This is a genomic window from Vagococcus sp. 211 (assembly GCF_056322705.1).
In genome coordinates, this window is record NZ_CM150475.1 from 2,202,672 (window position 1) to 2,260,342 (window position 57,671).

51 protein-coding genes, 2 tRNA genes, 3 rRNA genes, 1 pseudogene and 1 other annotated feature (2 of these 58 cut by a window edge) are annotated in these 57,671 nt (G+C 37.9%); of the genes and pseudogenes, 24 read left to right on the forward strand and 33 right to left on the reverse strand.

Translation table 11 applies throughout. The features are described 5' to 3' along the window. The 9 genes from ACVWM0_RS10490 to pplA form a co-directional block, all read right to left on the reverse strand. Positions 1 to 34 carry the 5' end (the start) of a LacI family DNA-binding transcriptional regulator gene (locus ACVWM0_RS10490; RefSeq protein ID WP_476472566.1) on the reverse strand. 968 nt of this gene lie to the left of the window's left edge, so only the first 34 of its 1,002 coding nucleotides appear in the window; the start codon lies at positions 32 to 34; the stop codon falls past the left edge of the window. A 104-nt stretch (positions 35 to 138) separates the two neighbouring features. Beyond that, complete coding sequence (locus ACVWM0_RS10495) at positions 139 to 351, reverse strand: zinc ribbon domain-containing protein (protein WP_476472567.1); 213 nt, start codon at positions 349 to 351, stop codon at positions 139 to 141. A 73-nt stretch (positions 352 to 424) separates the two neighbouring features. Continuing rightward, positions 425 to 829, reverse strand: a complete 405-nt coding sequence (locus ACVWM0_RS10500; RefSeq protein WP_476472568.1) for a hypothetical protein — start codon at positions 827 to 829, stop codon at positions 425 to 427. Positions 830 to 849: 20 nt separating this feature from the next. Continuing rightward, the gene (locus ACVWM0_RS10505) at positions 850 to 2,175 is read right to left on the reverse strand and encodes an LPXTG cell wall anchor domain-containing protein (RefSeq protein ID WP_476472569.1); all 1,326 of its coding nucleotides are present in this window, start codon (positions 2,173 to 2,175) and stop codon (positions 850 to 852) included. Positions 2,176 to 2,945: 770 nt separating this feature from the next. Further along, a complete protein-coding gene (locus ACVWM0_RS10510; protein ID WP_476472570.1) occupies positions 2,946 to 3,344 on the reverse strand; it encodes a hypothetical protein in 399 nt (132 codons plus the stop codon). A gap of 25 nt (positions 3,345 to 3,369) precedes the next feature. Next, positions 3,370 to 4,746 (reverse strand): LPXTG cell wall anchor domain-containing protein, encoded by a 1,377-nt coding sequence (locus ACVWM0_RS10515; RefSeq protein ID WP_476472571.1) that lies wholly within the window; start codon positions 4,744 to 4,746, stop codon positions 3,370 to 3,372. A 242-nt stretch (positions 4,747 to 4,988) separates the two neighbouring features. After that, positions 4,989 to 5,930 (reverse strand): 1,4-dihydroxy-2-naphthoate polyprenyltransferase, encoded by a 942-nt coding sequence (menA, locus tag ACVWM0_RS10520; RefSeq protein WP_476472572.1) that lies wholly within the window; start codon positions 5,928 to 5,930, stop codon positions 4,989 to 4,991. 22 nt (positions 5,931 to 5,952) lie between these two features. Further along, positions 5,953 to 7,065, reverse strand: coding sequence for an FAD:protein FMN transferase (locus ACVWM0_RS10525; RefSeq protein ID WP_476472573.1), 1,113 nt, complete (start codon positions 7,063 to 7,065; stop codon positions 5,953 to 5,955). A 123-nt stretch (positions 7,066 to 7,188) separates the two neighbouring features. After that, the gene (gene pplA, locus ACVWM0_RS10530) at positions 7,189 to 8,115 is read right to left on the reverse strand and encodes an extracellular electron transfer flavoprotein PplA (protein ID WP_476472574.1); all 927 of its coding nucleotides are present in this window, start codon (positions 8,113 to 8,115) and stop codon (positions 7,189 to 7,191) included. Between the two features lie 286 nt (positions 8,116 to 8,401). Between pplA and ACVWM0_RS10535 the strand changes: the two genes are divergently transcribed. The 4 genes from ACVWM0_RS10535 to ACVWM0_RS10550 all read left to right on the forward strand — a co-directional run bounded on the left by ACVWM0_RS10535 (position 8,402) and on the right by ACVWM0_RS10550 (position 13,708). Next, the gene (locus ACVWM0_RS10535) at positions 8,402 to 10,309 is read left to right on the forward strand and encodes an FAD-dependent oxidoreductase (RefSeq protein WP_476472575.1); all 1,908 of its coding nucleotides are present in this window, start codon (positions 8,402 to 8,404) and stop codon (positions 10,307 to 10,309) included. A gap of 126 nt (positions 10,310 to 10,435) precedes the next feature. Further along, positions 10,436 to 10,960, forward strand: coding sequence for a Gx transporter family protein (locus tag ACVWM0_RS10540; RefSeq protein ID WP_476472576.1), 525 nt, complete (start codon positions 10,436 to 10,438; stop codon positions 10,958 to 10,960). A 27-nt stretch (positions 10,961 to 10,987) separates the two neighbouring features. Beyond that, a complete protein-coding gene (locus tag ACVWM0_RS10545) occupies positions 10,988 to 11,974 on the forward strand; it encodes a polyprenyl synthetase family protein (RefSeq protein WP_476472577.1) in 987 nt (328 codons plus the stop codon). 111 nt (positions 11,975 to 12,085) lie between these two features. Beyond that, positions 12,086 to 13,708, forward strand: a complete 1,623-nt coding sequence (locus ACVWM0_RS10550; RefSeq protein WP_476472578.1) for an ABC-F family ATP-binding cassette domain-containing protein — start codon at positions 12,086 to 12,088, stop codon at positions 13,706 to 13,708. Positions 13,709 to 13,743: 35 nt separating this feature from the next. Here the strand turns inward: ACVWM0_RS10550 and ACVWM0_RS10555 are convergent, their stop codons facing one another. Further along, positions 13,744 to 14,358 carry a helix-turn-helix domain-containing protein gene (locus ACVWM0_RS10555; protein WP_476472579.1) on the reverse strand — a complete coding sequence of 205 codons (615 nt, stop codon included), beginning with the start codon at positions 14,356 to 14,358 and terminating at the stop codon, positions 13,744 to 13,746. 201 nt (positions 14,359 to 14,559) lie between these two features. Then, positions 14,560 to 15,243: a helix-turn-helix domain-containing protein gene (locus ACVWM0_RS10560; RefSeq protein WP_476472580.1), complete on the reverse strand. Its 684-nt coding sequence runs from the start codon at positions 15,241 to 15,243 to the stop codon at positions 14,560 to 14,562. 278 nt (positions 15,244 to 15,521) lie between these two features. On the opposite strand from ACVWM0_RS10560, the gene ACVWM0_RS10565 reads away from it, so the two are divergent. Then, positions 15,522 to 16,040, forward strand: a complete 519-nt coding sequence (locus ACVWM0_RS10565) for a hypothetical protein (RefSeq protein ID WP_476472581.1) — start codon at positions 15,522 to 15,524, stop codon at positions 16,038 to 16,040. A gap of 70 nt (positions 16,041 to 16,110) precedes the next feature. Here ACVWM0_RS10565 and ACVWM0_RS10570 read toward each other — a convergent pair whose 3' ends face one another. The 14 genes from ACVWM0_RS10570 to dnaA all read right to left on the reverse strand — a co-directional run bounded on the left by ACVWM0_RS10570 (position 16,111) and on the right by dnaA (position 31,182). Beyond that, positions 16,111 to 16,626, reverse strand: coding sequence for a helix-turn-helix domain-containing protein (locus ACVWM0_RS10570; RefSeq protein WP_476472582.1), 516 nt, complete (start codon positions 16,624 to 16,626; stop codon positions 16,111 to 16,113). 160 nt (positions 16,627 to 16,786) lie between these two features. Further along, positions 16,787 to 17,659 carry a DegV family protein gene (locus tag ACVWM0_RS10575; protein ID WP_476472583.1) on the reverse strand — a complete coding sequence of 291 codons (873 nt, stop codon included), beginning with the start codon at positions 17,657 to 17,659 and terminating at the stop codon, positions 16,787 to 16,789. A 125-nt stretch (positions 17,660 to 17,784) separates the two neighbouring features. Beyond that, complete coding sequence (locus ACVWM0_RS10580; RefSeq protein ID WP_476472584.1) at positions 17,785 to 19,077, reverse strand: adenylosuccinate synthase; 1,293 nt, start codon at positions 19,075 to 19,077, stop codon at positions 17,785 to 17,787. A 120-nt stretch (positions 19,078 to 19,197) separates the two neighbouring features. After that, positions 19,198 to 20,562, reverse strand: a complete 1,365-nt coding sequence (dnaB, locus tag ACVWM0_RS10585) for a replicative DNA helicase (RefSeq protein WP_476473708.1) — start codon at positions 20,560 to 20,562, stop codon at positions 19,198 to 19,200. A gap of 26 nt (positions 20,563 to 20,588) precedes the next feature. Then, positions 20,589 to 21,041: a 50S ribosomal protein L9 gene (gene rplI / locus ACVWM0_RS10590; protein WP_476472585.1), complete on the reverse strand. Its 453-nt coding sequence runs from the start codon at positions 21,039 to 21,041 to the stop codon at positions 20,589 to 20,591. Between the two features lie 153 nt (positions 21,042 to 21,194). After that, positions 21,195 to 21,437, reverse strand: a complete 243-nt coding sequence (rpsR, locus tag ACVWM0_RS10595) for a 30S ribosomal protein S18 (protein ID WP_476472586.1) — start codon at positions 21,435 to 21,437, stop codon at positions 21,195 to 21,197. 22 nt (positions 21,438 to 21,459) lie between these two features. Then, positions 21,460 to 21,993, reverse strand: a complete 534-nt coding sequence (gene ssb, locus ACVWM0_RS10600) for a single-stranded DNA-binding protein (RefSeq protein WP_476472587.1) — start codon at positions 21,991 to 21,993, stop codon at positions 21,460 to 21,462. A gap of 42 nt (positions 21,994 to 22,035) precedes the next feature. Beyond that, positions 22,036 to 22,335 (reverse strand): 30S ribosomal protein S6, encoded by a 300-nt coding sequence (gene rpsF / locus ACVWM0_RS10605; protein ID WP_476472588.1) that lies wholly within the window; start codon positions 22,333 to 22,335, stop codon positions 22,036 to 22,038. A 154-nt stretch (positions 22,336 to 22,489) separates the two neighbouring features. After that, the gene (gene gyrA / locus ACVWM0_RS10610) at positions 22,490 to 25,000 is read right to left on the reverse strand and encodes a DNA gyrase subunit A (RefSeq protein ID WP_476472589.1); all 2,511 of its coding nucleotides are present in this window, start codon (positions 24,998 to 25,000) and stop codon (positions 22,490 to 22,492) included. Positions 25,001 to 25,022: 22 nt separating this feature from the next. Continuing rightward, entirely contained in the window at positions 25,023 to 26,969 is a 1,947-nt protein-coding gene (gyrB, locus tag ACVWM0_RS10615) for a DNA topoisomerase (ATP-hydrolyzing) subunit B (protein WP_476472590.1), read from the reverse strand. A gap of 1 nt (position 26,970) precedes the next feature. Then, positions 26,971 to 28,092 (reverse strand): DNA replication/repair protein RecF, encoded by a 1,122-nt coding sequence (gene recF, locus ACVWM0_RS10620; RefSeq protein WP_476472591.1) that lies wholly within the window; start codon positions 28,090 to 28,092, stop codon positions 26,971 to 26,973. Further along, positions 28,079 to 28,330, reverse strand: coding sequence for a S4 domain-containing protein YaaA (yaaA, locus tag ACVWM0_RS10625; protein WP_476472592.1), 252 nt, complete (start codon positions 28,328 to 28,330; stop codon positions 28,079 to 28,081). The genes recF and yaaA overlap by 14 nt, the downstream gene beginning before the upstream one ends. A 222-nt stretch (positions 28,331 to 28,552) precedes the next feature. Then, the gene (gene dnaN, locus ACVWM0_RS10630) at positions 28,553 to 29,683 is read right to left on the reverse strand and encodes a DNA polymerase III subunit beta (RefSeq protein ID WP_476472593.1); all 1,131 of its coding nucleotides are present in this window, start codon (positions 29,681 to 29,683) and stop codon (positions 28,553 to 28,555) included. A 155-nt stretch (positions 29,684 to 29,838) separates the two neighbouring features. Continuing rightward, positions 29,839 to 31,182, reverse strand: coding sequence for a chromosomal replication initiator protein DnaA (gene dnaA, locus ACVWM0_RS10635; protein WP_476472594.1), 1,344 nt, complete (start codon positions 31,180 to 31,182; stop codon positions 29,839 to 29,841). A gap of 476 nt (positions 31,183 to 31,658) precedes the next feature. Here dnaA and rpmH point away from each other — a divergent pair, with 476 nt between their 5' ends. The 4 genes from rpmH (at position 31,659) to jag (ending at position 33,846) form a co-directional block, all read left to right on the forward strand. Next, positions 31,659 to 31,793, forward strand: coding sequence for a 50S ribosomal protein L34 (gene rpmH, locus ACVWM0_RS10640; protein ID WP_086952559.1), 135 nt, complete (start codon positions 31,659 to 31,661; stop codon positions 31,791 to 31,793). A gap of 116 nt (positions 31,794 to 31,909) precedes the next feature. Continuing rightward, a complete protein-coding gene (gene rnpA, locus ACVWM0_RS10645) occupies positions 31,910 to 32,275 on the forward strand; it encodes a ribonuclease P protein component (RefSeq protein WP_476472595.1) in 366 nt (121 codons plus the stop codon). 25 nt (positions 32,276 to 32,300) lie between these two features. Further along, positions 32,301 to 33,089 (forward strand): YidC/Oxa1 family membrane protein insertase, encoded by a 789-nt coding sequence (locus ACVWM0_RS10650; RefSeq protein WP_476473709.1) that lies wholly within the window; start codon positions 32,301 to 32,303, stop codon positions 33,087 to 33,089. A 28-nt stretch (positions 33,090 to 33,117) separates the two neighbouring features. After that, positions 33,118 to 33,846, forward strand: coding sequence for an RNA-binding cell elongation regulator Jag/EloR (gene jag / locus ACVWM0_RS10655; RefSeq protein ID WP_476472596.1), 729 nt, complete (start codon positions 33,118 to 33,120; stop codon positions 33,844 to 33,846). A gap of 95 nt (positions 33,847 to 33,941) precedes the next feature. On the opposite strand, the gene ACVWM0_RS10660 is transcribed toward jag, so the two are convergent. Continuing rightward, positions 33,942 to 34,772 (reverse strand): hypothetical protein, encoded by an 831-nt coding sequence (locus ACVWM0_RS10660; RefSeq protein ID WP_476472597.1) that lies wholly within the window; start codon positions 34,770 to 34,772, stop codon positions 33,942 to 33,944. A 302-nt stretch (positions 34,773 to 35,074) separates the two neighbouring features. Between ACVWM0_RS10660 and mnmE the strand changes: the two genes are divergently transcribed. The 10 genes from mnmE (at position 35,075) to guaB (ending at position 45,650) form a co-directional block, all read left to right on the forward strand. Then, positions 35,075 to 36,472, forward strand: a complete 1,398-nt coding sequence (gene mnmE / locus ACVWM0_RS10665; protein ID WP_476472598.1) for a tRNA uridine-5-carboxymethylaminomethyl(34) synthesis GTPase MnmE — start codon at positions 35,075 to 35,077, stop codon at positions 36,470 to 36,472. Between the two features lie 13 nt (positions 36,473 to 36,485). Beyond that, positions 36,486 to 38,375 carry a tRNA uridine-5-carboxymethylaminomethyl(34) synthesis enzyme MnmG gene (gene mnmG / locus ACVWM0_RS10670; RefSeq protein WP_476472599.1) on the forward strand — a complete coding sequence of 630 codons (1,890 nt, stop codon included), beginning with the start codon at positions 36,486 to 36,488 and terminating at the stop codon, positions 38,373 to 38,375. A gap of 154 nt (positions 38,376 to 38,529) precedes the next feature. Further along, entirely contained in the window at positions 38,530 to 39,312 is a 783-nt protein-coding gene (locus ACVWM0_RS10675; RefSeq protein ID WP_476472600.1) for a polysaccharide deacetylase family protein, read from the forward strand. 135 nt (positions 39,313 to 39,447) lie between these two features. Further along, on the forward strand, positions 39,448 to 40,167 hold the full coding sequence (rsmG, locus tag ACVWM0_RS10680; RefSeq protein ID WP_476472601.1) for a 16S rRNA (guanine(527)-N(7))-methyltransferase RsmG: 720 nt from the start codon (positions 39,448 to 39,450) through the stop codon (positions 40,165 to 40,167). Positions 40,168 to 40,227: 60 nt separating this feature from the next. After that, entirely contained in the window at positions 40,228 to 40,998 is a 771-nt protein-coding gene (locus ACVWM0_RS10685; RefSeq protein ID WP_476472602.1) for a ParA family protein, read from the forward strand. Then, positions 40,982 to 41,878: a ParB/RepB/Spo0J family partition protein gene (locus ACVWM0_RS10690; protein WP_476472603.1), complete on the forward strand. Its 897-nt coding sequence runs from the start codon at positions 40,982 to 40,984 to the stop codon at positions 41,876 to 41,878. Before ACVWM0_RS10685 ends, ACVWM0_RS10690 begins: the two co-directional genes overlap by 17 nt. Before the next feature lie 121 nt (positions 41,879 to 41,999). Next, the gene (locus tag ACVWM0_RS10695; protein ID WP_476472604.1) at positions 42,000 to 42,185 is read left to right on the forward strand and encodes a DUF951 domain-containing protein; all 186 of its coding nucleotides are present in this window, start codon (positions 42,000 to 42,002) and stop codon (positions 42,183 to 42,185) included. 34 nt (positions 42,186 to 42,219) lie between these two features. Further along, positions 42,220 to 43,320 carry a redox-regulated ATPase YchF gene (ychF, locus tag ACVWM0_RS10700; RefSeq protein ID WP_476472605.1) on the forward strand — a complete coding sequence of 367 codons (1,101 nt, stop codon included), beginning with the start codon at positions 42,220 to 42,222 and terminating at the stop codon, positions 43,318 to 43,320. Between the two features lie 18 nt (positions 43,321 to 43,338). Next, complete coding sequence (locus ACVWM0_RS10705; RefSeq protein WP_476472606.1) at positions 43,339 to 44,040, forward strand: DUF1129 domain-containing protein; 702 nt, start codon at positions 43,339 to 43,341, stop codon at positions 44,038 to 44,040. 125 nt (positions 44,041 to 44,165) lie between these two features. Then, positions 44,166 to 45,650: an IMP dehydrogenase gene (gene guaB / locus ACVWM0_RS10710; protein ID WP_476472607.1), complete on the forward strand. Its 1,485-nt coding sequence runs from the start codon at positions 44,166 to 44,168 to the stop codon at positions 45,648 to 45,650. A gap of 46 nt (positions 45,651 to 45,696) precedes the next feature. On the opposite strand, the gene serS is transcribed toward guaB, so the two are convergent. The 7 genes and pseudogenes from serS to croR all read right to left on the reverse strand — a co-directional run bounded on the left by serS (position 45,697) and on the right by croR (position 52,205). Then, positions 45,697 to 46,974, reverse strand: a complete 1,278-nt coding sequence (serS, locus tag ACVWM0_RS10715) for a serine--tRNA ligase (RefSeq protein WP_476472608.1) — start codon at positions 46,972 to 46,974, stop codon at positions 45,697 to 45,699. 59 nt (positions 46,975 to 47,033) lie between these two features. Continuing rightward, positions 47,034 to 47,264: a binding site (T-box leader), on the reverse strand. A gap of 39 nt (positions 47,265 to 47,303) precedes the next feature. Continuing rightward, positions 47,304 to 47,594 (reverse strand): MazG-like family protein, encoded by a 291-nt coding sequence (locus ACVWM0_RS10720; RefSeq protein ID WP_476472609.1) that lies wholly within the window; start codon positions 47,592 to 47,594, stop codon positions 47,304 to 47,306. 27 nt (positions 47,595 to 47,621) lie between these two features. Beyond that, on the reverse strand, positions 47,622 to 48,893 hold the full coding sequence (locus tag ACVWM0_RS10725) for a serine hydrolase domain-containing protein (RefSeq protein ID WP_476472610.1): 1,272 nt from the start codon (positions 48,891 to 48,893) through the stop codon (positions 47,622 to 47,624). A gap of 83 nt (positions 48,894 to 48,976) precedes the next feature. Further along, on the reverse strand, positions 48,977 to 50,272 hold the full coding sequence (locus ACVWM0_RS10730; RefSeq protein WP_476472611.1) for a serine hydrolase: 1,296 nt from the start codon (positions 50,270 to 50,272) through the stop codon (positions 48,977 to 48,979). A gap of 91 nt (positions 50,273 to 50,363) precedes the next feature. Beyond that, positions 50,364 to 50,819, reverse strand: coding sequence for a sensor histidine kinase (locus ACVWM0_RS10735; protein WP_476473710.1), 456 nt, complete (start codon positions 50,817 to 50,819; stop codon positions 50,364 to 50,366). After that, a pseudogene (locus ACVWM0_RS10740) lies at positions 50,798 to 51,515 on the reverse strand (histidine kinase dimerization/phospho-acceptor domain-containing protein); the annotation flags it as partial. The pseudogene ACVWM0_RS10740 and the gene ACVWM0_RS10735, both read right to left, overlap by 22 nt. Positions 51,516 to 51,518: 3 nt before the next feature. After that, a complete protein-coding gene (gene croR, locus ACVWM0_RS10745) occupies positions 51,519 to 52,205 on the reverse strand; it encodes a response regulator transcription factor CroR (RefSeq protein ID WP_476472612.1) in 687 nt (228 codons plus the stop codon). A 457-nt stretch (positions 52,206 to 52,662) separates the two neighbouring features. On the opposite strand from croR, the gene ACVWM0_RS10750 reads away from it, so the two are divergent. From ACVWM0_RS10750 to ACVWM0_RS10770, 5 genes are all read left to right on the forward strand, one after another. After that, positions 52,663 to 54,220: ribosomal RNA gene (locus tag ACVWM0_RS10750) — 16S ribosomal RNA — on the forward strand. A 240-nt stretch (positions 54,221 to 54,460) separates the two neighbouring features. Further along, a 23S ribosomal RNA gene (locus tag ACVWM0_RS10755) occupies positions 54,461 to 57,373 on the forward strand. 80 nt (positions 57,374 to 57,453) lie between these two features. Next, a 5S ribosomal RNA gene (rrf, locus tag ACVWM0_RS10760) occupies positions 57,454 to 57,569 on the forward strand. The 16S, 23S and 5S rRNA genes sit together here with 2 tRNA genes alongside, the layout of an rRNA operon. Positions 57,570 to 57,588: 19 nt before the next feature. After that, a tRNA-Val gene (locus ACVWM0_RS10765) sits at positions 57,589 to 57,661 on the forward strand. A gap of 9 nt (positions 57,662 to 57,670) precedes the next feature. Next, position 57,671: transfer RNA gene (locus tag ACVWM0_RS10770), tRNA-Lys, on the forward strand; it runs 72 nt beyond the window's last position.

Below are 57,671 nucleotides of genomic sequence, written 5' to 3' on the forward strand. Positions count from 1 at the left end.
TAATTGCTGCTATATCTTTAATAGTGACTTTCACTGATGGCACCTTCTTTTCTTGATTCTGTTATTTATATTTTAACAAACATAGGTATGAAAGCCTAGTCAATCCATAAAAAAAGCTAAATCATAGACTGATTTAGCTTAACCACCTATTAGAAAATCTAATACATTCATGCCATCTGTTGTTTCTGAACGGTACAATTCAGTAAAACCACATCTTTGACAACTAATGGTAATAAATTTCTTGTTCTGTACGTCAAATATCTTCGCAAAATTACCACCTGTTGCTTGAAACTGATCTGAGACATAGCTTGTGTTCGCACATTTATCACATACGTATTGTTTCTTATTCATTATGACTCACTCCTTATAAATTAAGATAAAAAAGAAGTGGAATATGTTTATTCCACTTCTTCTACTAACAACATTATTGTTGAGATAAACTATCTCTGATAGCACCTAGTTGGTAATTTAATTCACTTTTCATTTTACTATCTTCCAATTTATCGATGCTAGTTTGCACATCATCTACCTCTTCAAGAGTAAGATCTTCTCGTAGAATTTTTTCAGATACATTAGAGTATAAATTTAACATCATATTCAAAGTTTCCCTTATATCTCTTCCTTCTGTATCTTTCTTATTAACACCACTGTTGATCGTACTACTATTAGATGTTGCAATTGTCTCGACATTAGTTGATGACTTATTGGATGATTTTAATAGTTTTGTTGTACCAACTGCTATGACAAGGATCAAAAGAAAAATAATTAGAACAGCATACTTAATTTTTCTTTGTTGGCGTTTTCTCAACTCTTTACGTTCCGCTCTCAAATTTCAACAATCCTAATTAATTATTTTTTTCTGAAAAAAACGAAACCTGCTGCTAACATTGATACCAATCCACTGATAGCTAAACCAACTGTTGATTTTTCACCTGTCTGTGGTAAAACTTTAGCAACTTCTTTTTTGTTGTCTGCTGCAACAACTTTTTTAATAACTTTATCTTTAGTAACTTCTTCAGGTTTTTCTTCTGGATCTACTTCTGGATCTACCTCTGGGTCTACTTCTGGGTCTACCTCTGGGTCTACCTCTGGGTCTACTTCTGGATCTACTTCAGGTTTTTCTTCTGGGTCTACTTCTGGGTCTACTTCTGGGTCTACCTCTGGGTCTACCTCTGGGTCTACCTCTGGGTCTACTTCTGGATCTTTATTATCTTCAGCATCTTTAGCTGCTTCTTCCCACGCATTTGAGTGGTCTTCTTCTTCTTTAGCGCCTTCTTCTGCTGTTGGTGTATCCCATTCTTCTTCTTTAGGTTTTACTGCTTCTTCCCATGCGTTTGAATGGTCTTCTTCTTCTTTAGCGCCTTCTTCTGCTGTTGGTGTATCCCATTCTTCTTCTTTAGGTTTTACTGCTTCTTCCCATGCGTTTGAATGGTCTTCTTCTTCTTTAGCGCCTTCTTCTGCTGTTGGTGTATCCCACTCTTCTTCTTTAGGTTTTACTGCTTCTTCCCATGCGTTTGAATGGTCTTCTTCTTCTTTAGCGCCTTCTTCTGCTGTTGGTGTATTCCATTCTTCTTCTTTAACAGTCTCTTTAACAGATAACAATCCTAAATCTTTTAATTCTTGAATTGTTTTAGCTGTGTTGATTTTATCTGTTAATTCCATTGACTCTTCATAAGAAACTAAACCTTCTTCAAATAAGTCTTTTAATTCAGAAAATGCTTCGTCTTTAGCATTTTCTAATGCTACTGCCTCTTCCCATGCATTTGAATGCTCTTCTTCTGCTTTAGCGCCTTCTTCTGCTGTTGGCGTATCTGTCACTTCTTCTTTAGGTTTTACTGCTTCTTCCCATGCATTTGAATGCTCTTCTTCTGCTTTAGCGCCTTCTTCTGCTGTTGGCGTATCTGTCACTTCTTCTTTAGGTTTTACTGCTTCTTCCCATGCGTTTGAATGGTCTTCTTCACCTTTAGCGCCTTCTTCTGCTGTTGGTGTGTCTATAACTTCTTCTTCTGCTACTTCCTTAGCTGCTGCTTCCTTAGCTGCTGCTTCCCATGCATCGCCTGCTTCTTGCTCCTGTTTAATAGCGTCCTCTGCTGAAGTTGCTGTAGAAATAATTGGTGCTGCTGCAGTACCAACTAGTAGTGCCAATGTAGCTGTAGTTAATTTAACTTTTTTCATTAATATTTCTCCTATTCATATTTTATTGACATTATATTATAAACCACACAAATATTATAACATCTCTGGGAACAAAATCAACACTATCGTATATTAAGGCTTCTGAATACTTATTTAAAAACGTTTATTAGATTATATTTTAATTATAACTCATGTTTTTTGAACTCGTTCTGTATAATTTTATGGTCTCGTAGTCAATAACTTTTACACAGTATTTTTATATTAATTATGTGATTGTCCTCAGGAATAAGGATTTAGAATTCATATATAGTGTATTACCATGAACATGACAAGTATTGATTGCATTCTTATATATGGATTAAAATCATGAATAATATAAATAATAATCAATTCAAGGATAATTAAGTACTATCTATCAATACTATTTTGTAAAATTAATTCACAATAAATCTATGTCTAAAAACGAGAAAGATTAACAAAATATCCTACAAAAGTAAAAGGTAGCTATTCGTTAAATCAAGACGACTTTAACTGATTAATTTAATCTTTTTTACAGTTTAAAACGTATTATGAGAAACATGGAGAAATAAAATATTAAAAGAATATCATCATATAGAAGAATTAAAAAAGTAGTAAGGGCTATATGACTTACCACAATAATTACACATAACAATGAAATCTAAAAAAGATGACTCCTGTTCAATACAGGAATCACCTTCTTAATATAAATTAGCTTTCTTATAAATGCCCTTTACAAAATGGACATCTCCAATTACCTTCTAAGTCTTTTTCAAGCATACTTTCAACGTTTAGTCTTCATAATTCAGACCCTTTATTTCCATACTATCAAGAGCACGCCTATACTCAGATTCAAATCTTAATTTTAATTTTTCATCTTGAATCTTATCAATATCTGATTTGAAATCACTCAGTTCTGTACTATTAACATCATCTCTAAATGTACGTGCTCTTTTATCAGTGTATAACTTATTCAAACTATCAATTGTATTTTTTATTTTTTTTTCTTCTTGAGGATCTATTTTGGTTACTTGACTTATTGTCTCTTCTATTTTTATAGAATTTGGCTCAGTAACTTTCTGACTAATAAAATAGATAAAACAACAGAGAGTTAATAATAAAATCATAAATATAGTTATTATTCTATTACTATTTGATTTTTTATCACCTTTAAATTGATCTCTTCTCAATTAATATCACACCCAAAAATCTCTTTTATTTTTTTCTAAAGAATACAAATGCCCCTGTTAAAATTGAAATTAATCCTCCTGTTACTAATCCAGCATTAGATTTTTCACCTGTTTGAGGCAAACTAGTACCACTAGTAACCTCTTTTTTTACTATTTTTTTCACTGAATTATCACTATTTTTATCTTCCGGTTTTTGAACATTTTGGTTTGTTGAATCTACTGGGTCTACTGGGTCTACTGGATCTACTGGATCTACTGGGTCTACTGGGTCTACTGGGTCTACTGGGTCTACTGGGTCTACTGGATCTACTGGGTCTACTGGGTCTACTGGGTCTACTATTGTTGCTTTTACATTCTCCATGATTGATTCTACTTCTTCTACTGTTGTTGCTGCTTCTAATAAAGAAACGGCTTCGTTATACGCTTCTAATTCAATATCTCCTGCTGTTAACATTGAAAATAATTCGTCTAACGCCTCTTTTTTAGCTGCTTCCAATGCTTTGTCTTTCTCTTCTTTAGAGGCTGCTAGCTCTCTTGTTTGATCCATAATATTATTTACTTCACCAACTGTAGTTGCTCCGATAACAGCGTTACTTGCATCTCTTGATTCATCAGGTGTTAATTTATCATCTAACATCAATTGTGTAATTTCTTCCTGTGCTGCAGCTTGTGCTGCTTCAAGTGCACTTTGAACATATTCAGGATCTTTAGATGCTGCTAACTCTCTTGTTTGATCCATAATATTATTTACTTCAGCAACTGTAGTTGCTCCGATAACAGCGTTACTTGCATCTCTTGACTCATCAGGTGTTAATTTATCATCTAACATCAATTGTGTAATTTCTTCTTGTGCTGCAGCTTGTGCTGCTTCAAGTGCACTTTGAGCATATTCAGGATCTTTAGATGCTGCTAACTCTCTTGTTTGATCCATAATATTATTTACTTCAGCAACTGTAGTTGCTCCGATAACAGCGTTGCTTGCATCTCTTGACTCATCGGGTGTTAATTTATCATCTAACATCAATTGTGTAATTTCTTCTTGTGCTGCAGCTTGTGCTGCTTCAAGTGCACTTTGAGCATATTCAGGATCTTTAGATGCTGCTAACTCTCTTGTTTGATCCATAATATTATTTACTTCAGCAACTGTAGTTGCTCCGATAACAGCGTTACTTGCATCTCTTGACTCATCGGGTGTTAATTTATCATCTAACATCAATTGTGTAATTTCTTCTTGTGCTGCAGCTTGTGATGCTTCTAATTTTTTTTCTTCAGAACCTTTTTTATCAGTTAGTTCCTCTATTTGTACTTCACTATCATTATTTTCAGCGTATGACACTACAGGTGTCATTATAGTTCCTGCTAATAAAGCCAATGTTACCGTAGTTAATTTAACTTTTTTCATATAATAATTCTCTCCTATTCTGTTTTTTTAATATACTTTTTATATAAGTTACACAGGTATTATACCACCAGAATATATTTAATCAAGGTTAAATGAATTATTTTATTTAATTTTTATTTTATATCAACAACTAATCACTAATATTTGTACATCATCCCTTTGTTATCATAAATTTTTATTTTTCTTATCCTTTAATAAATAAAAGCATTCAAAGTCATTCAAAAAACGACTTTTAATGCTTTTTATTTAACAACAATGCCCATAACCAATCCTAGAATCTGAAAACCATTAAATACAACCAAATTTTTTATTGCCACAGAAAACGTGGTTTCTTTCTCTTGTTTTCCATTAAATTGTGTCAATAATTTACGAATTAAAGGAAATGTAATAAACACAACCAACATGCTCCAATGATAGATGCCTATAAAGACTCCAACCAAAATAAAGACATAACAGGCATACATCAGCACATTAAATAAAATGACACCGGTTTTCTTACCTATATAATAGGGTAAAGTATAGCGGTGATTCGATATATCTTGATCCAAGTCGCAAAGATTGTTAGCAAGCATGATGTTCGCAATGGTGAACATCATTGGCACAGATGCCCAGACAATGACAAAAAGCTCCTTAATACTTCCGGTTAGGATAAATTGCCCCTTGGAAAAAGCCAACTGGATCACGTCTAGCTGAAACACGTTCAAATAAATCGTAATAAAGAAGATGCCAAATCCCATCGTCACGCCACTAAATAATTCCCCTAGTGGCATGCGTGACAAAGGGACAGGTCCAAACGTATAGAAAATACCGATAAGAAAGCACAAGCCCCCCATTCCTAATAAGAGGATACTCGTCTGTACGGTCAGATAGATACCAATGAGACTAGATAAAGTAATCATCCCATAGATTAAGTAACTGACTTTTTTAGCATCAAGATGTGCTTTACCAATAATATTTGTCTCTACTTGATAGGTATCATTCTTTGCTTTTTTGTAATCCATTAAATTGTTAATCGCTGTCGTGGCCATATCAAAGACCAACATAGCTACAAAAAACAATAGCATGTGGCTAACATTCACTTCTTCAAAATAATACCATGAGAACAACAGGCCAATAAGAAAGGGAAACAGACTCGCTAATTTAGTCCGAATCTCTACTAACTCTAAAAAAACAGGCAACGTCATTTACACCAACCCTCTTTTTCTTTTATTTTAACTCCTTAATGTCTCGTAACTCATAAGGTGAATCCGTGTTTAACTCAAAATTATCTGTCAGTCCTGAACTCACGTAAATGTGATCATCCTTTGTGACAAAAATAGCGTCGACTCCCTCCAAAGAATCAACATAGGCCATTCCTTCCTTGACCCCTTTTGCAAAAACCCCAGTAGATAAGCCATCTCCTGCAATTGACTTGTCTGCGACAATCGTCACACCTGCTATTTCATTATCAAAAGGATAGCCAGTTCGTGAATCAAATAAGTGATGATAAACGTCGCCATCCACTTCTAAATTTCTTTCATAAATGCCTGATGTCACTAGTGTTTTGTTTTTTTCACGAACCGTTCCTACTATAGTATTGCGGACCTCATTTGGATCTTGAATACCTACACGCCATGTGCCGTCCTCACTTTTTGGGTTATCGCCTAACACATAGACATTCCCACCAAGGTCAACAATCCCAGACGTTACACCGTTTTCTTTCAATACGTCTACCGCTTCATCTGTGATATACCCTTTAGCAATGGCACCTAAATCAAGTTCCATTCCTTTTTCAGGTAAAAAGACCGATTTTTCTTCATCATTTAAGATCACTTTTTGATAGTCCACAAAAGTTAATGCTTTGTCAATTTCCTCTTGTTCTGGCTTTCTTGCATCATCAAATCCGATGTGCCACAACTGAGTAATAGGGCCTATGCTTAAATCAAATCCTCCATCTGAGTCCTTACTATAATAGATAGAATCTTTGATTAAATCATAGACATCTTCTGATACCTTGACCGGTTCAATTCCTGCTTTTTGATTAATTTCGTCTACTTCTGATCCCTTTTGATTCACGGTAATCTTTTTATCTAACTCTTTGATACGGTCAAACCCTTTATCCAGTACATCTTGTTTGCCCTCATCAAAAATTTGAATCTTAACATAGGTTCCCATTAGAAATTGTTGTTCAGCGTAAGGCTCTTTGTTGAGTACTACCCCTTGTTTGTCTGTGACTTGTTTAGGCGAAGACTCCTCTTTTTTGTCCCCACACGCGGTTAACGTTACTGCTACCATTGGGATAAGTAATAATTTCTTCCATTGTTTGTATCCTGATACCATTCTTGTCATCTCCTTCTAATAACTTAACTTCTGTTTCATTTTAACCGTTAATACTAGTATTGGCTATTTTCACTGATAAAAAAAGCGACGAAGTCAGTTAAGACTCGTCGCTTATCATCTTGCTTATTTTTCAAATACGAAGTTGTCCACTTCAATTTTAGTTGTATCGCCTTTTTCAGCTGCGTTGATTAATTGCTCAGCATACATCTTGAATGAATCAGATGAATGTGTTGCTCCTGTTACAACATCAAATTCTGCTGGTTGTTGATTATCAACTAAGTTTTTATTTAATTCAGGGATGAATGTTTCTGGGCTTGTGCCAGCTTTGTCTTTCATCATGTCATTGTATTCTTTGTCTTCTGTTTTAGATTTGCCTTCAGCGTTCACGTTATCGTATTTAGATTCAGCAATTTTTCCGTCTTTCACTACGATTGTAAAGACTGTACGGTAACCATTAGATTCATTTTTTTCTTCTAATGTATAGTCACCATCTTTTAATTCAGCGCCATTGTCAATTTCGATTTTGTCTGTGTTACCCGCTTGAGATGCTTGGATTAATTGTTGTGCATAGTTTTTGAATGATTCAGCAGAATGCGTTGCTCCTGATACTGTGTCAACACCATCAGCTGATTGTGCTGCCACAAAAGCTTCGTTTAATGCTGGGATGAATGTTTCTGGGTTCGTACCAGATTTTTCTTTCATCATGTCATTGTATTCTTTGTCTTCTGTTTTAGATTTACCATCTTTGTTGATGTTATCGTATTTAGATTCAACGATTTTGCCATCTTTAACTACCATTGTAAAGACTGCGCGGTAATCATTTTTTTCATTTTTTTCTTCTAATGTAAATTCACCATCTTGTAAATCGCCACCAGCAAGTTTCTTAGCTTCACCTTCGTCAGCTACTGCTTCTTCTGATGATTCTGCTACGACTTCTGTTGATGCTTTTGTGTCTTTTGTTTCTGTATCATTATTTCCACCACATGCAGCTAACAACAATGTAGACATTGCTAAAATCGTTACACCTGAGATTAATTTTTTCATTTTCATTTTAAAAAACCATCCTTTATATTTGATATATTGTGAACTAATTTACACACATAATTTTATACCATAATGGACACAATTGCAATATTTTTTCTTTAGTTAATTAATTTTTTCACAAAATTCTCATTTTAACCGCCTATTAAAAAAATAAATAAAAAAAACCTAAATTATAGTTAGACTTTTCACTAACTAGGTTATATAATAGGTACGATTGTGTAAATTATTTCACGTAATCATCGCATTTATTTTTTTATTCACTATTATTTTTTAAAAGAAAGGGAGATTTTTCATGGCTAAAACAGAGATTGTTGTAGTCGGTGCTGGATATTCAGGAATTGCCGCAACAAAAATGTTATCAAAAAAATTAAAGAAAAATAACGACATTCATATTACGTTAATTGATCGTCATTCTTATCAAACAATGATGACTGAATTACACGAAGTAGCTGGAGGTCGTGTGGAACCTGAAGCAATCCAATACGATTTACAAAGATTATTCTGCAAGAGAAAAAATGTCAGTGTTGTCACTGATTCTGTTGTTGATGTTGATAAAGTAAACAAAGTAGTTAAAACCAAACAAGGGTCTTATTCATTCGACTATCTTGTTCTAGGTATGGGTGGCGAACCTAATGATTTTGGGACGCCAGGTGTTAAAGAGAACGGCTTCACTTTATGGTCAATGGATGATGCGATTAAATTAAGAGAACATATCCAAAACACTGTTAAAGTCGCTGCTCTTGAACCAGATGCTGAAAAACGCCAAGCAATGCTAAACTTTGTAGTCTGTGGTTCAGGATTCACCGGAATTGAAATGGTGGGAGAATTAATTGACTGGAAAGACCGTTTAGCAAAAGACAATAAAATTAAACCAGAAGAAATTAACTTAATGGTTGTAGAAGCTGCTCCAACGATTCTAAACATGTTGGATCGTAATGATGCTGGTAAAGCTGAAAAATACTTAAACAAAAAAGGCGTGAAGATTCTTAAAGATATGCCTATTGTTGAAGTGGCTGAGGACCATATCATGCTTAAATCAGGGGAAAGAATCAATACTCACACGTTAATCTGGACAGCTGGTGTTAAAGCTAACAGTGACGCTGAAGCCTTTGAAATGGAAGCTGCACGTGCGAGTCGCCTTGTAGCAAACGAGTACATGCAAGCAAAGGGCTACGAAGATAAGAACATTTATGTTGTAGGGGATTTGGTTTATTTTGAAGAAGCCGAAAACCGTCCAACTCCACAAATCGTACAAGCTGCTGAACAAACGGGTCATTGTGCTGCTAAAAACATTTTAGCTGACATCAATGGTGGTGAAAAAGAAGCATACAAAGGCAAATACGATGGTTTCATGGTATCTATTGGCTCTAAATATGCTGTGGCTTGTGTCTTTGATAAAATTCATATGAGTGGCTTCTTTGCAATGGCGATGAAACACGTGATTAACTTACGTTACTTCTTCGATGTTCGCTCTGGCTACTATGCTTTCCAATACATGATGCACGAGTTCTTCCGTATTAAAGATGAGCGTAATATCTTTAGAGGTCACACATCTCGTAACAGTAACGTATTATGGTCTGTTCCTCTTCGTCTGTTCTACGGTTCCGTATGGTTAGTTGAATCAATGAAAAAAATTGTGGGAAATGGCTCACTTATGAAGCCTGGAACATGGTTTGGTGAAGGTTCATGGTTCTCTGATACGGTAGTCTTCCCATTTGAATGGTTACAAAACACGGCAGATGCAACGTCTGGAGCTTCTGAAGCTGCTGGGGATGCTGTCGCTGCTGTTGCTGATCCTGTCTTTGGGTTAAGTTATGCCTTTGGTGAAGAACCAATGACGGTTTTCAAAGAGATGCCAAATTGGTTCGCTTCTATTATGAAGATTTTCTTACCAAATCCTGAAGTGGCTCTATTCATGCAAAAATTCATGACAATTGTTGAATTATTAATTGCTCTAGCGATTATCGCTGGTTTATTCACATGGTTAGCTAACGCTGCTACCATTGTTCTGACAATCATGTTCTGTCTATCTGGTATGTTTTACTGGGTTAACGTTTGGTTCATCTTTGCAGCCTTTGCATTAATGAACGGTTCTGGACGTGCCTTTGGATTAGACAAATGGGTGATGCCTTGGTTACAAAGAACCCTACATAATTGGTGGTATGGCGACGTAAAATCACGATATGGTGAGAGTGCTTAATCACGATGAGTTATTCCGTAAAGTTCTAGAGGTCTATCCTCTAGAACTTTCTTTTTATTCATAAGACCTTAGATTGTTGCGTCCCTGATTTTGTGATACTATTTTGACTATGATAGGAGAATCATAATGAATCAAAATAAAAAAATTATTTATATTGCTTTACTCGTGGCCCAAGGGGTTATCATCGGATTACTTGAAAACATGATTCCTTTTCCTTTTGCTTTTGCCCCTGGAGCAAAATTAGGACTGGCTAATTTAATTACCATTATCGCTATTTTTACCATGCCGATGAAAGATAGCTTTTTATTGGTTATTTTACGGTTATTTTTGACCACGTTATTAGGTGGGACTGTCTCGACCCTTATGTACAGTGCGGCTGGTGCCTTGTTGAGTTACTTTGGGATGAGCCTGCTCAAACAATTAGGTCACAAACGAATCAGTACCATTGGAATTAGTGCATTTGGTGGTTTTTTGCATAATGTTGGCCAATTACTTGTGGCTAGTTGGATTGCTCATTCATGGACAGTCATGCTTTACCTTCCGATTCTCTCATGGATAGGGATATTAGCAGGAATTGCCATTGGGATTGCTGCCAATTATGTCATGGAGCACGTTAAATTTATTCAGGAATTTAAACTTGATTTTGACTAAACGACCATAGGAAGAAGGAGTATCGTTATGAACATTCATCCAATGTGGGAGCCATTCCCCTCATTAAAAAATGATTTAAATAAAACCCTTGATTTGATGACAGATGCCATCAACTTACCTGATAAAGACATTGAATCAACAATCATTGATATGATTCATGCAGGAGGTAAATTACTAAGACCTGCTTATTTGTTACTATTCAGTGACTTTGGTAAAAAATACAATCAGGAAAAAAGTATTGCTTTAGCCGCTGCTATTGAAACCTTACACACCGCCACACTTATTCATGATGATATCATCGATGAAGCAGATGTTAGACGGGGTGTGACAACCTTACAAACAAAGTTTGATAAAGACGTTGCTGTGTATGCTGGGGATTATCTTTTTATTGTTTGTTTTAAATTGCTCGCTCAATACACGGATTCCCTCAAAAGTATCCAGCTGAATACTGCAAGTATGGAAAAAGTTTTATTAGGCGAATTGGGGCAAATGACCAATCGTTATGATCTCTCTGTTACAACGGATACTTATTTAAATAACATATCTGGTAAGACTGCTGAGTTATTTGCTCTTAGCTGTTTCTTAGGGTGTTATGAAAATGGTGGTTCAAAAAAATTAGCTAATACCTGCCGAGACATCGGCAAATCGATTGGCATGGCTTTCCAAATAGTGGATGATATCCTCGACTACTCACAAACAACACAAGAGATTGGTAAACCTGTCTTAGAAGATGTAAAGCAAGGCGTTTACAGCTTACCATTGATTTGTGCGTTAGACGGTCATCAGGAAGCATTTAAGCCCTATCTTGATAAACAACAAGAGATGACTGATAAAGATGCTGCAGCTGTGCATGATTTAGTTGTGCAGTATCACGGCGTCGACAAATCTTACGCTTTAGCTGATGATTACACACAAAAAGCCTTAGCGTTAATTGAAACATTGCCTAACAATAAAAAACAAACAAAAGAAACCATCCGACACATCACACAGATGATTCTCAATCGTAATAACTAAGTCTGGAAGCTGAACTTGCCTTCTAGGCTTTTTTGTTGCTTGTATTCTGGTCTTAAAATCGTTATAATCGTGGAGATACTAAGATTCAAATACGTAAAGGTGAGGGATTATATGATTACTGTTTCAAACGTCAGTTTACAATTCCCAGATAGAAAATTATTCGAAGATGTTAACATTAAATTTACTCCTGGTAACTGCTATGGCTTAATCGGAGCTAACGGTGCTGGAAAATCAACGTTTTTAAAAATTTTATCTGGTGATTTAGAACCATCAACAGGTTCTGTTACTTTAGGACCAGACGAGCGTCTAGCTACACTAGCGCAAAATCATTTTGATTATGAAGAATACACAGTGTTAAACACTGTTATCATGGGTCATAAAGAATTATACAAAATTATGAAAGAAAAAGACGCTATCTACATGAAGCCTGACTTTTCTGATGAAGACGGCATTAGAGCCGCTGAATTAGAAGGAGAATTTGCTGAATTAGATGGCTGGGAAGCAGAACCTGAGGCAGCAAGTTTACTTCAAGGATTAAACATTCCTGAAGAATTACATGACTTAAAAATGGCTGAACTACCTGCTGGACAAAAAGTAAAAGTGTTATTAGCACAAGCTCTTTTTGGTAAGCCAGACGTTCTACTACTAGATGAGCCTACCAACGGTTTAGACAGAGATTCTATTGCTTGGTTAGAAGAATTTTTAATCAACTTCGAAAATACTGTTATTACAGTATCCCATGACCGTCACTTCTTAAACAAAGTATGTACACACATGGCCGATTTAGACTTTGGTAAAATCAAGTTATTCGTGGGTAACTATGATTTCTGGTTAGAATCTAGTGAGTTAGCAGCTAGACTTCAATCAGACCAAAACTCTAAAAAAGAAGAAAAGGTAAAAGAATTACAAGCCTTTATCGCTCGATTTAGCGCGAACGCTTCTAAATCAAAACAAGCAACGTCTCGTAAAAAAATGTTAGAAAAAATTGAATTAGACGATATCCAACCATCATCACGTCGTTACCCATTTGTTGGGTTCAAATCAGAACGCGAAATCGGAAACGATTTACTACAAGTTGAAAACGTATCGATGACCATTGATGGTAAAAAAATATTGGATAACATTTCATTCACATTAAGAAAAGACGATAAAGTGGCATTCATCGCAAAAGATGATATCACGACAACGGTCTTATTCAAGATTTTAATGGGTGAATTAACACCTGATACAGGGTCAGTTAAATGGGGCGTAACAACGACTCAATCTTATCTACCTAAAGATTCATCTCATGAATTTGAAACAGATGATACCATTCTTGACTGGTTACGTCAGTATGCCTCAAAAGAAGAAGATGACAATACGTTCTTACGTAGTTTCTTAGGCCGTATGTTATTCTCTGGTGAAGATGTATTGAAACCTGTTAATGTCTTATCTGGTGGGGAAAAAGTACGTTGTATGCTATCTAAAATGATGTTAGCTAAGGCGAATGTTTTAGTTTTAGATGATCCAACAAACCATTTAGACTTAGAATCAATTACGTCACTAAATGATGGCTTAATCGCTTTTGACCATTCATTATTGTTCTCATCTCATGACCACCAATTTATCCAAACCATTGCAAATCGTATTATTGCTGTGTCAGATAAAGGAGTTGTAGACCGTGCTGAGACTACTTATGATGAATACTTAGACAACGATGCGGTTGCAGCGCAATTAAAAGAAATCTTTAAATAATTAAAAGCTAGAAGAGGTTATCTCTTCTAGCTTTTTTATTTTAATAGAATACTTTCTAGAACTTCACCTTTAGGAGAGATGACATTTAGTTGCTTCATTAACCCGTAGAACTCATCTTCCCTTGGAATATAAATATCTTTTTTATGAGTGACCTGCCAATCAATACGAGTTCCTAACTGAACCTCATATATCCCATCTTCTGTGGGACCATCTACCATATAAGCAGATGCTTTTCTGTAAAAAGGCACATCTAAAGCTATGATGATTCCTTTATCTGTGACCTCAATCCCTTTAATTTCCTTAGAGAAACGAATGTCTTTGTTGTCTAGCTTCTTGTACGAAATAAACAGTAATAAGACAAGCGTTAGACTGAGTAAAACAACTAAGTAATGAATGGTTTTTTTTCGTTTTTTTCCTTGGTTCATATCTTCTGCCATGTTCTCAATCATCTGGTCCTCACCCCTTAATAACTCATCTAAAGATATGTCGAACAGCTCACTAACTAAAAAAACCATACCTATATCCGGGTAGTGTCTACCGACTTCCCAACTGGATACGGTAGCCCTTGAAACCTTAAGTTCATTGGCTAGTTCCTCTTGAGTCCATCCGACACGCTTTCTTTCTGTTTTTATTTTTTCTCCAATTCTCATTGCCTCACCTCTTCTTGTTTATTATACGGTAGGCGCTGTCAATTACCTAGTGTGTCTCTCTATCCTACGTTTAATCAAACGATAATAAGACACCCTTTTTCATTTTTCCATCAGCAATCAAGTCATTTTCTCTTTTCTTCCTCTGTCTTGTTACTGTACATATTAAACAAAAATAAACACATGTAAGACAACGAAAAGACACTACTTTTCCCAAATAACTTCTTGACTAAACGTCTCTACTAACTGATCTTTTGTAACTCCTTGTAACATCTGGTTATCATAGTAAACAAGATTGATTTTTGTGACGTCTGAAACAACCCATTCTCCGTATGTTGTCATAATTTCTTTCATACTTACCTCAAAGTAATCCTGACCCTTTAAAAGATACGGTTCCTTATGAACCATAATAAACATCTGATTATCCTCTAGTTCCACCTCTGAAAAAGCAATCCTTTCGTGTTTTTCTAACACAACCTGACCTGTAATCAAAGTATCTTCTGTTAATTCACGAGATGACACACTCACTTCTTGAATATCTTGTAACGGTACAATCTCTAAATGAGCGTTTCGGTAGTTATACCAAAAAGTCACTAAAAAAAGAACACCTACCACTATCCCGAACACTACTAGTATGCCACGATACTGATTCCCTCGTTTTATCTTATGGTCTATTTTTTTCACCATTGTTTTATCTCCTTTTAATAACTCATCTACTGTCAGATGAAATACCTCAGATAATAATAAAATCGTACCGATGTCTGGATAATTACGACCACTCTCCCAATTAGCCACAGAAGAGCGTGACACATTTAATTTTTCTGCTAGTTCTTCCTGGGTCATTCCTAATAGTTGACGTTGCTCTTTTATTTGTTGGTCAATCCTCACAGCTACCGCCTCCTTCCCTTTCAGTAAACCATAATTTTATAGGATGTACAGATAGAGTCTTTGATTATTAACCAAAAAGTCTGTCAGAATAAGTGACACAAGGGATTTATGATAGGTTTCTCATATTATATTTGAATTTTTCTTGTCTAACCTGTACAATCTGTTTAGAAGCTTTTATACCCAGCTGAAGAATAATAAAAAGGACGTGAGTAGCTATTTTAACTTTTGGAGAATTTTCAAAACAATACGATGTGCCTAGAGCAACGGTTTACTCGATTATGAATAAACTAAAAGAAACAGATTTAGACACCTATGAGACATATGTTGTTCAACATATGAACACTAATCATCTGAACGAAGATGGGGTTGCCTATATTCTAAAAGAACGTGGTATCACTCTTGAAGAGCCTGAAGAAAAAGAAGAGAAGGTCAAAGAAAAATCGTCTGAACACTTAACTTTAGAAATTTTACGCCAAGAACTGGATACAAGAAATAGACAGTTTGATACCCTACAAGAAAGCTACAATGAATTAGCTTCTAGTATGGAGCAGACAAATCAACGGTTATTTGAACTCAATCAAAACCAACAGATTCTAATGAACCAACTACAACAAACCACCTTACTAGACAACTTAAAACAGTATACTGACAAGGATGGACCGACTTTATTAGACGAAGTGAACGTTGATGAGACACCTGAAGAAGTGACCGAAACAACACCAGAAACCACTGAAGAAGAACCTAAAAAAGGATTCTGGGCTCGTTTGTTTAAAAAAGAAGACAGCGAGAAAAATTAGATAAAAAAATAGGCTAGAAACTCTTAACCGTTCTGTAACTGTTAGAAGTTTCTAGCCTATTTACATGTTTTTATGGCAATAATTGATAATAGCTTGATAGGAAACCTAACACTAACCCTATCACCCCACAACACACAATAAAGGTAATTTGTCTCCTCGTCAGTCTAGTTGGTTTGTTTTTAATCCTCTTATTCTCCTTCTCAAAGTAAATAAATGCCCCTGCATTAATAAATAATAAGCCCCCTATCAGTATTAATCCCAGCATATCATCGGTTTTGAGGGCTCGGTATTCTAAAATAAATAATAAGGCCGTTGAGAAGTAAGGTAGAATACTCCATTTGCCTAGTGACGCTAAACGCTCTTTCTTTTTAATATCTTCCACGACATCAGATCCTTTCAATAATAGACTATCTAACGATAAGTGATAGAAATGAGCAATATCGATTAAGCTCTCTATGTCAGGCAACGTCTTTCCCGTTTCCCAATTAGATACTGTCTGCCTTGACACATAGATCGCTTCAGCCACCTCTTCTTGGGTTAATCCTTTTTGTTTTCGTTGCTCTTTTAACTTTGCTCCTAAGCCCATTTTTTCCATCTCCTATCCTTATCTCTACTATGATTGAACACAGCACTTATGTCTGCCTAATACATTAGACAATAGCCCTATTACTTATGTCAAAGCCTCTTAACATGCCCAAAATAAAAAAGATAAATGCGATTAAGACACTTATCTTCATTGCTTATCTCTATTTAACTTCACCAAATGAAAAGATAGCTAAGGCACCATATCCAGTATGACTGGCAATTGTTGGCCCCATTTTGCGTATCTCAACGCCCTTTGAAGGAATCGTTTCTTCTAGCATTGCTTTTGCCATTTCTGCGGCAGCTAGATCTCCCACGTAAGAAATGTAAATGATTTGCTCATCACTGTTCTCAATGGTTCGTTTGGTCTCACTCACTATTTTCTCAATCGCTTTTTTACGGCCTCTCACTTTTCCAACATTCGCCAGCTCACCTATCGCGCTGACATGAATAATTGGTTTTATTTTAATCAGGCTACCCACAGTTGCTGTGGTTTTAGAGATTCGGCCACCTCTTTCTAAATGATTTAAATCATTTACTGTCACCCATGAATGCAAGCGTTTGGCCTTTTCTTCTAAGACCTCTAAGACCTCGTTTAAGCTTTTCCCTTCATCCCTTAGACGAATAGCTTCTTTAACGATTAAACCTTCTCCTAGAGCGGCTGACTTCGTGTCTAGGATATGTACTGGCAATGAGCCATGATCTTCTTCTAATAAACGTAAAGCGGAGCAAGCATTTTGATAAGAGCCACTTAAGGCAGATGAAAAACCAACGTATAGTAACGGTCTCTCACTTCCTATATAATCTTTAAATACTTCTTGATACGTCCCAATGTTGATTTGGGATGTTTTTGGAACGCTGCCTTCCTCAATAGCTGTCACAAAGCCATCATAATCAAACACTTGGCCTAAATCATCTACTTGTTCTTTGTAATCTAATTGGATCACCATACTGACAAATTGAACCTGTGCTTCCTTTAATTCACTGTATGATAGATCGCAACAAGAGTCGGTTAGTATCTCAAACTTTCTTTCCATGTTGAACCCCCTTTTTAGTAATACTACTACAAAAAAAAATAAAAGAGAAGCCGTTCGTTTTCTACCAAATGTCTTTTTTGGTAGAGAAATCACGTCTCCTCTTTCTTTCTTGCCTATTAATTAAATTACGCTTGTTCCCAAACATCTTCTAAAATGTTCGTTTGTGTTCTATCTGGACCTACTGAGAACATAGAAATACGAATATCCACTAATTCTGCCACACGCTTAACGTAATTACGGGCATTTTCTGGTAATTCTTCTAATGTTTTACAGCTTGTAATGTCTTCCGTCCAACCTGGTAACTCTTCATAAATAGGTTTACAACGAGATAATTCTTTCAGACTTGCTGGGTAATGGTAAATTTCTTTGCCATCTAATTCATACGCTGTACAAATCTTTAAGGTCTCAATGCCTGTTAACACGTCAATTGAGTTCAACGATAGGTTTGTTAAGCCTGATACGCGTTTAGAATGGCGCATTACCACACTATCAAACCAGCCAACACGACGAGGTCGGCCTGTTGTTGTACCGTATTCACGACCAACTTCACGGATTTGGTGACCTGTTTCATCAAACAATTCTGTTGGGAATGGGCCATCTCCTACACGAGAGGTATAAGCTTTACATACTCCCACAGCCTTGTCTAATTTAGATGGGCCAACCCCACTACCGATAGTTACACCACCAGCTAATGGATTAGAAGAAGTAACAAATGGGTATGTTCCTTGATCAATATCTAACATTACCCCTTGAGCCCCTTCAAACAACACTTTTTGACCTTGATCTAGGGCATCGTTTAGAATGACTGATGTGTCTGTTACATAGTCCTTAATCATTTGACCATATTCATAATATTCTTCAAACATTTCTTCAAAATCTAATGCTTCTTCTTCATAAATCTTAGTAAACAAACGATTTTTCTCATTTAAATTAATTCTTAAGCGTTCTTCAAAAATCTCTCTATCCAATAAATCTGCGATTCGGATACCACAACGAGCCGCTTTATCCATATAAGCAGGACCAATTCCTTTAATCGTTGTCCCTATCTTATTATCGCCTTTTTCATCTTCTTGCAACTGATCTAACTTGATGTGATACGGTAAAATGACATGAGCACGATCAGAAATACGTAAATTATTGGCCATAATCCCATGTTCTTTTAAGTAATCCAATTCTTTGATTAAAGCCTTTGGATTCACTACAACACCGTTACCAATAATACTGATTTTATCTTCATAAAAAATACCTGATGGAATGAGGTGAAGTTTATACGTGGTTCCATCAAATTGAATGGTATGACCCGCATTGTCTCCTCCTTGATATCTTGCTATTACATCTGCATTTTCACTTAAGAAATCAGTAATTTTACCTTTTCCTTCGTCGCCCCACTGTGTTCCAACTACTACGATTGATGACATATGAACACTCCATTCTATGATATCTTAATACCAAACTATCTTAACAAATCACTTGACTGATGGCAACAATTATCGAACAATTTTAATAAAAAAACTCGCAAAAAGTTTTAAACACGAACGCTAAAACTCTTCACGAGGAGATACTGATGAAAATTTATTATATTCTTTAATAAAGAGTAGTTCGACTGTTCCTCGTGCACCACTTCTATTTTTTTCGATGATCACTTCAATAATATTGTTATTATCTGGGCGTTCATCCGCATCTTCGTCTGACTCTCGTTGATAATAATCATCTCGGTAAAGAAAGGCAACAATGTCTGCATCTTGCTCAATCGAACCTGATTCCCGAATATCACTCAGTACGGGACGTTTGTCCTGACGTTGTTCGACACCACGTGATAGCTGTGATAATGCAATCACTGGTACTTTTAACTCTTTTGATATTTTTTTTAATTGTCTTGAGATATCAGAAACTTCTTGCTGTCTGTTTTCTTTTCCGCTACCTTCAATCAGCTGCAAATAATCAATCAGAATTAAGCCTAAATTTCCTTGTTCTTGTGCTAATTTACGGCATTTTGCTCGAATTTCTGAAATTTTGATCCCTGGAGTATCGTCAATAAAGATATTCGCCCGAGATAAGCTACCCATCGCGACAATAATATTGTCCCATTCTTCATCTGTTAATTGACCTGTCTTTAAATGACTGGCATCAACTAACCCTTCAGAACATAGCATACGGTTAACCAAAGACTCAGCTCCCATCTCCAAACTGAAAATGGCAACAGATTTATCTGTTTTAGTCCCTACGTTTTGCGCAATATTTAAAGCAAAGGCTGTCTTCCCAACCGCAGGTCTTGCAGCCAAAATAATTAACTCTTCTGGTTGTAATCCTGCCGTCATTTTATCTAATGCGTGATAACCAGTAGGTAGACCAGTAATAGTGTCTCCATCTTGTGCTAATTTTTCAATTTGACTAATGGAATCACTTAACACATCTGAAATAGCTAAGAAACCACTGCGATTTCTTTTTTCTGATACTTCTAGAATACGACGTTCCGCATCGTCTAATATTGTCTCCACGTCTTCGTCTTGTTCAAAGCCTTTTGAGACAATCTCTGTTGCGGTTTGAATTAAATGCCGTAAGAGGGATTTTTGTTCCACGATTTTAGCGTAGTATCCCACATTAGCCGCTGTAGGAACGCTTAAAGCAAGCTCTGACAAATAACTAATGCCACCAATGTCTTCCATCAAATCTTTTTTCTCTAGCTCATCCTTGATAGTAATAACGTCTATCGCTTCGCTTCGATTGTTTAAGTCAATCATCACTTGAAAAATGATTTGATGAGCTCTTCGATAAAAATCTTTGGCTTCAATGTATTCCATGGCTTCAACAATAGCATCTGCATCCAAAAAGACGGAGCCAATTACTGCTTGTTCAGCTTCCACACTTTGGGGTGGAATACGATCTTGTTGGATATGTTCCATCTGCTTCATTCACCTGTTTTTCCTGTTTATTCTGCGACAACATGTACTCTTAATTTCGCTGTAACTTCTTTATGTAGTTTAACTGGTACATTCGTAAATCCTTGTACCTTGATTGGTTGTGTTAACTCCATTTTACGTTTATCAATTTTGATATTGTGTTGTTTGTTCAACGCTTCTGCAATTTGTTTTGATGGAATTGAGCCAAATAAGCGGCCATCTTCTCCTGCTTTTGATTTAAGCAATACTTCAAAACCTTCTGCTTCTATCTTTTCTTTTAATTGAGTTGCTTCTGCTAAGATTTCAGCATTCTCTTTCTCTTCTGCTTTGGTTTTTCCTTTTAATTCACTTAATGATTGTGCTGTTGCTTCAACAGCTAAGCCTTTTTTAAGTAAAAAGTTTTGGGCATAGCCAACTGCAACATCTTTGACTTCCCCTTTTTTGCCTTTTCCTTTAACATCTTGTAAAAAAATTACTTTCATACTTAACACTCCTTCTCTATCTAATGCTAATAGTCTTTTACTTTACCTTCATATTTTAACATAATCTAGCTGTTTCATAAACATTCTTACTTTTTCAAAGACTGATTCAGACGAAACAAAAAGAACATCCACTAAGTGAATGTTCTTGTTTTATTAGTTTTCTTCGCCAACGAATGGTAATAGACCCATAATTCTAGCGCGTTTGATAGCGATAGTCAATTTACGTTGATGTTTAGCACACGTTCCAGTTACACGACGTGGTAAAATTTTACCTCGTTCTGAAATAAAGCGTGATAATAAATCTACATCTTTGTAATCGATATGGTCGATATGGTTAGCTGTGAAGTAACATACTTTACGGCGTTTTTTGCCGCCTCTTCTTTGTTGAGCTGCCATTGAAATGCCTCCTATTCTAATTTTAGAATGGTAAATCGTCATCCGATATATCTATTTGTGAAGAACCACTAAATGGGTTGTCCTCACGTTCGAAACTCGGCATGTCGTTTTGTTTTGATGGTGAAGTTTGACCAAATGACTGATTACTTTGGTTTTGAGAGAAAGGATTATTAAAACTTTCTGTGTTATTACCAGCATTAAAGTCACCAGGTGTCTGTTGTCTTTGTTCTGACACATTTCTAGATTCTAATAATTGAAAATTATCACATACTACTTCTGTTACATACACTCTTTGACCTTGTTGATTTTCATAATTACGCGTTTGAATACGTCCTACTACACCTAGCAAAGTACCTTTTTTGGCATAATTTGCTAATGTTTCAGCAGGTTTTCTCCAAATCACACAATTAACAAAATCAGCTTCACGTTCTCCACTAGCATTAGTAAAGTTTCTGTTAACAGCCAAGTTGAATGTCGCTACAGCTGATCCATTTGATGTATATCTCAAATCTGGATCTCTAGTAAGTCTTCCTACTAACACAACATTGTTAATCATTTGTCGCTCCCCCTTCAGATAAATGTTTCACGTGAAACATTCTTAGTTTTCTTCTTTAATAATCATGTGACGTAAAATGTCACCGTTGATTTTAGCTAAACGATCAAATTCATTTAATGCGTCTGCATTTGTTGAAGAAACTTTTACGATATGGTAGATACCTTCGTGGAAATCTTGGATTTCGTAAGCTAAACGGCGTTTTTCCCATAGTTTAGATTCCAAAACTTCTGCTCCGTTATCTTTCAATACTGAATCAAAACGATTTACAAGAGCACTTTTCGCTTCCTCATCAATGTTTGGACGAATGATGTACATCACTTCATAGTTTACAGCTTTATTCATTGATTTCACCTCCTTATGGACTAAAGGTTCCTAAAATCTATCTAGGAACAAGGAGAGTAAACTGTTGTTTACTCACAGTTCATCATTATACGTGACTTTGTTTCATAAAGCAAGAAAAAACTGAGCCTTTTTACAGGATCAGTTTCTTTATGTTTTATTCTTCTGTTGTTTCTGGTGTTTCTACTGACTCATTTGCACTATCAGAAGTCATCTCTTCTTCTATGCTTTCTTCCTCTTCTGATAACACTTTGGCCATGGTTGACACAATGGCATCATCTTCTAAACGGATCAGTCGAACCCCTTGTGTGGCACGTCCTGTTTGAGACACTGTGTCCACATCAAAACGGATGATAACCCCTTTATTAGTAATCAACATAATGTCTTCTTCACCATTAACAGTGGTTAAACCAGTTAAAGGACCATTTTTCTCAGTAATGTTAACGGTTTTAATCCCTTTACCGCCACGACCCTTAACAGGATATTCAGACGCTTTTGTTCGCTTGCCATATCCTTTTTCAGTAATCACTAAGACTTCGCTTTCTTCAGCTAATACGTCCATTCCAATAACAATATCGCCTTCACGTAAACGAATCCCTCTCACTCCAGAAGCTGTACGGCCCATTGAACGAACCGCCTCTTCTTTGAAGGTCACAGAATAACCATTGCGTGTTCCGATGATAATCGTATCATCTCCATTTGTTAAGGACACATTGATTAGCGTATCCCCTTCACGCATACCAATCGCTTTCAATCCGTTCGTACGAATATTCGCAAATTCCGTCACTGACGTACGTTTTACTGTTCCTAAACGTGTCGTAAAGAATAGGTATTGATCGTCTTGTGCGGTGCCTGCTACATTGATAATAGCTTCAATGCTTTCTGCTGAATCAATCCCCAGTAAGTTAATCACAGGGATTCCTTTGGCGGTACGGCCATATTCAGGAATTTCATACCCTTTCGCACGGAAGACTTTACCTGTGTCTGTAAAGAATAATAACGTATCATGGGTTGAGCATGAAATCAGATTTTCTACGAAATCATCATCATGAACGCCCATTCCTTGAACACCACGTCCCCCACGATTTTGTGTTCTGAATTCTGTACTTGGAAGACGTTTCACATAACCATTATGAGTCAATGTGATGACCACATCTTCCTCTTCGATTAAGTCCTCGTCCTCTAAGCTCAAGACTTCGCCCACTAATAACTCCGTGCGTCGTTCGTCATTGTACTTACGTTTCACTTCGTCGACTTCTTCAGAAATAATAGCCAAGATACGGTCATGATTACCTAAAATGTCTTTCAAATCAGCAATTAAAACAAGTAATTCTTGGTATTCTTTCTCAATCTTGTCTCGCTCTAACCCTGTTAAGCGACGTAAACGCATGTCTAAAATCGCTTGTGCTTGACGGTCAGATAACTCAAATCTTTCAATCAATGAGGCTTTGGCCACATCATCTGACGCAGAGGAACGAATCGTATGGATAATCTCATCGATATGATCCAAAGCAATACGTAACCCTTCTAAGATATGAGCACGCGCTTCGGCTTTTTGTTTATCAAATTCCGTTCGACGGTAAATAACTTCTTCTTGATGCTCTAAATAATATTCTAAAATAGATTTTAAGCCCAATACTTTTGGCACACCTTTAACAATGGCCAGCATATTGAAACCAAAACTTGTTTGAAGAGAGGTTAATTTGTACAAGTTGTTTAAAACAACCGCAGCACTCACGTCACGTCTCACTTCAATCACAATACGCATCCCTTCACGAGACGACTCATCTCTTAAGTCAGTAATGCCTTCAATGCGTTTTTCTCGGTGTAAATCAGCAATACGTTCTACCAATTTTGCCTTGTTTACCATGTAAGGAATTTCGGTCACAATAATGCGTTCTTTACCATTCTTCATTTCATCAATATGCACTTTAGCACGAACAATAATCTTGCCTTTACCGGTTTCATAAGCACGACGAATACCAGATTTACCCATAACTAGTCCACCTGTTGGGAAGTCTGGTCCAGGTAAAGCTTCCATTAAGTCTGCTGTCGTCGCATCAGGATTGTCCATTAATACTTTTAACGCATCAATCACTTCTCCTAAGTTATGAGGTGGGATATTGGTGGCCATCCCAACAGCGATTCCTGTTGTTCCGTTAACTAAAAGGTTAGGGAAACGTGCGGGTAAAACTTCTGGTTCTCGCTCCGTTTCATCGTAGTTATTTTGGAAGTTAACCGTGTTTTTATTGATATCACGTAACATTTCAATCGCAATTTTACTCATACGAGCTTCTGTATAACGCATAGCAGCCGCACCGTCACCATCGACAGAACCAAAGTTACCATGGCCATCGACCAACATTTGGCGGAAGCTAAAGGGTTGTGCCATTCTTACCATTGACTCATAAATAGCGCTATCCCCATGAGGATGGTATTTCCCCATAACATCCCCAACAATACGGGCTGATTTTTTATGTGCTTTATCCGGTGTAACACCCATTTCGTTCATCCCATATAAAATACGGCGATGAACGGGTTTTAAACCATCTCTAACGTCAGGTAAGGCACGAGAAACAATAACACTCATTGCGTAATCAATAAATGAGTCTTCCATCTCTTGTGTCAGATTGACATCTATAATATTTTCTCTTATATCCTCAGACATGAATGATTCTCCTTCGTCCTAATTAAATATCTAAATTTTTAACATAGTGAGCATTGGCTTCAATAAATTCGCGACGAGGTTCTACTCTATCCCCCATCAACATATCAAAGACAGCATCAGCTTTCATTGCGTCTTCTACTGTGACACGCAATAAGGTTCTGTTTTCTGGATCCATGGTTGTCTCCCATAATTGATGATCATCCATCTCGCCAAGACCTTTGTATCGTTGAATGCTTGGTTTTGGTGTAGCTGGTAAATCTTCTACTGCTTGGGCCAAGCGTTCTTCTGAGTCTTTTCCAGGTTGAATATAAGTAATATTCTTCCCTTGCTTCACGCCGTACAACGGTGGTTGTGCAATGTAGACATACCCGGCTTCTACCACTGGACGCATGTAACGATAAAAGAGCGTTAATAATAAGGTTCTGATATGAGCCCCATCCACGTCCGCATCCGTCATAATAATTAATTTATGGTAACGCGCTTTGGTTACATCAAAATCATCGCCAAAACCTGTTCCCATTGCAGTAAATAACGAACGGATTTCTTGGTTAGCTAATATTTTTTCCATGCTGGCTTTTTCAACGTTTAAAATCTTCCCTCGAATAGGTAAAATGGCTTGATATTTACGGTCACGCCCTGTTTTGGCAGAACCACCGGCCGAATCTCCCTCGACGATATAAATTTCACAACGCTCTGGGTCTTTACTTGAGCAATCGGCTAATTTACCAGGTAAACTACTGATCTCAAGTGCGCCTTTACGTCTTGTTACTTCACGAGCTCGCTTAGCTGCAAGTCTTGCTTTTGATGCCAAAATCCCTTTTTCAACTACTTTTTTAGCCGTTTCTGGGTTTTCTAATAAAAATTTATTAAAGGCTTCTGAGAATAGTCGGTCTGTTACCGTTCTAACTTCTGAGTTACCTAATTTGGTTTTCGTTTGGCCTTCAAACTGAGGCTCTGGATGCTTAATAGAGATAACTGCTGTGATTCCTTCACGTACGTCTTCTCCACTTAGGTTCTCATCGTTCTCTTTTAATATTTTTTGCTTTTTAGCATAATCGTTGATGACACGAGTCAAGGCAGATCTAAACCCAAATTCATGGGTCCCCCCCTCATAAGTATGGATATTATTCGCAAAACTTAACAGGTTGGTATGGTAACCATCCGTGTACTGTAAGGCAACCTCTACAGAAATACCTTGTTGCTCTCCTTCTGTGAAAATAGGTTCATCAAATAACACGGTTTTCTTCTCATTTAAAAATTGAACGTAGCTTTGAATCCCACCTTCATAATGGAACTCTTCGTATTTTTCTTGCCCTTCACGCTTATCTTCAATGCTAATTTTCAAGCCGCGATTTAAAAAGGCTAATTCACGGATTCTGACAGCTAATGTGTCATAGTCAAAAATAACTGTTTCTTTAAAAATACCTGGGTCAGGTGAAAAGTTAACTTCTGTCCCATTATGACTTGTTTCTCCAATGACTTTTAAATCTGCCACGACTTTACCATAAGCAAATTCTTGAAAATAGTTTTGACCATCTTTATGGACATTTACTTTTAGACGTTGAGACAATGCATTTACTACAGAAGAGCCTACACCATGTAGTCCCCCTGATACTTTATAACCGCCACCGCCAAATTTACCTCCGGCATGTAGGATAGTAAACACGGTTTCCACAGCTGGACGTCCGGTTTTAGCTTGAAGTCCTACTGGAATACCACGACCGTTATCTAATACGGTAATACTATTATCTTGTTCCATCATGACATTAATTTCAGTACAATAACCGGCCAATGCCTCATCAATTGAGTTATCGACAATTTCCCAGACTAAATGGTGCAAGCCTTGAGGACCGGTAGATCCTATATACATACCTGGACGTTTTCTAACGGCTTCTAGTCCTTCTAAAACTTGAATCTGACTGGCATCGTATTCTTGATGTTTTTCAGTGTTGTTGATTTCTTCTGACACGTTAATCACAATTCCTTTCTACCATCCCACTAGAAATATTAAAAATAGTTGGTTCTATCGTTAATTTGTTTTCTAAATGCGTTAAACTTGTTGTTGTTAAAAATGTTTGCAATTTATTTTCAATGAATTCCATTAAATGAACTTGTCTTTCATCATCCAGCTCACTTAACACATCATCCAATAACAAAATCGGGTACTCCCCTATTTCATCATTAATCAATTCAATTTCAGCTAATTTAACACTCAATGCTGTGGTTCTTTGTTGCCCCTGAGATCCATAAGTTTGGACGTTTTGTCCATTCACAAAAAATAATATATCATCTCTGTGAGGCCCTACAGACGTTGTTTGTTGCTGTAAATCTCTTGGTTCGCTTTGCTTCAACTCATTGACATATGTTTCATAAATTGCATCTCTTGTCATGGTATTATCCACGCTTAATTGTGTTTTATAAGTCATCGTTAATACTTCTTTGTTAAAAGAAATTTTTTGATGAATGGTGTTTGCCCATCCTTCTAATTTTTCAATAAATTGAAGCCTATAATACAAAACAAAACTCGCAGCTTGTGCCAGTTGTTCGGATAAAACATCTAAATAAACGGGATCTTTGGAGTGACTGAAGGCAATTTTTTTCAAATACTGGTTTCGTTGTTTTAAAACCGTTTGAAACATACTTAGGTTGTGAAGATACTGCGGGTTAATTTGACCAATTTCCATGTCTAAAAACTTCCGGCGATGTTGTGGTGACCCTTTGACGATGGATAAATCTTCAGGTGCAAATAAAATAACATTTAATGTTCCAATATAATCGCTTAATTTTCTTTGTTCTAGCCCATTGATTTTGGTTTTCTTGCCCTTATTGGAAAGAATCATCGTTAAATCAAGTGAGCTGGCTTTTTTTTCTAAATGACCTTCAATGCGAGCAAATTCTTGTTCCCATTGAATCCATTCTTTCTCATTACTGCTGCGATGACTTCTAGCAAATGATAATAAGTAAATACTTTCTAATAAATTCGTTTTCCCTTGAGCATTTTCACCTAAAAAAATATTTAATTTAGGTGAAAATGACAGAGACATTTCATCGTAATTACGATAATTCGTCAATGAAATATTAGTCAGCAGCATTCAATGAATCCTTGTTTTCCTCTTTTTTAGCCATAAAAAAAGTACCTACTTCAGGTATTTCAATCATCATCTCTGCATATAATTTTCTTCCGCGGCGATTTTCTGGTTCGCCATCTACAAAAATAGTGTGCTCTTGTAGATACCATTTAGCCATTCCTCCACTAGAAATGACATCAACTTCTTTTAGAAACTGTCCCAATGTCATGTATTCCGTTTTCAGTAGGAAAGTTTTTTTCATAATGTTTCACCTACTCTTTTCAATAGTTTGAGTGGTTCTATTATACCTTTTTTAAGGCCTAAAAACAAATAATCTTTCATAAGAGCAATTTATACGCGATTTGAACCAAAAGAGACATTTTTATCGTTTCTTCCCTTAAATTCCTTAAACAGTAAAAAAAGAGATATTAGCATAAAAAAAAGTTACCTCTTATAAAGGTAACTTTTCATAAATAATCATAGATTAATTGGTTCTAACAGGTGTGATTAACTGAATAAAATTAATTTCTTCGTCTTTTGGTTGTAGCGTAAAGGGACGAATAGGTGAAATAAACTTGATAGTCACATCAATGTTTCCAAAGGATTTTAGTGAATCTTTCATGTAATCCGGATTGAAAGAGATATCAATCGGCTCACCAGAGACTTTTTTAAAGCTTAAAGATTCTTCTACGTTCCCAATTTCTGGAGAGTTTCCGTAAATAGTAACTTGCTCTGAATCAATGGATAACTTAACGATATTATTACGACCTTCATGGGATAGTAAAGACGCACGGTCAATGGCAGCTAATAATTCAGGTACGTTAAAGTCAATTTCAGTATTGAAATTAGTTGGAATTAAACGTGCTGTATCAGGATAGTTCCCTTCAAGTAAACGAGAATAGAAATTCATGTTACTTGTTTTAAAGAGAACTTGGTTTTCCATGATATTCATCTCTACAACTTCGTCTTCGTCTTTAAATGAACGAGATAATTCTTGCAAACTTTTCGCAGGAATCACCACATCAAAATCATGATCGCTTTGTTCTAAATTGATGACACGTTGAGACAAACGATGACTATTGGTTGCAACGCCCATCAAGGCTCCTTGATTTAAGATGAAATGGACTCCTGTTAAAATAGGACGACTTTCTTGTAATGATGCTGCAAAAACCGTTTCGCTAATTAATTTATTTAACACACGAACCGGCAATTTTAATGATTTTTCATTATCCACAATTGGTAAGTGTGGATAGTTTTCAGGATTTAATCCGTTAACTTTAAATAAGGCTTTACCTGATGTAATCACTAATTGGTTGTTTTCGATCAGTTCTAAACTTAATGTTGTTTCTGGTAATTTACGAATAATCTCATTAAAGAAACGAGCTTGTAATACAATCGCCCCTGTTTTTTCAATCATCATGTTTGCTTTGTCATCTTCAACACTTAAAAAAGTTTCAATTGAGATGTCTGCATTACTACCAGTTAAGGTTAAACCTTCATTGGTTAAAACAATCTTTACTCCGGTTAAAATAGGAATGGTTGTTTTTCCAGAGATGGCTCTTTGAACGGTTGCTAATTCTTCTAAAAATGCACTCCGGTTTAGTGTGACTTTCATACTGATTCTCCTTTAAATTTATATAAATATATATAGTAATAGTAGTAGGTCCTGTTAGTACTGTGGATAAAGTATTTGAGTATAGATAAATAAAGAGAAAATAGCTGTTAATAACATGTGGATAAGTCGAGGGTTACTTTTTTAGTTATCCACAGTTAGTTTAGCAGCATATTTTTGATATCTTCTATTTCTTTTTGAATGGTCGGATCTGTTTCTGTCAGTTGCTGAATTTTTTCATGAGCATGAATCACAGTCGTGTGATCTTTCCCTCCAAATTCAGCTCCGATTTTTGGTAATGAATTATCTGTCATTTCTCTGGAAAGATACATGGCAATTTGTCTAGGAACAACGATGGATTTTACTCGTTTTTTTCCTTTTAAATCTTTGAGTTGTAAATGGTAATACTTACAGACTTCTTCTTGAATTAATAAAATAGATAATTCATTTTTTCGAGTAGCAGGTTTTAAACTCTTCAAAGCATCTGCTGCTAAGCTAGTTGTAATGTCTTGTCCATTCATTGTCGCAAAAGCTTGAACTCTAACGAGAGCTCCCTCAAGTTCACGAATATTCGAATCAATTTGTCCTGCAATATATGATAGAGTATCGTCTGGAATTTCTAACCCTTCAGCATCTGCTTTCTTCCTTAAAATCGCAATACGAGTTTCTAAGTCAGGCGGGGTGATATCAACGGATAAGCCCCAAGCGAAACGCGATACCAAACGTTCTTGTAGTTTTGGTATTTCATTAGGTAATCGGTCACTGGTTAAGACGATTTGGCGACCATCTTGATAAAGTGTATTAAAGGTATGGAAAAACTCTTCTTGTGTTCCTTCTTTGTCCGCAAAAAATTGAATATCATCTACAAGTAATAAGTCAACGCTTCGATATTCTCTTCTAAAAGCCTCAGATGTACTGTTCTTGATAGAGTTAATAAAATCATTAGCAAATGTTTCGCTGGTAACGTATTTGATTTTGGCATCTGGTTGATTTGTCAACATTTGATGCCCAATGGCGTGCATGAGATGGGTTTTACCTAAACCAACGCCACCATAGAAAAACAAAGGATTGTAAGTGGCTCCAGGATCTTCAGATACAACAAGCGCTGCGGCATGTGCCATCTGATTTCCTTTACCAATAACAAAGGTATCAAAAGTGTATTTACTATTTAATAAAGCTTTTTTACTATTTTGTTTAACAATATCAGGTAGTTCAGTTTGTCGGATGTTGTCTTTTTTTTCTGGTTCAGCTTGTTCATTCTGAATAATGAAGATGGGAGTAACTTCTTCTCCTGTTAATTTGAAACCAGTCTCAACAATTTTACTAGCAAGATTTTTTTCCCAATAGTCTTGGTGAAGTTGTGAAGGTACTTCAATTGTTAATAAGTTATTCACTAAACTGATTGGTTTTGCTTGTTCAATCCACGCATTAAAGCTAGGGGGTGTTAACAATTTTCGGTACGTCTCCTCTAACTCTGTCCAAATATAATCAATATTGGGCATAAGTATCCTCCTTAATTTTTAGATTCTTGTCTATTCTAGCATTAATTTAAAAAGTTTTCCACTGATTTTTATCATTGTGGATAACAAGTTAACATAAGTGGATAAAAGTTATGAACAAGCAAAAAATTAATGTGCATAAGTTAAAAAGTTTAGAAAAAATAAACAAAGTTATCAACAACTAAGAAGGTTGTTAAATAAAAGCTAGCAGACGTTGTTAACAACTTTTTGGTTAGTTGTGTATAACTTTTATACCCCTTGTTAACTTGTTGATAACTCGAAAATAACTTAAGGAGAACTTTTTTTTATTATTTTTCAATTCACAGCAATGTGGAATTAAAATTAAGGGTGTGGATAACTATTTTATAAGAACCTTTCCATAAGAGCTTGACAAAACTATCATTTTCTTTGTATAATGTCATAGTCTGTCTAAGTGATTTTTTTTAGAAAGCATATTTAAGTTTTAGGAGGTGGATTGAATGAAAAGAACATATCAACCAAAAAAACGTAAACGTCAAAAAGTTCATGGTTTCCGTAAACGTATGAGCACTAAGAACGGTCGTCGTGTGGTAGCATCAAGACGTCGTAAAGGAAGAAAAGTATTAGCAGCATAAATCACTGAATCTAAGGGTCAGTGATTTTTTTTTGTAAAAGAGAGAAAAAGATCATGACTTTATGCTATTATTGACTTAATATTGGTCAATAAAAATAAAATTTAAAGGGATGTAGTATGAAAAAGTCCTATCGTATTAAAAAAGAGAAAGAGTTTCAACACATCATGGAGAAGAGGCAGTCTTTTGCCAATCGAAATTTTGTTGTGTACGTAGCTGAAAATCCTAACAACCAGCATTTCAGAGTTGGCCTATCCGTAGGAAAAAAAGTCGGGAACGCTGTGATGCGTAATAGAATCAAACGTTTAATAAGACAAGGTCTATTTGAAATGAAAGCTGAAATAAAGCCTCACTATAATATTGTTTTAATTGCTAGGCCTAATATTGTTAACTTGAGTTTTGAAGAAGTTAAGAAGAACTTACAACATGTTTTTAAATTAGCGAATTTAATAGAAGTAAGAGAGGTTCATAATAGTGAAGAATAAGAAAAAGTGGCTGTTATTATTAAGTATGTTTATGCTAGTTTTTGTTTTAACCGGGTGCGGTACTGGAACTGTCGATAGTTCAAGTACAGGCTTCTGGGATCGCTATGTTGTTTATTATTTTGGGGAAGCCATCAAGTTACTTTCATTTAAAGGGAATAAAGGGTTAGGTATTATCCTATTCACCTTGATTGTTCGCTTGTTACTGATGCCTTTAATGAATTATCAAATGAAGAGCATGCGTAAAACGCAAGAGTTACAACCAAAATTAAAAGAATTACAACAACAATATAGCTCAAAAGATGCTGACACAGTTCGCAAGTTACAAGAAGAGCAACAACGTCTTTATAATGAGAACGGTGTCAATCCTTTATCGGGCTGTTTACCAATGCTCGTTCAATTACCTATTATGATGGCTGTTTGGCAATCTATTTCTAGAGTGCCTGAGTTAACACAAGGTCATTTCTTATGGTTAGAACTAGGGGTAGCAGACCCAACTTATGTATTGCCAGTTTTAGCGGCAATCTTTACTTTTATCAGTACAAAATTAACATCAATGAGTCAAGCGGCAGACACTCCAAACGCGATGAAATCAATGACTTATGTGATGCCATTGATGATTCTCTTTATGGGGGTTAAATTGGCCAGTGGGTTATCTCTGTACTGGGTAGTTTCAAATGCATTCCAAGTGGTTCAAACATTAATCATCAATAATCCTTATGCTATTAAACAAGAACGCGAAGCTGAAGAGCAACGCAAGCGTGATCTAGAGAGAGCGCTACGTAAAGCGAACATGTCTAATAAGAAAAGAAAATAGAGAATAAACGATGAGGGGAGTTCGTATCATGCAACAATTTACAGGTGAGACAGTTGAACAAGCAATTGAAAAAGGGCTAACGGCACTGAAAATTGCTCGTTCAGATGCGGATATTCAAGTAGTTGAAGAAGGTAAAAAAGGGTTTCTTGGTTTAGGTAAAAGAGAAGCAGTTGTTTCTATAACACCACAAAATAAACCAGAACCTGTTGTATCTATGGAAGAAGCAATCGTGGAAGACGTCGTTGATGTTGTAGAGCCGTCAGTAAGAGTGAATACCTCAGAAAATAGTGAACCTACTAAACTTTCTGATGAAGAAGCTATTACTGCTTTGGCTGTATTCCTTACAGATATGACGAGAGACATGGGGATCCCTGCTATGGTTAAGCTTGAGAGAACTCCGAATCGTGTGGTTTACCACTTAGAAACATCTAAAAAAGGGGCCTTGATTGGCAAACACGGTGCTGTACTTAATGCGATTCAGTATATTGCGCAAGTTTATATTCATCGTATTGCTAAGAACCGTATTGCTATCATGGTTAATGTGGGTGATTACCGGGAACGCCGTGAATCAATCATCAACCGCTTGTCTTACCAAGCGGTGCGTCAAGTCAAGGAGACAGGGCAACCTGTATTCTTAGAACCGATGCCAGCCTTTGAAAGAAAACAAGTGCATCATATCATTTCTCAAGAAGATGATATAACAACGCATTCTGAGGGGAACGAACCTCATCGCTATTTAGTGGTTGAATTAAAATAATATTTAAAGATTGAAGCAGATTCATCTGCTTCTTTTTTTATTCTAAAAAAATCGCCTACACTGATTAGATAAGTAACCAGTGTAGGCGTCCTTTTTTAGGTTGATTTCAAACGTTTAAAAGATCTCTCTGCTTTACCGGTGTGTAACTGCCAGGTATGCCAGAAAACAAATAGTAAGGAAATCATAAAGTTGAAAATGCCCCATTTATTTAGGAATTCGGGATTAAACCAAGTCGTAGAATTCATAACAGTTGGAAATAAATCAGGTATAAGTGCACGTAGTAGTAAGTGTGTTGCTAAGGTATAGACACGAGCAATAACGTATAATTCTGGTCTTTTTTTTATGATAGGATAAAGTTCTGCAGCAAGTAAAATACATAAGGAACTCGCGAAGAAGGTTGCTCCCTCTGCGTAAACAAAAGCAGCATTCCAAGTGGTGTATAGAAAATTCCACATAATAGTTGTATAAACGAGTAAATCGCCATTCGGTTTATTTTCAATATCCCAATATTTTGGAGCGTAAGGGATTGTTAAACAAAGAATAAAACCAGCAAAGGCATTGAAATAATTACCCATTTGTAAGTCTTTCATTGTTGCTTCGAAAATATTTAAAAATAAAATACCATAGAGGAACCAGAGCATCCAGTTTTTTCTAAGAGATACCCAAAAAGTTCCTAATTTTTGATCTGCAAAAGAAACACGTGAAAAACCTAACAAGATAGTCGGCAAAATAACACTTAAAATTTTAACCCATCTAAACCAGCCAGAAACACCACCACTCATAATCCATATTGGAAATGTCAGTAGAGTTGCTAACCAAAACCAACTAGCGAAACGATAATTCTTTCTCATAAATTCGACAATGAGCATTAACACAATGATATAAATTCCCATGGTGAATACATACTGAATAAGTGAACCGCCCATACTAAACCACTCCTTTTTTATATTCTATTATTCTTTCATTATATCAGAATAACTAACACATATATTGAATTAGTATATAAAATAAATAAATATTGAAAGTAAATAATATCACTGCATGCACTTAAATTAGAAATTAACCTTTTTTTATTTCAAAAAATTGTTAATAGGAGCAGATTGTGTTATCATTTCAATGAAATATTAATCAGATAGCAGTCAAAGTGCGTATCTACCCATTGTGCTGACAAGGGGTGGAGTGGGCACTTTTTTATATGCTTAAAAATAAGAAAGCAGGTTGAGAAACGGTGAATATAACCAAAGAATTTGATACCATTGCGGCCATTTCAACACCACCAGGAGAAGGAGCAATTAGTATTGTTCGTTTAAGTGGTGAGGATGCGGTTGTGATCGCTGATCGTGTAGCAAATTATCAAAAAAAATCATTGCTTGATGTAGACAGTCATACGATTCATTATGGGCATGTAAAAGATCCGGAGCAAGATTTTGTTTTAGATGAAGTGATGTATTCTGTCATGCTAGCACCTAAGACATTTACACGAGAAAATATTGTTGAAATTAATTGTCATGGTGGTATGGTCGTAGCCAATCAAGTTCTCCAACTATTATTGAGACAAGGGGCAAGACTTGCTGAACCTGGTGAATTTACCAAACGCGCTTTCCTAAATGGTCGTATGGATTTGTCGCAAGCAGAAGCGGTTATGGACCTAATACAAGCGAAGACAGATGAGTCTATGCAACTTGCTTTGAGCCAATTGGATGGCCAATTATCAGTGATGATCAGGGCCTTGCGTCAAGACATACTGGAAGCTTTGGCACAAGTTGAGGTTAACATTGATTATCCAGAGTACGACGATGTGGAAGAAGTCACCACACGTATTATGATGGAAAAAGCAGACAGTGTTCGTACAGATATCGCCAAACTCTTACAAACAGCGAAACAAGGGAAAATTTTAAGAGAAGGGTTATCGACAGCCATTATAGGACGACCTAATGTTGGGAAGTCTAGCTTACTTAACTACTTATTAAGAGAAGATAAAGCCATCGTGACAGATATCGCAGGAACCACCCGTGATGTGATTGAAGAATTTGTTAATGTCCGGGGAGTTCCATTGAAATTAATTGATACAGCGGGTATTCGAGATACAGAAGATACGGTTGAAAAAATTGGTGTGGAGCGGAGTCGTAAAGCATTAGGCGAAGCAGATTTAATTTTACTTGTGTTAAATCAAAGCGAAGCATTGACAGAGATGGACAAAGAATTGCTGGAGATTACTAAAGACTCACATCGTATTATTTTGCTCAACAAAATGGATTTAGAGACAAAGCTTGATCACACCGAATTACGTCGTCTTATTGGCGAAACAGATGTTGTCTTGTCCATTTCAGTGACATCAAGCAAAGGCATTGAAGAATTAGAACAACAAATCAAGGATACCTTCTTTGTTAACAGTGGTAATGGCAAAGATGCAACGTACATTTCTAATTCTCGCCACATTGCCTTATTAGAAGAAGCTGATCGCTCACTTAAAGAGGTGATGACAGGTCTTGATGCAGGGATGCCTGTTGATTTGGTTCAAATTGATATGACCCGTGCGTGGGATATTTTAGGTGAAATTATTGGAGACAGCGTTCAAGATGAATTAATTACCCAGTTATTTAGCCAGTTTTGTTTAGGGAAATAGAGAGGAAGTTATTATGATAGAAACATATGATTATGATGTCATCGTTGTTGGTGGCGGACATGCAGGTTCTGAGGCAGCGTTGTCATCAGCTCGCATGGGAATGAATACCTTATTAGTCACATTAAATTTAGATATTATTGGTTTTATGCCATGTAACCCATCAATTGGTGGACCGGCAAAAGGCGTTGTTGTTCGAGAAATTGATGCATTAGGTGGCGAGATGGGGCGTAACATTGATAAAACTTACATCCAAATGCGTATGCTTAATACTGGGAAAGGGCCAGCTGTTAGAGCCTTACGTGCCCAAGCAGATAAATATGCCTACCAAAATGAGTTGAAAAAAACCTTGGAAGAGACGGAAAATTTAACGATCAAACAAGGGATTGTTGAAAAACTAATCGTGGAAGACGATGTGTGCCAAGGTGTGGTAGTAAACACAGGAACATCTTACACAAGTAAAGCAGTGATTATCACAGCAGGAACGGCTTTACGTGGCGAAATTATTATTGGAGATTTGAAATATTCTTCAGGGCCTAATAATTCGTTACCAGCTGTTGGTTTGGCTGACAACTTAAAAGAGATTGGTCTTGAGATTGATCGCTTCAAAACGGGGACTCCGCCACGTGTTAAAGCAAGCACCATTAATTATGATAAGACAGAAGAGCAACCTGGAGATATCACACCTAACCATTTTAGTTTTAGTAGTTTAGATGAAGCTTATAAACAAGAACAATTGTCTTGTTGGTTAACGTATACGAATTTGGATACACACAGCGTGATTCGTGAGAATTTACACCGTGCTCCAATGTTTACCGGAATTGTTGAAGGGGTGGGAGCGAGATATTGTCCGTCTATCGAAGACAAAATCGTTCGCTTTAGTGATAAACCACGTCATCAAATTTTCTTAGAACCAGAAGGAGCTAACACAGAAGAAGTCTATGTTCAGGGACTATCAACGTCTTTACCAGAAGATGTACAGCGTGAGATGGTTAAAAGTGTTGAAGGCTTAGAAGAGGCTGAAATTATGAGAAGTGGGTATGCTATTGAGTATGATGTTGTCTTACCTCATCAATTAAAACCAACCCTTGAAACCATGAAAATCACAGGCCTTTATACAGCAGGTCAAACCAATGGGACGTCTGGTTACGAAGAAGCTGCCTGTCAAGGTCTAATAGCAGGGATCAATGCTAGTTTGAAAATTCAAGGAAAAGACCCACTTGTATTAAAGAGAAGTGATGCGTATATTGGTGTCTTGATTGATGATTTAGTAACCAAAGGAACCAATGAGCCGTATCGTTTATTAACCTCTCGTGCGGAGTACCGATTATTATTGAGACATGATAACGCGGACTTACGTCTGACAGAAACGGGTCATGACATTGGCTTAGTTGACGAAGCCTCTTACGCAGAGTACTTGGAGAAAAAAGAAGCCGTACTAGCTGAATTGGACCGTTTATCTCGCACTCGTTTGAAACCAACAAAAGAACTTCAGGCACATTTGGAAGATAAGCAATCAGCCACATTAAAAGATGGTATTTTGGCGGGGGATTTATTAAGACGACCAGAATTAGGGTATGCAGATATTGCTGCCTTCATTCCTGAACCAGAACAACCATTATCTCGATATGTGATTGAACAAGTTGAAATCCAAATCAAGTATGAAGGTTATATCAAAAAAGCACTGGACAAAGTAGACAAATTAAAACGTATGGAAGCCAAAAAAATTCCAGAAAACATTGACTACAAAGCAGTTAATAGCTTAGCAACAGAAGCGGTTCAAAAATTAGAAAAAATACGACCAACAACGATTGCTCAAGCCAGTCGTATCAGTGGTGTCAACCCATCGGATATTAGTATATTGATGGTCTATATTGAACAAGGGCGCATTGCTAAAATTAAATAAAAATGTTTCACGTGAAACATTTTGAAAGAGGTATAGGTGGTAGAGTCTGAAAAGGCAACTATCACCTATACCTTTTTAATCTTTTTAGGTCGAGAAAAAAAGACTAGCTATGTTATAATGGAAACATTATATTAAGAAATTTAGGAGAGTTGTCATGGGAAAAGGGAAGGGTATAAAGAAGGAACACCTCGTGATTGTTTGCTTTGTTTTTGCTATTATGTTAATTAGTACATTGATTATAGTAACGACCAAACAAGAAAAACAAAAGGTAGCTTATGAAGCTGCTGTACATCAGGAAACGGTGAAAAAGCGCGAGGAAGAAAACAAAAAAACATACAAAACAGTGGCCTTAACTTTTGATGATGGGCCAAGAAAAGGAACAACAGACGTGTTGTTAGATACCTTGAAGTCTGAGGAGATTAAAGGGACGTTTTTTGTTGTAGGAACTCAAGTGGAGAATGAGCCAGAATTATTGCAGCGCATGGTTAAAGAAGGGCACGTGGTAGGAAGTCACTCTTACCAACACAAGAATTTAGTGAAGATGCCGCTAACAGAGCTTACAAAAGACAGTCAAAAAATGGAAGATATTTTCCAACAGACCATTCAACAGCCTGTAAGATATGTCCGTCCACCTTACGGGGCGACTAACAAAGTAGTAAACAAAACACTACTCTTACCAAGCATTCAGTGGTCAGTGGATTCAAAAGACTGGGTATCAAGAGATGAGAAGGCCATTGTGAAGCAGATTAAAGAAAATATCTTTGATGGAGCGATTGTCTTAATGCATGATATCCACCCAGAAACGGTTGCTGCTGTTCCTACGGTTATCAATGAACTACGTAATGATGGGTATGAATTTGTGACGATTGATGACATGTTTCAACTGTCACAAGTGCCGATGAATTATTACAGTCGTTTTAATATCAAGAGAATCTAAAAAATTCTAATCTTTTATGATTAGAATTTTTTTAATTGGTTGGATTTTCTAGGATAATTGGTTGCAGTTTCAAAGGAGATAAGATAAAGTTAAGGTACTTGTGAAACATTTTTGTTTCACGACAAGGAGGACAACATGAACCCAGAATTATTTAGAAAAGAATTAGCCTTAAAAGGCATTGAATTATCAGACAAACAAATGAAACAATTTGATCTATACTTACAATTATTAGTAGAGTGGAATCAGAAAATAAACTTAACAGCGATAACAGAACCGGAAGAAGTGTATTTAAAACATTTTTATGATTCTATTACGTTATCATTTACAACAGATTTAACGAATCCAGGTTGTCAGCTATGTGATGTGGGATCGGGTGCAGGGTTTCCAAGTATTCCGTTAAAAATTGTTTACCCACACTTGTCGATTACGATTGTTGACTCGCTTAATAAACGCATTAATTTCTTAAAATTGCTAGCAGATACATTAGAGTTAACAGACGTTCATTTATTTCATGACAGAGCGGAAGATTTTGGTCAAAACCCTAATTTTAGAGCGAGTTATGATGTGGTGACAGCTCGCGCAGTGGCACGTTTAAATGTGTTAAACGAATTATGCCTTCCTTTAGTAAAAAAAGGCGGACATTTTTTAGCTCTTAAAGCAGCAAAAAGCGAAGAAGAATTAGCAGAGGCTAAAAAATCCATTGCGGTTTTAGGTGGTAAATTGGGCAATGAAGTGGATGTATCCTTACCCATCACGCAAGACACTCGCTACATTATTGATATCGAAAAAGTGAAGGAAACACCGAATAAATACCCAAGAAAACCAGGTATACCAAATAAGAAACCGTTGAAATAAACGAAGAGTTACCGAATGAGTCGCTTAGACAAAACAATAACATTATTGGAGGGAACGAACGTGGCAAGGATTATATCAGTAGCAAATCAAAAAGGTGGCGTAGGGAAGACGACGACCACTGTTAATTTAGGTGCCTGTCTCGCTCAAGCAGGCAAAAAAGTATTACTGATTGATATGGATGCTCAAGGCAATGCCACAAGTGGTATTGGTATTAAAAAATCAGATGTTTCTAAAGATGTTTATGATGTATTGGTCAATGAACATCCCATGAAAGATGTGGTCCATGCAACCAATCGTGACGATTTGAGTATTGTTCCAGCAACCATTCAATTATCAGGAGCAGAAATCGAGCTAACGGCTATGATGGCGCGGGAGTCACGCTTGAAGTTAGCAATCAAAGAAATCGAACAGGATTATGATTATATTTTAATTGATTGCCCACCGTCTTTAGGGCACTTGACGATTAATTCATTTACAGCCAGTGATTCTATTTTAATTCCTGTGCAATGTGAGTATTATGCATTAGAAGGGTTAAGCCAGTTACTTAATACCGTACGTCTTGTTCAAAAACATTTCAATCCAGAATTACGGATTGAAGGGGTATTATTGACGATGTACGATGCTAGAACTAATTTAGGCTCAGAAGTTGTGGAAGAAGTACGTAAGTATTTTAGAGAACGTGTCTATGACACCATTATCCCAAGAAACGTCAGGTTATCAGAAGCACCAAGTCATGGGCAAGCCATTATTGATTACGATCCCCGCTCAAAAGGCGCTGAATATTATCAAGCACTAGCAAAGGAAGTGATGCATCGTGAGCAAAACGAATAAAAGTTTAGGCCAGGGATTGAATGCGTTGTTTCAAGACTTCTCCAAAATAGAAGAAGTGGACATTAAGACAGAAAAGATATTAGAGTTACCTCTAACAGAATTACGTCCTAATCCCTACCAACCTCGCAAAACCTTCGATGATAAAGCCTTGTCAGAATTAGCCTCATCCATTCAACAATCAGGGGTATTCCAACCCATTATTGTCAGAGAATCAGCCATGAAAGGCTATGAAATCATTGCAGGAGAACGCAGGTTCAGAGCGTCCAAACTAGCAGGAAAGAAAACCATTCCTGCCATTGTGAGAGAATTCGATGAAGCAAGCATGATGCAAGTGGCAGTATTAGAAAACTTGCAAAGGGAAGATTTGAACCCAATGGAAGAAGCGGAAGCTTATGATATGTTGATGAAAAACTTGAAATTAACGCAAGTGGAACTATCAGAGCAACTGGGCAAAAGCCGTCCTTATATTGCGAATTACTTGCGCTTGTTAACCTTACCTAAAGTGGTCAAAGATTTGGTTCAAAAAGAATCCTTATCTATGGGACAAGCAAGGACCTTGTTGGGCTTAAAAGACAGTAAAGACATTATCGTTCTGGCTAACCGTGCATTAAAGGAAAGCCTAACGGTGAGACAATTAGAGCAGATTGTAACAGAGATGAACGAAACGTCTCTACCTAAGAGCAAGGACCGGGGAAAGAAAGAAGCAGTGAAAAAACCGTATTATATCACAGCAAGTGAAGATTCATTAAGAAACAAGCTAGGAACGGCGGTTGTCATCAAAGAAAAGGCCGGTAAAGGAAAAATCGAGATTGATTATTTATCTGAAAAAGATTTAACCCGTATATTAGATATTCTAGAAATTCAACTAGATGATGAATAAGAGAAAGCCCTTTGCAGACTTCTTATAAAAAAGAAGACCCAAAGAGGGAATTATGTTAAGATATAGCGTGTATTCATTGTGTTAAACAACCTTCAAAAGATAAGAAAAGAGTGAGAGCAAAATGTATGATTTAGGCGATATTGTTGAAATGAAAAAACCACACGCCTGTCAGACCAATCGATGGGAAATCGTTCGTATGGGAATGGATATCAAAATAAAATGTGTGAATTGCCAACATATTGTGATGCTTCCTCGTCGAGAGTTTGATAAGAAAATGAAAAAAGTAGTCGAAAAAAAGGAACAGTAATTAACTAAAAGATCAAAGAAAGAGTGAGAAATATATGTCATTAACAGCCGGAATTGTGGGCTTACCAAACGTAGGAAAATCAACATTATTTAATGCTATTACAAAAGCAGGAGTGGAAGCAGCTAACTATCCTTTCGCAACCATCGATCCAAACGTTGGGATGGTAGAAGTACCAGACGTTCGTCTAACAGAATTAACTAAATTGGTTCAACCGAAAAAAACAGTCCCAGCAACGTTTGAATTTACAGATATCGCAGGAATTGTAAAGGGTGCAAGTAAAGGTGAAGGGTTAGGAAATAAATTCCTAAGTAACATTCGCCAAGTAGATGCCATCTGTCATGTGGTTCGTTGTTTTGATGATGAGAACATTACCCATGTTGAAGGGCGAGTAAACCCATTAGAAGATATCGAAATTATCAACTTAGAATTAATTTTTGCTGACCTTGAGTCTGTAGACAAACGTCTAACTCGTGTGGCAAAAATTGCTAAAACAAAAGACAAAGAAGCTGTGGCAGAATTAGCTGTCTTAGAAAAAATTAAACCCGTATTAGAAGAAGGGAAATCAGCTAGAACGATTGACTTCTCAGATGAGGAGCTACCTATTGTTAAAGGCTTATTCTTATTAACAACTAAACCTGTGCTTTATGTGGCAAACGTTGCCGAAGACGAAGTGGCAGATGAAGATGGTAATGAGTACGTTCAACAAGTGAAAGCTTTCGCAACAAGTGAAAATGCAGAAGTTATTACGATTTGTGCTCGTGCTGAAGAAGAAATCGCAGAATTAGACGATGAAGATAAAGTGGAATTCTTAGAAGCTTTAGGTATTGAAGAGTCAGGTTTAGATAAATTAATTCGTGCAGCCTACCACTTATTAGGGTTTGCGACTTACTTTACAGCAGGTGTACAAGAAGTACGTGCTTGGACCTTTAAAAATGGCATGAAAGCTCCTCAATGTGCGGGTGTGATTCATACGGACTTTGAAAAAGGTTTTATCCGTGCAGAAACAGTGTCTTACGACGACTTAAAAGAGCATGGTAACATGGCAGCAGCAAAAGAAGCAGGTCGTGTCCGTTTAGAAGGTAAAGAATACGTGGTAGCAGATGGAGACGTTATGCTATTCCGTTTTAACGTCTAGAGAAAGAGGTTGTCCATTATGGCTGAAGAGCAAACAGTAGAAGAATTACAACAAAAAGTCGCTGAAAGTCGACAATTAGAAAAAGAATTAACCAAGAAAAACGATCAATTTATTTTTGATGTGAAAAAATTATTAGCAGAGGCAACCATTGACGAAGCTAAAAAAGTAACAGCCCTACATAGTATGTTAACAGAGCTTGTGGCGGGACAAAAAACAGGAGCGACGGCGAAACAATTATACGGCACACCAACAGAAGCCGCATTTGCGATTGTCAATGCGCCAGAACCAGAACCAGAATTAACTTTTTGGCGCGTGTGGTTAGATAACAGTTTATTACTTCTTATCTTCCTATCGGCTATTACAGGGTTGCTTGCTTTATTAACGAATCAAGCAACAACAACGCAAGGAATTATGAGTATTATTGTTGGCGCGCTATCAGGAGGCTTCTCATTCTATCTGATCTACCGCTACATTTATATTTATGACTTACCAGGAGCAGACGTGAGCAAACGTCCTGGTTTACTAAAAACAGGATGGATTATGGCACTTTGCTTTATTCCATGGTTCTTAATCTTTGCATTTGCTGCGTTTATTCCAGAAGTAGTGAACCCAAAAGTGAGCCCATTTATCGCAATTGCCCTAGGTGGAGGAACTTACTTCCTACGCCGCTGGCTACAAAAAAATCATGGTCTAAGAGGGACTATGTTCATGAGACGTTAAAACAAGGTAAATCTAATCATAGAATATGGTTAGATTTACCTTTATTTGTTACACAATGATTGACGAATCGTGATTTATTTGATAAGTTGTTAAGTAAAAATAAAATAAGGGAGTGCTATTTTTTAATGTCAAATTGGGAAACGAAATTTCAAAAAAAAGGGTACACATTTGATGATGTTCTATTAATACCAGCAGAAAGCCATGTGTTACCACATGATGTGGATCTATCGATTGAGCTGGCACCAAACTTAAAACTAAACATCCCTATGATGAGTGCGAGTATGGATACTGTCACAGACAGTAAAATGGCGATTGCTATGGCACGTCAAGGTGGCCTTGGTGTCATTCATAAAAACATGAGCATTGAACAACAAAGAGATGAAGTGAAAAAAGTAAAACGTTCTGAGAGTGGCGTTATTATTGATCCATTTTTCTTAACACCTGACCACCGAGTGGCAGATGCTGAAGCATTAATGGCGAAATACCGTATCAGTGGCGTACCGATTGTTGAAACATTAGAAAATAGAAAACTAGTTGGTATTTTAACCAACCGTGACTTACGTTTTGTCACAGACATGCAATTATTTATTAAAGAAGTGATGACCAAAGATAACTTGGTCACAGCACCAGTTGGAACGTCTTTAAAAGATGCTGAAAATATTTTACAACAACATAAAATTGAAAAATTACCAATCGTTGATGAAACCGGTCGTTTAAGTGGCTTGATTACGATTAAAGACATTGAAAAAGTGATTGAATTCCCAAATGCTGCTAAAGATGAACATGGTCGTTTACTTGTTGCAGCAGCAGTAGGCGTAACAAGTGACACGTTTGACCGTGCGGGGGCTTTAATTGAAGCCGGTGTTGATGCTTTAATTATTGATACTGCTCATGGCCATAGTGCTGGAGTGATTCGTAAAATCAAAGAAATCCGTGAGACGTTCCCTAACGTGACATTAATTGCCGGTAACGTAGCAACTGCTGAAGCAACACGTGACCTTTATGATGTGGGTGTAGATGTTGTCAAAGTTGGTATTGGACCTGGTTCAATTTGTACCACACGTGTGGTTGCCGGTGTTGGGGTTCCTCAACTAACAGCCATCTATGATGCAGCAAGCGTGGCTCGTGAATATGGTAAGACAATCATTGCCGATGGTGGCATTAAATATTCTGGAGACATCGTTAAAGCGTTAGCTGCTGGAGGCCATGTAGTAATGCTTGGCTCTATGCTAGCAGGAACAGATGAATCACCAGGTGAATTCGAGATTTATCAAGGCCGTCGATTTAAAACATACCGTGGTATGGGTTCTCTTGGTGCAATGGAAAAAGGGTCAAGCGATCGTTACTTCCAAAGCTCAGTGAATGAAGCGAACAAATTAGTACCAGAAGGAATTGAAGGCCGTGTAGCTTATAAAGGAAGCGTTCAAGATATTATCTTCCAAATGCTTGGTGGATTACGTTCTGGTATGGGTTATGTTGGAGCAGGTAACTTAAAAGAGTTACGCGATAACGCCCAATTTATCCAAATGAGTGGGGCAGGATTAAAAGAATCTCACCCTCATGACGTTCAAATTACAAAAGAAGCACCTAACTATTCTATTGAATCATAAAACAACAAAAAAAGAGGTAACCCAATGGGTTATCTCTTTTTTGTTGTTATGCTTTAGTAATTGTTGTCATCCCACCCATGTAAGGAACAAGAGCTTCAGGGACTGTAACACTACCATCTGCATTTTGATAATTTTCTAAAATAGCGGCAACAGTACGACCAACAGCTAAACCAGAGCCGTTCAAGGTATGAACGTTTTCTACTTTGCCTTCTTCGTTACGGAAACGGATTTTAGCACGTCTCGCTTGGAAGTCTTCACAGTTTGAGCAAGAGCTGATTTCACGGTATGTGTCTTGTGCTGGAATCCATACTTCAATGTCATATGTTTTAGCAGCAGAGAATCCCATATCTCCCGTACATAGTGTAATCACACGGTAAGGTAAGTTTAATTTTTGTAAGATATGTTCAGCGTTGTTTGTCATTTTTTCTAACTCATCGTAAGAATGTTCAGGTTTACTTAGTTTCACCATTTCAACTTTGTTAAATTGATGCAAGCGGATAAGACCACGAGTATCACGACCCGCACTTCCTGCTTCAGAACGGAATGATGGACTTAGAGCAGTAAAGTAAACAGGCAGTTCTTCTTCTTTTAGTATTTCGTCACGGTAGTAGTTAGTTAAAGGCACTTCAGCTGTTGGAATAAGGGTTAGGTTAGAGTCTTCTAGTTGGAACACATCTTCTTTAAATTTAGGGAATTGTCCGGTACCAAACATTGATTGATCGTTAACAATGTAAGGAGGAATCATCTCTGTGTAACCATGTTCATCCACATGAGTATCTAACATTAAGTTATAAATAGCACGCTCTAAACGAGCCCCAGCGCCCTTATAGAATAAGAAACGGCTACCAGAAACTTTTGCCCCACGTTCAAAATCTAAAATATCTAAAGCTTCAGCAATTTCCCAGTGAGGTTTTGCTTCAAAGTCAAAGGTACGAGGCGTTTCCCAACGACGAACCTCAACGTTATCTTCTTCATCAGCCCCTACAGGAACATCCTGATGAGGTAAGTTTGGTAAGGTATGTGAGATGTGTTGTAATTGTTCATCAATCTCATTGATACGCGTGTCTAGGGTTTTGATGGTTTCCCCAACTTCTTGCATCTCTTTGATTTTATCATCTGCATTTTCTTTGTTGCGTTTTAATTGAGCGATGTCTTGAGAGACCTCGTTGCGTTGTTTTTTCAACGTTTCAACTTTTACCAAGTGATCACGACGTTGTTCATCTAATGTAATAAACTCATCAAGTACCTCTGGTTTGACGCCTCGTGTCATTAATTTTTCTCTAACGTCTGCTGCATTTTGTCGAATAAATTTAATATCTAACATATTATTTCCTCCTTTATCATCATAAAAAAACCTCCCACCTCAGCAGTTAAAAAATTAACTACTGGGGCGAGAGGTTGAAATCTTCGCGGTGCCACCCATGTTTATACAAAAAATTGTATCTTCATTGGTCAATGTTAACGAGTTGAACCCGACACAACTTAGGCCAGTTTACTGGGGGTCGTTGTGTAGTTATGAGAAAGTGGATTCCTTAGTGATTTTTATTGCCTCGCACTACCCGGCAACTCCCTGGAAAAAAACCTAATTAAGTACTAGTCTTTCAAACTTTAAATATTATGGATAAGTATAGCGAGTTTTAAAAAAATTGTCAATTATTTCTCCATGTAGCGTTCCCATTTTCCCATCTTCGTTTCTAAAATAGTCATTAACTCTTCTTTAGAGCTACCTGGCATTTTAAAATAAAGAGAGGCTGCTACGAGCATGGTGTCGATGCATTCTTCTTTGACGTCTTCACTGGAAAGTTGTTTGTATTGATTCCCACTAGTTTGGGTATAGCTAAGAATAGCTTGGGCAACTTCTCCGGCTTCTTCACATAATTTTAACCCCATCTCTTGTGGGTTTTTTGGTTCTTTTTTTGCAAGCTGTTGAATGGTTTCTAACATTGTGACTATTTCTCCTTTGTTGTTTCGTTACGGTTTGGTCACCATGTATGCGTGTAAGGTATTATACATGGTGCTAACAAGTGTCATGTTGCGTTCATCTTCGGTGTAAATATTGCTAAAGAAAATGACTGCATCACTACCATCTGCTGATAGTTGCATAGTTGGTTCGTAGCCTCTAAAAACACCGTGGGCTCGGTAACCTGAGTCTGTTTCGTAGAGGCCAGCTTTGTACAGATAATTATAAGGTTCAGGTTCTCTTGTAAACAAAGCATGCAGACTAGTAGGGGATAGAATATGTCCATCCAGTAAGCTTTGGAAGATGATTAAATAATCACCTACAGATGTGTACATATTACCAGTGCCAAATTCGTTAATTAATGCGGCTTCTTTGATTTTTTTAGGTTCTTGTAATTTCCCGTCTTTGTATTGTTGGCTAAGTATCATATGGTCATAAGCAGTATCATCTGTGTAGAACCCTGTTTCTTGTAAATGAAGGGGTTCTTTGATAGCAGTATTAAAGTTTTCTTCATAAGAAGCATCGGATACTTTTTCAATAATACTAGCTAGTAAGGTGTAGTTCACATCTGAGTATCTCCAAGCTACCATAGGACGATAAACCACGTGTTGCTCCATATAGTCTAAGCTCATTTTTGTCGAGGTAGTGTCTTTTAATTTGTCATCTAAATAAAGGCCAGATGTCATGGACAGTAATTGGTCGATGGTAATGTTCTCACTGTTAGGGATGGCTGGATAAAAATTATCTAGGGTTGTTTTAAGGGTTAAGTGACCCGCCTCTATTTGTTTCATGACTAGTAGAGCAGTGATAGATTTCTGCATAGAAGCTAGCATGTAAGTACTGGTTGTTGGATCTTTGGAAACCTGAGCTGCGGCTCCATAATTATCATAAAGAATCACTTGGTTGTTTTTGACCGCCAAAATGGACCCTGATACTTCCTGTTCACTGATAAGCGTTTCTAGGCTCTTAGTGAGGGATGAGAAGAGGGCGGGTACTTGTGCTGGCTTTGTCATAGGGACCCTGGGAGAAAAAGCTGCCTGTGTTGGTTCAGACTCTGTCTCTGTAGTTGTTTCTGTGGTCGTCTCGCTAGTAACTAATGTGTCTTTTTCTTTGGTATTAGGAGTTGATGGTAAGTACTCTGCTAGTAGAGGGTACCAAAAACCGCTGAGTCCAATAAGTAAGAGAATCATCATAAGGCTTAATAGTCCTAATCGCCGTTTTTGTCGTTGTTGTTTTTTTAATTTTATTTTGAGTTTGTCATAGTCCATTCTAGAATAGGCCACTGTTATCACTTCTCCTATCATTCATATCAAGATAGGTTATTTTAGCACATTTGGGAGCGAAAAAAAAAGAAACAAGGTAAGCCTTATTTCTTTTTTGGAAACAGTTGACGCCAAAGGTTAGCTAAATAGGTGTTTTTTTCTAAAGGAGACTTGAGAACGACGTTAGAGGTTGAGACTGTTTCTTGTTCTTTTAAAAGGTAACCTAAGGTATCATTTTTATTAAACACATGCTCAGCCCCCACCACATAGCCCGCTTTTTTAGGAGCGACGACTTCTTTTCGTGAGTTGACACGTCGTTTGTCTTCTTCAAAGAAGCGTTTAATTTTAGCGTTGTCTTTTTCTAACCAAACAAACAAGTCTTCTTCAAGAACGATGTCTGCCTCATGTTGTACCCCACGTAGAGTGCTTAAGGTTGGGGTGATGGACGCCTCTCCTTTACTGGCTACTTTTTGGTAGGTCCACTGATTAAAAGCATAATCCATTAGTCGTCCTGTTTCGTAAAAACGGTTGATCTCTTCATCCACATTCATAAGAACGGTGATGATTCTCTGGTCATTTTGAACAGCTGTCCCGACAAAACAATTACCAGCAAGGGGAGTAGTTCCTGTTTTTAGTCCATCTACTCCCTCATAAGCATAGTCAAAGCCAGGTAACATCTCATTTGAATTCCAAAAAGTATATTCATGCTTTGTCTCTGGGAAAAAAGTACGAGATGGCGTTTGTGCTATGTCTAGTATTTCCTGATAGTCGGTTAAGACGTGATACGCCACAATGGCCATGCTTCTTGCGGACATCATGTTTTCATCCTCTTTTTTTGATTTTGGATAGGTAGGACCGACCATATCTTCTGTTCCTAAGCCAGAAGCAGAGATGATATAGGCATCGTTAATGTCCCAGTCCAGTAATTGCTGTCTCATTAAATCAACAAATTCAGGTTCTGTTCCACTAATGTGTCTGGCTAAAGCGCTCGTTGCTGCATTGGCAGAGCTAATAAGGGAAGCTTCTAATAAGTCTTTGACAGTGTAAGTTAATTTACTATTGAGAGGCACGTTAGACAAATCAGGGTTTTTACTAGATTTATCTAAATCTTTATCAATAGTGACGGTGTCATCCCATGTTAAATGCCCTTGGTCTACTTCATGGTAAATGACATAGGCAGAGATGATTTTGGTCATAGACGCAATTCCTAGAGATTCTTCTGCGTTATGATTGTATAGTATCTTGCCAGAGTCCATGTCAACAGCAATTGCTGCTGAGGCATTAACTGAGAAAGTTTCTTTTGCTTCTTCTGCAAAAGCGGTGATTGGTAATAGTAAGTAGCCTATCATGAGAGATAGGACAATGAGTAAATTAAGTATCGTATTGTCTCGTTGTTTCATATCGTACTCCTTATAAATGTTGTGACTAGGATTGAATTTAACAAAAAAAAAGAACTATTACAATCAAATAGTTCTTTTAATGAGGATAATTTTAGGGAATGACCGTTACTTTTAATGGTAAGTGAATAATAAATGACGTCCAACCCTCTTCGGAAGTGGCGTAGATATAGCCACCATGTAAGGTAATAATACTTTGGGCAATGGCTAAACCAAGACCTGTTCCGCCTGTTTGTTGAGAACGAGATTCTTCTACACGGTAAAAACGATCAAATAATTGATCTAATGCTTCTTGCGGAATGGGTTGACCATCGTTTTTTACGGTAATAATGGCTTCGGAACCAATTTGCTCTGACTGAATGACAATATGGGACCCGCCTATACCATATTTTAAGGCATTAGATAGAAGGTTATCAAACACACGGACTAATTTTTCCGTATCGCCTTCCATCATCATGCTATCCTGTTGAGGTTCAAATTCAATGGAAACGTCATTTTCTGTGGATTCCAATTCATACTCAATCACGATCTGACCAATCAGTTGTTGCATATCAAAAGTCATCACGTTAAGAGGGGTATTGGACTGACGTACTTTAGTGTATTCGAATAAATCATCAACCAATAGTTTCATTTGTTTCGCTTTTAAATAAGCCGTGTGGGTATATTTAAGTAAATCCTCTTCACTGTTGTAATTCCCTTCCTCTATTAATCCTAAGTAGCCGATGATAGAAGTAAGGGGAGTCCGGATATCATGACTAACGTTTGTAATTAACTCATCTTTTGATTGCTCGATGAATCTTTCTTCTTCAATGGCTTCAACAGTACTATCAACAAGAGCATTAATACTTTTAATTAGTTTGCCCAGATCACCACTTAAATCAAAAGGAATTCGGTGATCGTAGTGTCCGTTTGAAATATAGTGGAGTTCACTAATAATATGGCGTTGTTGCATTTGGCGATACCGACGAATCAGACGCCAAAATAAAATGGCTGCATCAGAAAGCACCATTAAAACAATAATCGGTACTTTCCAAAGAAAGACGTTTGGACTATAGAAGGTATCGTAAATAGAAAACTTGATGTTCATTAAAAAATCATCAATGGAGCGATTGGAATCAATGATTTGGACAATAATCATGTAAAGAGCTAAGTTTAATAGGATTAAAAGGATGACAGTGATGATTCCTTCTATTAGTAGCTCACTTTTTTCTTTAGAACTGAGTTTAATTTTTGTTTGTTTTTTCATTGCTTACCCTTCAATCTTGTAACCAACGCCCCAAACGGTTTGGATCACTTTTTCGCCACCCGTTGCTTCTTCAATTTTATCGCGAAGGTGACTGACATGAACCATAACGGTTTTAGCAGAGATAAGGCTTTCTTGTTGCCACACCCGTTCAAAAATTTCATCAGCGCTGAAGACGCGATTAGGGTGACTTGCTAGTAAGTAAAGAATACCAAACTCTAGCGCAGTTAATTGGATACTGCGTCCTTCATCTGTTTCTACTTCATGGGAATCTTTTTTAATAATTAAGGGTCCCACTTCTAAATATTCTGGCGCTTCCTCTTTGACTTGCATATTCGTTCGACGTAATAAGGATTTGACACGAGCCATAATCTCTAAAGGATTAAAGGGTTTTGTCACGTAATCATCAGCCCCGGCAATCAGACCTTTAATTTTATCCATGTCTGTCGTTTTAGCTGTTAGCATGATAATGGGTATCTGGGATTCTTTTCGTAACTCTTTAACGACTTCCATACCATCCATCTTAGGCATCATAATATCTAGAATCATTAAATCAATATCTGGTATAGTAGCTACTTTACTCAAAGCTTCTTTCCCGTCGTAAGCTTTAACGACGTCATACCCTTCGTTTTGGATGTAAATACTTAATAACTCAACAATCTCTTTGTCGTCATCTACTACTATAATCTTCATATTGAAACCCCCATAAAATTTTTCTTGTTATCTTATTACATTGTAACAAATAAAAGCAAAGAAAAAATTATTTTAAAAAGATGTTTACATTTTTTTAAAAAAGTAGTATATTAAGTGAGTCGCTGATTTAGGACATAAAACAACAAGGAAAAAACATTTGAAAAAAAGTGTTGACACTTTAATAGTAAACATGTTATTATTTCCTAGTTGATAAAACAACGAGAAACACAACAATAAAAAATATTTTTAAAAAGTAGTTGACAAAACGTTAAATACTTGATAAGATATAAAAGTTGCTAAGGCGACTTGATTTAGACCTTTGAAAACTGAACAAAGTAAGACGAACCAAATGTGTAGGTGTTTTTACGAAAGTAAAAATAACCAGAATTATTATAGTGAAGAAATATCGCTAGCAAGTTTTAAAATGAGCTAAACATCTTCGGATGTTATCATAACTTTTATTGAGAGTTTGATCCTGGCTCAGGACGAACGCTGGCGGCGTGCCTAATACATGCAAGTCGAACGCAACTATTTTCACCGGAGCTTGCTCCACCGAAGATAGTTGAGTGGCGGACGGGTGAGTAACACGTGGGCAACCTGCCCATCAGAGGGGGATAACACTTGGAAACAGGTGCTAATACCGCATAATTCGTTTTCTCGCATGAGAAGATGATAAAAGACGCTTCGGTGTCACTGATGGATGGGCCCGCGCTGCATTAGTTAGTTGGTGGGGTAATGGCCTACCAAGACCGTGATGCATAGCCGACCTGAGAGGGTGATCGGCCACACTGGGACTGAGACACGGCCCAGACTCCTACGGGAGGCAGCAGTAGGGAATCTTCGGCAATGGACGAAAGTCTGACCGAGCAACGCCGCGTGAGTGAAGAAGGTTTTCGGATCGTAAAACTCTGTTGTTAGAGAAGAACAAGTGGGAGAGTAACTGTTCCCACCTTGACGGTATCTAACCAGAAAGCCACGGCTAACTACGTGCCAGCAGCCGCGGTAATACGTAGGTGGCAAGCGTTGTCCGGATTTATTGGGCGTAAAGCGAGCGCAGGCGGTCTTTTAAGTCTGATGTGAAAGCCCTCGGCTCAACCGAGGAAGGTCATTGGAAACTGGGAGACTTGAGTGCAGAAGAGGAGAGTGGAATTCCATGTGTAGCGGTGAAATGCGTAGATATATGGAGGAACACCAGTGGCGAAGGCGACTCTCTGGTCTGTAACTGACGCTGAGGCTCGAAAGCGTGGGGAGCAAACAGGATTAGATACCCTGGTAGTCCACGCCGTAAACGATGAGTGCTAAGTGTTGGAGGGTTTCCGCCCTTCAGTGCTGCAGTTAACGCATTAAGCACTCCGCCTGGGGAGTACGACCGCAAGGTTGAAACTCAAAGGAATTGACGGGGGCCCGCACAAGCGGTGGAGCATGTGGTTTAATTCGAAGCAACGCGAAGAACCTTACCAGGTCTTGACATCCTTTGACCACTCTAGAGATAGAGCTTTCCCTTCGGGGACAAAGTGACAGGTGGTGCATGGTTGTCGTCAGCTCGTGTCGTGAGATGTTGGGTTAAGTCCCGCAACGAGCGCAACCCTTATTGTTAGTTGCCATCATTTAGTTGGGCACTCTAGCGAGACTGCCGGTGATAAACCGGAGGAAGGTGGGGATGACGTCAAATCATCATGCCCCTTATGACCTGGGCTACACACGTGCTACAATGGACAGTACAATGAGTTGCGAGACCGCGAGGTTTAGCTAATCTCTTAAAGCTGTTCTCAGTTCGGATTGTAGGCTGCAACTCGCCTACATGAAGCCGGAATCGCTAGTAATCGTGGATCAGCATGCCACGGTGAATACGTTCCCGGGCCTTGTACACACCGCCCGTCACACCACGAGAGTTTGTAACACCCAAAGTCGGTGAGGTAACCTTCGGGAGCCAGCCGCCTAAGGTGGGATAGATGATTGGGGTGAAGTCGTAACAAGGTAGCCGTATCGGAAGGTGCGGCTGGATCACCTCCTTTCTAAGGAATATTACGGAAACACATTGGCCGTTACTTACTTTGTTCAGTTTTGAGAGGTCTACTCTCAAACGATTTGTTCATTGAAAACTGGATAGTTGAAGTTAGACATCAACATAAACCGAGAACACCGCGTTGAACAGTTGTTTTTTAAAAACTACTGTGAAATGTGTCGATAGATTAGATATCGCTATCTAACTATTGATAAAAATTAGTAATACAATCTAACCGTAGGTTAGAAAAGGTTAAGTGAATAAGGGCGCACGGTGGATGCCTTGGCACTAGAAGCCGATGAAGGACGGGACTAACACCGATATGCTTTGGGGAGCTGTAAGTAAGCTATGATCCAGAGATTTCCGAATGGGGGAACCCAGCATCTTTAATAGGATGTTACTTTCAAGTGAATACATAGCTTGTTAGAGGTAGACGCAGAGAACTGAAACATCTAAGTACCTGCAGGAAGAGAAAGAAAAATCGATTTCCTTAGTAGCGGCGAGCGAAACGGAAACAGCCCAAACCAACAAGCTTGCTTGTTGGGGTTGTAGGACTCAGCTGTGGTAGCTGTTGTGAATAGTCGAATCGACCTGGAAAGGTCAGCCGAAGAGGGTAAAAGCCCTGTAGACGAAATTGACAACACACCTATGAGTATCCTGAGTACGGCGGAACACGAGAAATTCCGTCGGAATCCGGGAGGACCATCTCCCAAGGCTAAATACTCTCTAGTGACCGATAGTGAACCAGTACCGTGAGGGAAAGGTGAAAAGCACCCCGGAAGGGGAGTGAAATAGAACCTGAAACCGTGTGCCTACAAGAAGTCAAAGCCCGTTAATGGGTGATGGCGTGCCTTTTGCAGAATGAACCGGCGAGTTACGATTGCATGCGAGGTTAAGCTGAAGAAGCGGAGCCGTAGCGAAAGCGAGTCTGAATAGGGCGAATTAGTATGTAGTCGTAGACCCGAAACCATGTGACCTACCCATGTCCAGGTTGAAGGTGTGGTAAAACACACTGGAGGACCGAACCCACGTACGTTGAAAAGTGCGGGGATGAGGTGTGGGTAGCGGAGAAATTCCAAACGAACTTGGAGATAGCTGGTTCTCTCCGAAATAGCTTTAGGGCTAGCCTCGGAATTAAGAATGATGGAGGTAGAGCACTGTTTGGACTAGGGGCCCATCTAGGGTTACCGAATTCAGATAAACTCCGAATGCCATTCATTTATATCCGGGAGTCAGACAGTGAGTGATAAGATCCATTGTCGAAAGGGAAACAGCCCAGACCACCAGCTAAGGTCCCAAAATATATGTTAAGTGGAAAAGGATGTGAGGGTGCACAAACAACTAGGATGTTGGCTCAGAAGCAGCCACCATTTAAAGAGTGCGTAATAGCTCACTAGTCGAGTGCCCTTGCGCCGAAAATGTACCGGGGCTAAACATATTACCGAAGCTGTGGATAGAACCATTAGGTTCTATGGTAGGAGAGCGTTCTAAGGGCGTTGAAGCCAGATCGTGAGGACTGGTGGAGCGCTTAGAAGTGAGAATGCCGGTATGAGTAGCGAAAGACAGGTGAGAATCCTGTCCACCGAATGACTAAGGTTTCCTGGGGAAGGCTCGTCCTCCCAGGGTTAGTCGGGACCTAAGCTGAGGCCGACAGGCGTAGGCGATGGACAACAGGTTGAGATTCCTGTACCCGTTTGATTTGTTTGAACAATGGAGGGACGCAGGAGGTTAAAGGATCGCACTGTTGGATATGTGCGTTCAAGCAACAAGTCTTAGTAAGAGTCAAATGCTTTTACTTTTAAGGACAAGTTGTGATGAGTAGGGAAATATAGTACCGAAGTCCTGATATCACACTGCCAAGAAAATCTTCTAGTTAGAATTAAACGGCCCGTACCGCAAACCGACACAGGTAGTCGAGGAGAGAATCCTAAGGTGAGCGAGAGAACTCTCGTTAAGGAACTCGGCAAAATGACCCCGTAACTTCGGGAGAAGGGGTGCTAAACGCAAGTTTAGCCGCAGTGAATAGGCCCAAGCGACTGTTTATCAAAAACACAGGTCTCTGCAAAATCGAAAGATGACGTATAGGGGCTGACGCCTGCCCGGTGCTGGAAGGTTAAGAGGATGGGTTAGCAATAGCGAAGCTCAGAATTGAAGCCCCAGTAAACGGCGGCCGTAACTATAACGGTCCTAAGGTAGCGAAATTCCTTGTCGGGTAAGTTCCGACCCGCACGAAAGGCGTAACGATTTGGGCACTGTCTCAACGAGAGACTCGGTGAAATTTTAGTACCTGTGAAGATGCAGGTTACCCGCGACAGGACGGAAAGACCCCATGGAGCTTTACTGTAGTTTGATATTGAATGTTTGTGACACATGTACAGGATAGGTAGGAGCCGTAGAGCTCGGAACGCTAGTTTCGAAGGAGGCAATGGTGGGATACTACCCTTGTGTTATGACCATTCTAACCCGCGCCACTTATCGTGGCGGGAGACAGTGTCAGATGGACAGTTTGACTGGGGCGGTCGCCTCCTAAAGAGTAACGGAGGCGCCCAAAGGTTCCCTCAGAATGGTTGGAAATCATTCGTAGAGTGCAAAGGCAGAAGGGAGCTTGACTGCGAGAGCTACAACTCGAGCAGGGACGAAAGTCGGGCTTAGTGATCCGGTGGTTCCGCATGGAAGGGCCATCGCTCAACGGATAAAAGCTACCCTGGGGATAACAGGCTTATCTCCCCCAAGAGTTCACATCGACGGGGAGGTTTGGCACCTCGATGTCGGCTCGTCGCATCCTGGGGCTGTAGTCGGTCCCAAGGGTTGGGCTGTTCGCCCATTAAAGCGGCACGCGAGCTGGGTTCAGAACGTCGTGAGACAGTTCGGTCCCTATCCGTCGCGGGCGTTGGAAATTTGAGAGGAGCTGTCCTTAGTACGAGAGGACCGGGATGGACACACCTCTGGTGTACCAGTTGTTCTGCCAAGGGCATTGCTGGGTAGCTATGTGTGGAAGGGATAAACGCTGAAAGCATCTAAGCGTGAAGCCCCCCTCAAGATGAGATTTCCCATTTCTTTAAGAAAGTAAGACCCCTGAGAGATGATCAGGTAGATAGGCTAGAAGTGGAAGTGCAGTGATGTACGGAGCGGACTAGTACTAATCGGTCGAGGACTTAACCAAGATTTAAGCGGTGGACAATTATGTTGAAAGATAACTTCAAATCCAGTTTTGAGTGAATAATCACTCAGTTATAAAATAAGTGTGGTGTCGATGGCAAGAAGGACACACCTGTAACCATGTCGAACACAGAAGTTAAGCTTCTTAGCGCCGAGGGTAGTGAAGGGTTTCCCTTTGTGAGAGTAGGACGACGCCATGCTATTTATAACTTATATAATGGAGGTTTAGCTCAGCTGGGAGAGCACCTGCCTTACAAGCAGGGGGTCAGCGGTTCGATCCCGTTAACCTCCACTTTATTTAG

Coding starts and splice junctions, on each gene's coding strand:
- croR (WP_476472612.1), bottom strand. CDS start 52,205: ATGAAGATTATAGTAGTAGATGACGACAAAGAGATTGTTGAGTTATTA.
- dnaN (WP_476472593.1), bottom strand. CDS start 29,683: ATGAAAGTCACACTAAACCGGAGTGCATTTTTAGAAGAATTAGCAACC.
- rplI (WP_476472585.1), bottom strand. CDS start 21,041: ATGAAAGTAATTTTTTTACAAGATGTTAAAGGAAAAGGCAAAAAAGGG.
- recF (WP_476472591.1), bottom strand. CDS start 28,092: ATGCTGCTGACTAATATTTCATTGACGAATTATCGTAATTACGATGAA.
- ACVWM0_RS10495 (WP_476472567.1), bottom strand. CDS start 351: ATGAATAAGAAACAATACGTATGTGATAAATGTGCGAACACAAGCTAT.
- ACVWM0_RS10535 (WP_476472575.1), top strand. CDS start 8,402: ATGGCTAAAACAGAGATTGTTGTAGTCGGTGCTGGATATTCAGGAATT.
- ACVWM0_RS10580 (WP_476472584.1), bottom strand. CDS start 19,077: ATGTCATCAATCGTAGTAGTTGGAACACAGTGGGGCGACGAAGGAAAA.
- ACVWM0_RS10720 (WP_476472609.1), bottom strand. CDS start 47,594: ATGTTAGAAACCATTCAACAGCTTGCAAAAAAAGAACCAAAAAACCCA.
- rsmG (WP_476472601.1), top strand. CDS start 39,448: ATGAACCCAGAATTATTTAGAAAAGAATTAGCCTTAAAAGGCATTGAA.
- ACVWM0_RS10555 (WP_476472579.1), bottom strand. CDS start 14,358: ATGAGAATTGGAGAAAAAATAAAAACAGAAAGAAAGCGTGTCGGATGG.
- dnaB (WP_476473708.1), bottom strand. CDS start 20,562: ATGGAACATATCCAACAAGATCGTATTCCACCCCAAAGTGTGGAAGCT.
- ACVWM0_RS10505 (WP_476472569.1), bottom strand. CDS start 2,175: ATGAAAAAAGTTAAATTAACTACAGCTACATTGGCACTACTAGTTGGT.
- ACVWM0_RS10550 (WP_476472578.1), top strand. CDS start 12,086: ATGATTACTGTTTCAAACGTCAGTTTACAATTCCCAGATAGAAAATTA.
- rpsF (WP_476472588.1), bottom strand. CDS start 22,335: ATGAATAAAGCTGTAAACTATGAAGTGATGTACATCATTCGTCCAAAC.
- ssb (WP_476472587.1), bottom strand. CDS start 21,993: ATGATTAACAATGTTGTGTTAGTAGGAAGACTTACTAGAGATCCAGAT.
- guaB (WP_476472607.1), top strand. CDS start 44,166: ATGTCAAATTGGGAAACGAAATTTCAAAAAAAAGGGTACACATTTGAT.
- menA (WP_476472572.1), bottom strand. CDS start 5,930: ATGACGTTGCCTGTTTTTTTAGAGTTAGTAGAGATTCGGACTAAATTA.
- ACVWM0_RS10525 (WP_476472573.1), bottom strand. CDS start 7,065: ATGGTATCAGGATACAAACAATGGAAGAAATTATTACTTATCCCAATG.
- ACVWM0_RS10545 (WP_476472577.1), top strand. CDS start 10,988: ATGAACATTCATCCAATGTGGGAGCCATTCCCCTCATTAAAAAATGAT.
- serS (WP_476472608.1), bottom strand. CDS start 46,974: ATGTTAGATATTAAATTTATTCGACAAAATGCAGCAGACGTTAGAGAA.
- ACVWM0_RS10515 (WP_476472571.1), bottom strand. CDS start 4,746: ATGAAAAAAGTTAAATTAACTACGGTAACATTGGCTTTATTAGCAGGA.
- ACVWM0_RS10735 (WP_476473710.1), bottom strand. CDS start 50,819: ATGCAACAACTGATTGGTCAGATCGTGATTGAGTATGAATTGGAATCC.
- ACVWM0_RS10650 (WP_476473709.1), top strand. CDS start 32,301: ATGTTTATGCTAGTTTTTGTTTTAACCGGGTGCGGTACTGGAACTGTC.
- ACVWM0_RS10730 (WP_476472611.1), bottom strand. CDS start 50,272: ATGAAACAACGAGACAATACGATACTTAATTTACTCATTGTCCTATCT.
- dnaA (WP_476472594.1), bottom strand. CDS start 31,182: ATGCCCAATATTGATTATATTTGGACAGAGTTAGAGGAGACGTACCGA.
- ACVWM0_RS10570 (WP_476472582.1), bottom strand. CDS start 16,626: ATGGGCTTAGGAGCAAAGTTAAAAGAGCAACGAAAACAAAAAGGATTA.
- ACVWM0_RS10565 (WP_476472581.1), top strand. CDS start 15,522: ATGAATAAACTAAAAGAAACAGATTTAGACACCTATGAGACATATGTT.
- rpsR (WP_476472586.1), bottom strand. CDS start 21,437: ATGGCAGCTCAACAAAGAAGAGGCGGCAAAAAACGCCGTAAAGTATGT.
- ACVWM0_RS10705 (WP_476472606.1), top strand. CDS start 43,339: ATGGCTGAAGAGCAAACAGTAGAAGAATTACAACAAAAAGTCGCTGAA.
- ACVWM0_RS10675 (WP_476472600.1), top strand. CDS start 38,530: ATGGGAAAAGGGAAGGGTATAAAGAAGGAACACCTCGTGATTGTTTGC.
- ACVWM0_RS10540 (WP_476472576.1), top strand. CDS start 10,436: ATGAATCAAAATAAAAAAATTATTTATATTGCTTTACTCGTGGCCCAA.
- rnpA (WP_476472595.1), top strand. CDS start 31,910: ATGAAAAAGTCCTATCGTATTAAAAAAGAGAAAGAGTTTCAACACATC.
- rpmH (WP_086952559.1), top strand. CDS start 31,659: ATGAAAAGAACATATCAACCAAAAAAACGTAAACGTCAAAAAGTTCAT.
- yaaA (WP_476472592.1), bottom strand. CDS start 28,330: ATGAAAAAAACTTTCCTACTGAAAACGGAATACATGACATTGGGACAG.
- mnmG (WP_476472599.1), top strand. CDS start 36,486: ATGATAGAAACATATGATTATGATGTCATCGTTGTTGGTGGCGGACAT.
- gyrA (WP_476472589.1), bottom strand. CDS start 25,000: ATGTCTGAGGATATAAGAGAAAATATTATAGATGTCAATCTGACACAA.
- ychF (WP_476472605.1), top strand. CDS start 42,220: ATGTCATTAACAGCCGGAATTGTGGGCTTACCAAACGTAGGAAAATCA.
- ACVWM0_RS10660 (WP_476472597.1), bottom strand. CDS start 34,772: ATGGGCGGTTCACTTATTCAGTATGTATTCACCATGGGAATTTATATC.
- ACVWM0_RS10695 (WP_476472604.1), top strand. CDS start 42,000: ATGTATGATTTAGGCGATATTGTTGAAATGAAAAAACCACACGCCTGT.
- pplA (WP_476472574.1), bottom strand. CDS start 8,115: ATGAAAATGAAAAAATTAATCTCAGGTGTAACGATTTTAGCAATGTCT.
- ACVWM0_RS10575 (WP_476472583.1), bottom strand. CDS start 17,659: ATGGAAAGAAAGTTTGAGATACTAACCGACTCTTGTTGCGATCTATCA.
- jag (WP_476472596.1), top strand. CDS start 33,118: ATGCAACAATTTACAGGTGAGACAGTTGAACAAGCAATTGAAAAAGGG.